This is a genomic window from Heyndrickxia camelliae, from assembly GCF_002844575.1.
Lineage (GTDB): Bacteria > Bacillota > Bacilli > Bacillales > Bacillaceae_C > Margalitia > Margalitia camelliae.
The window spans coordinates 57672-115342 of the sequence record NZ_PIQO01000012.1; the positions used below are offsets into that span (position 1 = coordinate 57672).

The following is a 57671-nucleotide window of genomic DNA, read 5'->3' on the forward strand; positions in this document are numbered from 1 at the left end:
CTTGCCTTGGGCCTAGGGATAAAGGAAGGCAAAGTCAAAAATGGTGATATAATGATGTTGTATGGATTTGGCAGCGGACTAACACATTTGGGTCATATCATCCGTTGGGATTTAGATGATAAATAATGTATAAGGATGTCTTCCATAAGGAGACATCCTCTCTATTTCTGATGAGGGATAAAGGTGTTTTCCCGTAATAATTGTAAAAATACCTCTAAAGCCTTTGTTTGGAAAGGTGTCCTTGTAATGACCGAAAATTCACGTTTAATAGGAACCCCTTTAATCTCAATGATCTTTAAGGATTGTAATAAAAGCTCTTTTTGAATGGTCCAATTGGAAAGCAGGCTAATTCCAAGCCCCGCTTCTACTGATTCTTTAATCAGCTGCGTGCTTCCAAACTCCATTAATTTTTTTGGGGTAAAGTTCAGCTTTTGAAAAAACGCATCTTGTGCTTCCCTTGTCCCTGATCCCGGTTCACGCACTATCCATGTTTCTTTTTCTAAATCTTCTCTATTAATTAAAGGATGTTTCGAAGCAGCCACGACAAACATGGAATCCTCAGCAAGCTTCTCCACTCTTATATTTTTTTCCTTAAAATGCCCCTCTACAATTCCAACGTCTAGCTGATGATTGGCAACTGACTCTGCAATTTCCTTTGTATTAGCGATGGTAATCGTCGGTTCAATATCAGGATAGCTACTCTGCAACTTAGCCATAATATGTGGAAGAACATATTCCCCAAACGTGTAGCTTGATCCTATTGTTAAAATACCACTCGCTTTATTGGTAAGATCATCCACAATTCTTTGCATTTTAGTGTAAAGCCCTAAAATTTCCTTAGCGTGATGATAAACCGCATTCCCCGCTTTATTCAAACGTACATATTTATTTGTACGCTCTAGAAGGCGAGCACCAACCGCCCTCTCTAGTGTCTGAATATACTGACTCACAGCGGGCTGTGTCATATGAAGTTCCTCCGCTGCACGTGAAAAATTCCCTTTATCTACTACTGTGACAAAAACTTGCAAATACTGGTCCACTACCATTCCCCCTTCCACACTCTATTATATAAATTTACTTATGATGACTATCATAATGATTTATTTTTCTTATTTATGAATGTGTTATATCCTTAAGTTACTAAAAGGCAAACAGGAGATGATAAGAATGAGTTCAGAACAAGCTAATTTACTAACGGAAGAACCAAAAAAACAAGGATCTCCTTCTGGTTTCGGGCTATGGATTGGTGGCGTTGTGTTTACTTTTTTCATCGCCCTTCTAGGATTTTTTCTTGCAAAGGTTCCGGGATTTGATCATATCGGGCAATTAGCCTGCTCGATTATTATCGCTATTATCTATAGACAGTTTTTTGGTTATCCCGAATTAATTCGGAAAGGAATTACCTTCTCCTCGAAAAGACTTTTACGGGTTGCAATTATTTTATATGGATTGAAGCTAAATATCGATGTTGTTGTACACGATGGATTAGGACTACTGCTTCGCGATGCATGTGTAATTGCCTTTGCCATTCTATTGACTATGTGGTTGGCAAAATTATTGAAAGCAGAAAAAATGATTTCGCTATTGTTAGGGGTTGGAACTGGAGTTTGCGGTGCGGCGGCAATTGCTGCTGTTGCTCCCATCGTTAAGTCAAAAGATGAAGATACCGCTATTAGTGTAGGGATTATCGCTCTTGTTGGAACAATATTTGCCATTGTATATACTATCTTACGTCCATTTTTACCTCTTAGCCCCGACAAATACGGAGCTTGGGCCGGAACAAGTCTTCATGAAATTGCTCAGGTTGCTTTAGCTGCCGCTCCGGGTGGTCAAGATGCACTTGCAATTGGCTTACTGGCGAAACTAGGTCGTGTATTCTTACTAGTTCCATTATGCTTCATCTTTATGTATTGGATGAACCGCAAAAGCAAAGGCGAAGGACGAAACGATGCAAAAATTGAATTCCCATGGTTTTTAGTTGGATTTATTATTTTAAGTATTTTAGGAAGCTATGTGTTCGGTCATTCTATTTCTGTATCTGCAGGGGTAATGAATGGTGTTTCCATCGCTACAACATGGCTGTTAACCGCTGCAATGGTAGGACTGGGGCTCAACGTTAGTCTTAAGGATTTACGTACCAAAGCATTAAAACCACTGATCGCAATGGTCATCACTTCCATAGTATTGTCGGTGGTAACATATCTGGTCGCTGCGTTGTAGTGAAGAGTAAAGCTGATACTCACAGGGAGTGCGTGGGTATCGGTTTTTTTGGTTTATAGTAAATTCACTTATCTTGTTTCACTGTCATGGGAATATTTTGATTACCTAACCATGATTTTTCCGCAGGGTTCTTTTTCTCACCTAATGGGATTTCATCACCTCCATTTTACTTTTCATCACTCTCCAAGGATTTTCCACCAGGTTCCTTAGCTTTTTCACACTTCCCCCCTCTTTTTATTGGTTTCATCACTTCGCTTCTACTTTTCATCACCTTCCAAGGATTTTTCACCAGGTTCCTAGCTTTTTTTCACACTTTCCCCTCTTTTTTCTACACCTCACATTGGTTTCATCACTTCGCTTTTACTTTTCATCACTTTCCAAGGATTTTTCACCAGGTTCCTTGGTTTTTTCACACTTCCCCCTCTTTTTTCTACATCTCAAATAGGTTTCATCACTTCGCTTCTACTTTTCATCACTTTCCAAGGATTTTTCACCAGGTTCCTTAGTTTTTTTCACACTTTCCCCTCTTTTTTCCTCACCTCGCATTGGTTTCATCACTTCGCTTCTACTTTTCATCACCTTCCAAGGTTTTTTCACCAGGTTCCTAGCTTTTTTTCACACTTTCCCCTCTTTTTTCTACACCTCACATTGGTTTCATCACTTCGCTTTTACTTTTCATCACTTTCCAAGGATTTTTCACCAGGTTCCTTGGTTTTTTCACACTTCCCCCTCTTTTTTCTACATCTCAAATAGGTTTCATCACTTCGCTTCTACTTTTCATCACTTTCCAAGGATTTTTCACCAGGTTCCTTAGTTTTTTTCACACTTTCCCCTCTTTTTTCCTCACCTCGCATTGGTTTCATCACTTCGCTTCTACTTTTCATCACCTTCCAAGGTTTTTTCACCAGGTTCCTAGCTTTTTTTCACATTTCCCACTTTTTTCCCCTCCTCACATTGGTTTCATCACTTCGCTTCTACTTTTCATCACTTTCCAAGGATTTTTCACCAGGTTCCTTAGCTTTTTTCACACTTTCCCCTCTTTTTTCCCCTCCTCACATTGGTTTCATCACTTCGCTTCTACTTTTCATCACTTTCCAAGGATTTTTCACCAGGTTCCTTAGCTTTTTATACACTTCCCCCTCTTTTTTCCCCTCCTCACATTGATTTCATCACTTCGCTTCTACTTTTCATCACCTTCCAAGGATTTTTCACCAGGTTCCTAGCTTTTTTTCACATTTCCCCCTCTTTTATCAACACTCATCCTTCTCTATTCAAATAAATTAAAGAAACTAGCAGGAATTTCCCTACAATTCATGGAAATTAAATGTTAAAAAGGAGGTTTCATGATTGATAAAGAAAGATTTAACCATTCCGATAAGAGTTCTTCAAGATTACGCTTTGTTAGAGCGTTTACCAAAACACCATCCTAAAAGAGCGATAGTGGAAACAGATTATGCTAGGCAACTTGCAGGATACCGAGGAGAAAAGAATTTACGCTATTTCTTGAGTTTCCTCCCAGATTATGAATATCAAATATTCTTTGACCTTCGATTAAACATTCAAAATGTTGATTTCCAGATTGATTGTTTTATATTATCACCCCGCTTTTCCCTTATTATTGAATCCAAAAATATTGCAGGTACCCTCATTTTTGATTCAAGATCCGAACAGTGTATCCGAACTTATAATGGTAAAGAAGAAGGATTCCCTAACCCAATTCTACAAGTTGCTAGACATCGCCTATTACTTCAAAGATGGTTGAAACAATATAAGTTCCCTTCCCTTCCGATTGAACACTTTGTAGCTATCGCATTTCCAACCACTATTATACAATCCGCTTATGATGATCATTCTATTTACGATAAGGTAATTCAAGCTGAAGGGGTTATTAACAAAATAGAAAAAATAAAACTTCGATACAAAACAGAATACCTTAGCACAAGGCAAATAAATTCATTATGCAAAACACTTCTTGATAACCACTCACCACCGGAAACCCATATTCTTAAAAAGTTTGAACTACATGAGGAGGACTTAATCAAAGGGGTGTTGTGCCCTAAATGTCCAACAACAACTATGAATCGCAAACACGGAACCTGGTTTTGCCCACGATGCAAACTTCATTCGAAAACAGCTCATGAACAAGCACTGTTAGAGTACTTCCTTTTATATGATTCAAACATTACCAATAAACAATTTAGGGATTTTACACTTCTATCCAATCGTTGTGCAGCCGCATATTTATTATCAACTTCTACCTTACGGAAATCTCAAGGAGGAAATAACGTGTTTTACCATCCCCCATCTTTCAACTGGTTTCTTCATAACCCCCAAATAAAAAAACTCCTCTAATATGACATTTGTCATCCGACATTCATGACATCCCTTACTTATGATTGCTATCCATCGATTATAAAATAGTCTCATAAGTAATGGAGGTGTCGGAAATGACGGAGATTGTTCGTATTCAACATGTGACGAAAACATTTCAAGATAAAAAGGCAGTAAATAATGTTTCCTTTTCTATAAAAAAAGGAGAGGTAATTGCCATTCTTGGGCCGAATGGTGCTGGTAAAACAACCACAATTTCAATGCTACTGGGATTACTTCACCCTACAAGCGGCAGTATCCAATTATTTGGTTTGAATCCTTCTGAGAAAAAAGTACGTGAAAAAATTGGAACGATGTTACAAGAAGTAAGTGTAATGAATGGGTTAAAGAGCAAAGAACTACTGGAGTTAATTAGAAACTATTATCCAAATCCCCTTTCCCTAAAAGAGTTAATACAGCTTACAGGGCTAACAGATACTGATTTAAGAACGCGTGCGGAAAAATTATCGGGCGGGCAAAAGCGCAGGCTTAGTTTTGCACTCGCTCTTTCTGGAAACCCGGATTTGATTATGTTTGATGAGCCGACTGTTGGTATGGATATCACATCGAGGAATCGCTTTTGGAAAACCATTAAACAGCTTGCTGCACAAGGAAAAACAATCATCTTCACCACTCATTATTTACAGGAAGCGGATGATGTGGCAGAACGAATTTTGTTGTTTCATAACGGCAGTATTATCGCAGATGGAACACCTGCTGAAATCAAGGCTCGAATCGCAAAACAGGCAGTATCGTTTACTACAAATGATCCTTTCCAAGCATTTGAAAAATTGAACCAACATTCCGTTGTAACGAATATTTATCAAAAAAATGAACGAATTATTGTTCAAACGGGTGATACAGATGCAGTTTTAGCACTCCTTTTTGAAGAAAAAGTAGGCGCACAGCAGATACAAATTGAGAACGGAAAGTTAGAAGAAGCATTTGAGCAGTTAACAAACAATCATCAGGAGGCGATGTAAAATGAAGATATTGCGATTGCAATGTAAAGCAGAGATATTACGTGTATTAAGAAATCCCTACTTTGTATTTTGGTCCTTGCTAATGCCAATCGTATTCTATTTTATTTTTACAAAGGTTGTAAACACTGGAGCACCGGACAAAGCTGAGTGGCAAGCACATTATTTAATGTCAATGACAGCATTTAGTGTAATGGGGTCCTCGATTATGACGCTAGGTATTAGGATAGTACAGGAACGCCAGCATGGTTGGGCTACTTTTATGAGGCTGACTCCCCTTTCAGATACGGTATACTTTACTGCGCAAATGATGGGTCAAACCGTTATTCATTTGTTTTCTATCATCGTGATTTTTACTGCGGGGGCACTTATTAATGGTGTTTCATTAACTGCGCTAGAATGGATTTCTAGTGGCGCTTGGATATTAATTGCTTCGACTCCTTTTCTTGCATTAGGTACACTTATTGGTTTAATGAGAAGAGTGGAAACAGCTGCTGGGATTAGCAATGTGATCTATATGGCTATGGCAGTTGCTGGCGGTATGTGGATGCCTCTGGAAATCATGCCGAAAATCATGCAAACGATTGGAAAATGGCTGCCATCTTACAATTTTGGAAATGGTGCGTGGGCAATTGTGCAAGGAAACGCCCCTGAGTGGCGGAATATTTTGATTTTAATAGCCTATCTCGTCTTGTTCATGCTACTATCAAAATATATTAGAAGAAAACAAGAAGCGATGTGATTAAGTATGGGCAAACTGAGAGGGTTCCGATTCTTTCCGAAAAGATTCGGGTTTTTTCCCTATATCTTTCTTATCTATTTTATTATGCCTGCCGTCTCTTTACTTAGTGAATCAGGTATAAAAATGATACTCGGATACGCCTTATTATTTGTATTTTTCGTCACGTATCGTCAGCTTTACTTTTGTATGCAAAAACGCAGCTATTCTTATTGGGTCGCAACGGAACTAGTAATTATTCTTATTTTTGGATTGTTTTACGATCCAAATTATATATTCCTAGGTTTTTTTCCGGCCAATTTTATTGGATGGTATAGTGATAAGAGGAAGTTCAAAATTGCTTTAATAGGCTTATTCATTGTAGAGTTTCTTCCCATTATTACTTCCGGCGTCCTTTTAACCCCTAGTAAGATCTTATATTTTGTACCTTTTCTTATTGTCATGATGATATCTCCATTCGGTGTGCGGTCTATGAATAGGAGAATAGAGCTAGAAATGCAATTGGATCAAGCAAAGGAACAGATTAAAGAGCTGGTGAAAAGAGAAGAGCGTGTCCGAATCGCACGTGATCTGCACGATACGCTCGGGCACACCCTGTCCTTAATTACCTTAAAAAGTCAGCTCGTTGAAAAATTAACGACTATTAATCCTGAACGAGCTCGGTCAGAGGCAAAAGAAATTGAGCAAACTTCAAGGGCTGCATTAAGACAAGTACGCGAGCTTGTATCACAGATGCGGGCTATCAGAGTAACGGAAGAACTATCAGAAGTACAAGAGATCTTACAAGCGGCAGGAATTGCCTACCATTTTCAAGGTGATTCCGAATTACAAGATACCCCTTTGCTCGCCCAAAATATTATTAGTATGTGCTTGCGGGAATCCGCTACAAATATAGTGAAGCATAGCAGGGCACGGAATTGTTTCATTTCTATTTCCCCTACCACTGAAAATATTAAGATAATGATTAAAGACGATGGAATTGGTATGCAGCATCCAAATAAGAGTGGAAATGGATTAACAGGGATGGAAGAACGATTGGCGCTTATCGATGGAACACTCTCTATCACCAATCTAAATGGAGCTGTTCTGGAACTGATCATTCCAATTGTACAAAAAAAAGAGAAAGAAGGTGCTGCCTTTTGATTCGGATTTTTATCGCAGAGGACCAGCGAATGCTGTTAGGTGCCCTAGGTTCCCTGCTAAATTTGGAAGAAGATATGGAAGTCATCGGGCAGGCATTGAACGGAGAGGAAGCCCTAACCTCCATCATTAAACTTCAACCAGATGTTTGCTTAATGGATATTGAAATGCCACTAAAAAGTGGTCTTGAGGTTGCAGCGGCAATAAAAAAACTGGATCTTACTTGTAAAATCATTATTCTAACCACGTTTGCCCGACCTGGTTATTTTGAACGCGCCGTGAAAATAGGAGTGGATGGATACTTATTAAAGGATGGTTCCATTGAAGAACTAGCAAGTGCGATTCGAAATGTAAGAGACGGAAAACGTACTTTTTCCCCCGAGTTAATGTTTGACATGCTACGCGAAGAGAACCCGTTAACAACAAGAGAACAGGAAATTTTAAAACTGGCAGCCGAAGGAAAAACAACAAAAGAAATCACCTCTATTCTCTTTCTTTCCTCTGGTACAGTTCGAAACTATATGTCTGAAATTCTGCAAAAGCTAGAAGCCAAGAATAGAATTGAGGCCATTAGTATTGCCGAAAAAAAAGGTTGGATATAAAAGAGGCTGGGACATAAGTAAAAAAATCATTGAAATTGATGAAATCTACGAAAGCAAAAACGCATGAAATCAAGGTTTTTGAATTTGATTTCATGCGTTTTTTTGATTTTCACTGCGTTTTGTCCCAGCCTCCTGTTTTCTTTCGTGGAAAACAACATTTAGGTCTATAAACACGCGCGGTTGAACTGGTGGTTACTTTATCTCAGTCGCCGATACAAAATACATACGCCGATGAACAGTCGCATCCGCTTTTCTATTTGTCTAGCTGCTGCTCCTATCGGCTACTGGATTTCTCCGTCTCCTCCCTTCGATAAGTCAACATCGGCTCGTTCCTCGCCGTGTTTCCTTTATCTCAGTCGCCGACTACAAAATCCATACGCCGATGAACAGTCGCATCCGCTTTTCTATTTGTCTAGCTGCTACTCCTATCGGCTACTGGATTTCTCCGTCTCCTCCCTTCGATAAGTCAACATCGGCTCGTTCCTCGCCGTGTTTCCTTTATCTTAGTCGCCGACTACAAAATCCATACGCCGATGAACAGTCGCATCCGCTTTTCTATTTGTCTAGCTGCTGCTCCTATCGGCTACTGGATTTCTCCGTCTCCTCCCTTCGATAAGTCAACATCGGCTCGTTCCTCACCGTGTTTCCTTTATCTCAGTCGCCGACTACAAAATCCATACGCCGATGAACAGTCGCATCCGCTTTTCTATTTGTGATGCATTTTAAATTCCAGGAATAACTCATTGTAATGAGCTAACATCTTCTTCCCGAGGTTTTTGTATACTTCAAGGTTTTCTGTTTTATTTAAATCTGGGTAAAAGCGTTTATCATTTGCTACTTCCTTCGGCAAATATTCCATCGCTTTTTTATTTGGAGTTGAGTATCCTACATATTCTGCATTCTTTGCTGCATTTTTAGGATCAAGCATAAAATTGATAAATTTATGAGCGCCGTCGATATTTTTAGCCGTTTTCGGGATGACCATATTATCAAACCAGAGGTTCGATCCTTCCTTAGGTACCACATAGTCAAGTTTGTCATTTTCATCCATGATTTCTGCGGCATCACCGGACCAAACAACGCCAACCGCTGCCTCTTCATTGGCAAGCAGCATCTTAATCTCATCACCAACAATTGCTTTAATATTAGGAGTCAATGTTGCCAACTTTCGCTTCGCTTGCTGCAGATGCGCTTCATTCGTATCGTTCAAGGAATAATGCAGACTGTTTAGCCCCATTCCCATTACTTCCCTAGCACCATCAACTAACAAAATTTTATTGCGAAGATCGTTATCCCATAAGTCATTCCAACTCGTTAATTTTTTGCCTCCAAGCATGGAAGAGTTATAGACCAAACCTACTGTCCCCCAAAAATAAGGAATGGAATATTTATTATTTGGGTCAAATGATAAGTTCATAAAATGCGGATCAATATATTTTAAGTTTGGCAGCTTCGCTTTATCAATGGGGATAAGCATATGGTCTTTTTTCATTTTATCGACTGCATATTCAGAAGGGACAGCTACATCGAAAGTAGTACCACCTTGATCAATTTTAGTCATCATCGCCTCATTAGAATCGAAGGTTTGATAGATGACTTTTATACCTGTTTCCTTCTCGAATTTTTTAATTAGAGTTGGGTCAATATAGTCTCCCCAGTTATAAATCGTTAACGTATTTCCACCCGATAATCCTTGTGTCGCATTTAGACGCGATACTAAGAACAAGAGTGCGAACGATACAACGAAAATGATGATAAAAAAACGAGTGAGTGACTTCATTTTTTAACCCCCGTTCCATTAGGGCGATTGTTCCGTTGATTAATAAAGTAATAGCCTATTACTAATATGATAGTAAACAAGAAAATAAGAGTTGAAAGTGCATTGATGGATAAGGAAATCCCTTGTCTCGCACGTGAATAAATTTCCACGGATAGGGTTGAGAACCCATTGCCTGTTACGAAAAAGGTAACGGAAAAATCGTCGAGAGAATACGTAAGCGCCATAAAGAAGCCCGCGAAAATTCCTGGTGTGATAAATGGAAGTATCACCTTTGTTAACACTTGCCACTGACTCGCACCTAAATCTCTTGCCGCATCAATTAATGATGAACTCATCTCCTGTAACTTTGGCAGCACCATAATAACCACAATTGGAACACTGAAAGCAATATGTGAAAGCAATACAGATGTAAATCCTAATTTGATACCGACAATCGTAAATAATATTAAGAAAGAAGCACCAATAATTACATCAGGACTCACAATCAAAACATTGTTCAGGGTTAGCAATGTATTTTTTGTTTGGCGTCTCCTCACATAAGAGATTGCAAGTGCCCCAGCAACTCCTAATATCGTAGAAATGGCAGCCGATAAAAGAGCAATAATAATCGTATTAATCACGATAATAATAAGCCGTGTGTCTTGAAATACTTCTTTATACCAATCTAGCGTAAACCCTTTAAAACCATGCATGGTTTCCCCGCTATTGAACGAATAAAACATCAAATAGAAGATTGGAGCGTAAAGGATAATAAAAATAATGACTAAATAAATATTGGAAAATGCTTTTTTATTTTTCATATCATATCCCTCGCTTCCGAAGTCCTGTTACCGCCATAATGATGGCCATCAAAATGATAAGGAACACGGCAATGGTTGCACCCATTCCCCAATCCTGAGTAACAAGAAAATGTTCTTCAATTGCGGTACCAAGCGTAATAACGCGGTTTCCTGCAATGAGTCGCGTAATCATAAAAAGTGATAAAGCTGGAATAAAAACAGCTTGGCAACCGGATTTTACGCCATCAATCGTCAACGGAAAAATCACTCTTTTAAACGTGGTCCACGCAGAAGCACCGAGATCACGTGAAGCATCTACAAGAGATGGATTCAGCTCTTCCAGAGAGTTGAAGATAGGTAAAATCATAAATGGAATAAAGATATATACCGATACAAAAATAAAGCTGAAATCAGTAAATAAAATTTGCTTTGCCCCAATACCCAAGAACTTTAGCAGTGAATTGGCTGTGCCGTACGTACCGAAAATGCCGATAAACGCATATGCCTTCAACAGTAAGTTAATCCATGTTGGTAAAATAATTAATAATAACCAAAGCTGTTTATGTTTTGTTTTGGTTAAGAAATAAGCTGTTGGATAGGAAATAAGCAGACAAAATACCGTAATCAATAAAGCATACCAAAACGAGCTCAAGGTCATTCTCATATAAACGACCGTAAAGAAATGACGATAGTTTCCGAGTGTAAAATGCCCCTCTATATCAAAAAAGGAATAATATACAATCAATACAATGGGAGCAACTACAAAAAGCACAATCCATAGTACATAAGGAATCAAATATATATTTCGCGTTCTATTTCTCATGGCCGGCCTCGTTATACGCTTCGAGACGTTTGTCAAATTCTTCCTCTGTCTCTCCAAATCTCATGACATGAATTGCTTCCGGGTCAAAGTTGAGCCCAATTTCATCCCCTACTACCGCCTTTTTCGTAGAATGAACAAGCCATTCGTTCCCTGCTTCATCGAAACAGCAAATTTCATAATGAACCCCACGGAAAAGCTGGGTGTCGACACGAACCTGTAGTTTTCCTTGTTCTTTCTTCGTAATTTCCAAATCCTCCGGACGGATGACAACCTCAACCGGCTCATTCGGAGTAAAACCCTGGTCTACACAATCGAATCTTTTCCCTACAAACTCTACTTCAAAGTCCTGAATCATTTTTCCTGATACAATATTGGACTCTCCAATAAAGTCTGCTACAAAACGGTTAATCGGTTCGTCATAAATATCTGTCGGTGTTCCGCTTTGTTGAATCTTGCCCTTATTTATAACAAAGATTTCATCAGACATGGCAAGGGCCTCTTCTTGGTCATGTGTGACAAAAATAAAAGTAATTCCAAGCCGTTGCTGCAGCTCTCTCAATTCATACTGCATTTCCGTACGCAGTTTTAAATCAAGTGCAGATAAAGGCTCATCTAATAGAATTACTTTAGGTTCATTGACAATCGCACGGGCAATTGCAACACGCTGTCTTTGCCCGCCAGACATTTCCCGAATTTCACGATTCTCATAGCCTTCTAGATTGACGAAGCGAAGTGCCTCTTTGACCTTTGCTGTAATCTCACTATTTTTCATCTTTTTAATTCGTAAGCCAAATGCGACATTTTCAAATACATTTAAATGTGGGAAAAGCGCATAATCCTGAAAAACTGTATTAACTTGTCGCTGATTTGCAGGCAGGCGATTAATAATTTTACCATCAAAATAAATATTTCCCTTGGATGGTTCTATAAATCCTGCTATTAAGCGTAAAATCGTTGTTTTTCCACATCCAGACGGCCCAAGTAAGGTATAGAATTTCCCCCGCTCAATTTCAAAGCTAACATCATCTAATACAGCAGGGTCATCATCATATTGTTTCGTTACACCTTCAAAACGAATAATTGTTTGTTCTGCCATATAAGACACCTCCTTATAAATATGAATCTGTTGCAACCAGAATTAGTTCGGATTCTCCATTGTAATCATTACTAATTTGATGCTTATCAGAGGCCTGGAAGTAAATCACTTCCCCAGCTTTGGCATAGTAGATTCTTCTGCCAACCTGCACCTTTATTTTCCCTTTCAACACATAAGCAAATGTTTCGGAAAGGGATGGTTCAAATTCCTTGAATTCCCCGTCATTCTGAAAGGTAAGCAAAATCGGTTCCATTTCCTTTTCATTTGATTCCGGAACAAGCCATTGAATATGATAGCCTCTTTCCTCATCAAAATAATCGGTGAAGTCTTCTTCCCCATATACCACTTTTTGATCTCTTTCTTCATCATCAAAAAACTGCTTTGGGGTACACCCTAAAACTTCTAATATATTGAAAAAGGTATCAATGGATGGTGAACTTAAGTTACGCTCAATTTGCGATATGTACCCTTTACTCAAATCAGTCCGCTCCCCAAGCTCCTCCTGAGTCAAACCTTTCTTTAAACGCAGATTCCGTATTTTTTTCCCAAATTGCATCCTATGACCTTCCATCATGTTTATTTATACTAAACTTGGAGTCAATAAAGTTTACAAATAATAAACTTAAAGTTTACTATTTCCAATATGAATTATAACTAATAATCATGAAATTACAATCGTCTTTTTAAAACATTTTTAGAATAGCTAAAAATCTTCCTCGTAATAGCGTCTTTATTATTTGTATTGTATCCACTTAATTGGAAAAATAAATTAAATGATCCGTTGTAATTACTTTTTAAAAAAAATCATACAGGTAACTTCCTCTTGAATATCGAATACTTTTCTTATATCAACTCTTAGGAGGAATACTATGATCCGTGCTGTCTTTTTTGACTTGTACGAGACTCTTATTACCGAGTGGGAAAATGGGAAAAGAAAAACTACACATAGTATCGAGCAGCTAGGAATACCTGAGGACATCTTCAAGAAAGAATGGAGTGACCGTATAGAAAGAAGAATGGATGGAACATTTGAAAATTACCAAAGCGTTTTAAAAGATATTTTACAATCTTTAAAAATGCCTATTGATGAAAAGGTCCTAAAATTAGTTGAGTTGGGAAGAATAAAGGCAAAATCCATCCCCTTCCAAGATATAAATCAGTCTATTCTTGATGCCTTGTCTCTGTTAAAGGAGATAGGAGTAAGAATTGGCCTAATTAGTAATTGCACCCCCGAGGAGATAACCGCATGGGAATCTAGCAAACTAGCTAAATTCTTTGATGATGTTATCTTTTCATTCGAGGCAAAATGTGCAAAACCAGACCCTAAAATTTATCTAACTGCCTGTAAAAATCTCGGGGTGAAACCAAAGGATGCACTGTTCATTGGTGATGGCGGTTCTAATGAGTTGGTTGGCGCAGCAAAAGTAGGTTTGAATGCTTATCATGCAACATGGTTCCAACCTCAATGGATTATAGAAGATAGAAATTTAGGATTCCCACAATTAAAGCACCCTACAGAGATAATAAAATTGATAGAAGGAGAGCTTACATGAACGAAAAGGATTTATTTGACTTATTTGTAACGGAAGCGGAAAAGCCCTTTTCTGGATGGGATTTTTCCTACGTATCTGATACTGGAAGAATGGCCAGTGAACCAATGCATTGGAATTACACAAGTGAAATTTTAGCAAGCATCCGAAAAGCAGATTCCCTTCTTGATATGGGAACCGGCGGCGGAGAGTATCTATCAAAATTACAGCCTTTTCCTCGTAGTACGTTTGCAACCGAAGCGTATGAACCAAATGTTCCAATCGCTCGAAACCGATTAGAACCACTAGGAGTTAAAGTTGTAGAGGTAAACGATGATAATCACTTGCCCTTTGATAATGATCAATTTGATCTAATTATTAACAGGCATGAATCCTATTCTGTTTCGGAACTTTACAGAATACTAAAGCCTGGGCATCAGTTTATTACACAACAAGTTGGCGGCAAAGATCATATCGATTTAAATGCTGCTTTAGACGCGAATGAAGATAATGGGTACTCCTATTGGAATCTAAATTATGCTGTTCAGGAGTTGGAACGCGCTGGATTTAACATCACCAAGAAAATGGAACAATTTCCGTATACCCGATTTTATGATATAGGGGCACTAATCTATTATTTAAAAGCCATCCCCTGGCAAATTTCTGATTTTACTGTTCCAAATTATTTTGACAAGCTAGTACAGATTCATCAACATATCCAAGACAAAGGATTTATTGAGTTTAAGGAGCATCGATTTTTTATTATAGCGAGGAAATAGACCTCCAAAATCGAAAAACACCATATCTAATGGTGTTTTTTCCTTTAGAAGAACTCCGAAAAGTTGCCGGAATCTTTCAACTGTTACTAGCTGCCCCCGAGCTTTGTAGAAAAACCTCCTAACCTCAAAAGGATACGCCAAACAAAAAAACACACGAGTCCTAGCGGAGTCCCCCGTGTGTGTAGCGAATAGTAATATTCATTACTTATGCTTATCCTTTAACCCCATCGCTTGTTTGACTGCCTCAAAAATATGTGTATTTTCATAGGATCCTGATAATAATTCGGATCCAGCACCGATTGCGGTCAATGGTACATTGACACCGCCGTGACCTGTTGTGGTCCAATCAATTGTAAATTTATCATTGCTGTTTGCCACTTTAAATGGTCCGTCCTCTTTAGAAATCCCATCTCCGGATTCGTCTTTATCATTTACTTCTTCAATCGTTAATCCGCCGCATTCATGGTCTGCAACAACCAGTACTAACGTATCCCGATGTTTTTTAGCATAATCCTTAGCTATTTGAACGGACTTATCCAGTTGTTGCCCAGCTTTAATCATTTTCTCGGCATTATTTTCGTGGGACATTTCATCAATCCCCTCTTCTTCTACCATTAAAAAGAAGCCTTTTTTATTAGAAGAAAGAGTGTCAATTGCCTTTTTTGTCATATCAGGCAATGATACAGCCGGATTGTAAAGATCGCCCTCTCCCTCCGGTCTTTGTTCAAACATTTCCTCATTCGCGAATAGGCCAAGAAGCTTTTTGCTTTTTGATTTTTTTAGGTCAGCTGCATTCGTTACATATTTATATCCAAGACGTTTCGCCTTTTCCACAAGATTTCCTTGCGTTCCTTTACTTTGTTCAGATGGGTCCTTAACCGGATTATCTTCAAAAGCGCCTGGATTCCCAGCAGGATACCAAAAATCCTCCCCGCCTCCTAAAAGAACATCGACCTTGCTATTTTCCAAATATTGTTTAGCGATATCACTTTGTTTTGATCGATCTGTCACATGTGCCCCAAAAGCTGCTGGTGTTGCGTCCGTTATTTGACTAGTTGTAACGAGGCCTGTTGATTTACCAGCTTCCTCTGCCATTTCTAAAACGGTTTTGACAGATTTTTTGTTTCCGTCTACCCCTACTGCTCCATTATAGGTTTTAACTCCAGATGCCATGGCAGTTGCAGCTGCAGCTGAATCCGTAACAGGAGTGAGAGAACTTGTATGTACTAGACCAGTTACAGGCATGCTATTCATCGCAAGATCACCCTTTAATCCAACTGTAGCCAAGCGGATCGCTTCTCGATGTGCTGCCCCCATTCCGTCCCCTACAAAAATAATGACATTTTTTGCTTTTGGTTGAACCTGGCTTTTGTGAGATTCCTTCGCGCTGGCAAAATGATTGAATCCAATCCCCGACAGTACAGCTAGAGACAATGCAGCATTCACTAATACCCTTTTTTTCCTCACATCATTCACTCCCTTTATGAAGTTTGCTTACATCTACCAATATAAAGGGGGAATATTAAGAAAAATTTGTTACTCTGTAAATAACTAGTTAATGATTCATGTCATTCGTGTAACAATTACCAAATCATTAGCATGTAAGCATTTATACTTTTATATGCATTTTCTTCCAAAACTTCCATTAATAGCTTTCATCATAAATCATTTTTTTATACAACTGTCATTGAAATAGCCAAGCAGTTTTCGTATTAGATCCATGACGCTTTTGTTCCTGATCTCCTTCCAATCCATCAACGATTAATCTTCCTGTATTGCTTCATAGCGCTCAATTAATTCATACGGTCTCACCTTAAATGACTCGTAAGGAATGTAATTAGACTGTATCGCATCTAGTAATCTTGTTTTAAAATGTGGGCGTTTTATCCATTGATCAACATTTTCTTGGTCCACTCTTGTAAAAAGAACATCCTGTGTTTCCCCTTCAGCTGGCCTAGGGGTACCTGATACGTATTCACCACGAAAAACGATGCAAAAAATTCTACTCGTTAGGCTTTGATAAATGCCGGTAATCCCATATAGCTTTACTTCCACACCCGTCTCCTCCACAACTTCCCTGCAAATCGCTTCATGAAGGGATTCCCCTTCCTCCACTTGACCTCCAGGCATTTCATATGTATCAGAACGATGATAGTTTTTAACTAAAAGAACCTCCCCCTTCTCGTTGGTAATATAGGCACTGACCGATACAATATGTTTTGGATCATGATAGTTTCCGGTTGTGGATAAGAATTCTTGAGAGCTTTCAATATACAAATTCCCCAGCTCTTTTCTTTTTTCTTGGGCTTGTCTATGTCGTTCCGATTCTCGTATTTTTTGTTCAATATTATGATATTGTTCTATACTTTCATATTCCCATATGGCCATAATCTCATTTTGCTTTTCATTGACCCATCTGCCTACTAATTTTGAACCGTACCTCATTTGGTTGGGGTAAAGATATTGATGAAAGAAATCGGTGAATACCTGAACATTTTCTGGTGAGACTTTATATACCTTCTTACGAAATATCGCCATTGAACCCTCCTGAAAATTCTGTCATTTTCATGTAATTATATCCAAATTATGCATATTTGTCATTTTCGTTCCAACAATAGCAATACTGTACACAATTTTAAAGGGAGTGGAAAGTTCCACTCCCTAATTATTAATGAACTGAGGCATGATGATGACGATTTATTTTCCTGCCTTTTATCCAACTTTTTATCTTCGGTAAAAGGATTCTATCTATTCCATAATAATAACCCGCTGTTCCAGCAGCCATTAGCATCATTGCGATTGTATATAAAATTGGATTAGTACTTGTAGTTCCAGCTAGCATAAAGTTTAAATTCATAAATGCACCTGCAATGAGAGCTGGGATGGTAGCAATACCAAGAATTAATCCTATACCTACTAACAGTTCACCAATTGGAATCAAGTGATTAAACAACTCTACATTGGGAATTGCAAAGTGCTGTAAGAAATTTGCGTACCATCCTTGCACTGCAGGATGATCCCCTTTTGCATTTGCTAGAGCTCCTTGCAGGAATCCCATAGCATTAAATCCATGTGTTAACTTTTCCGTTGCAGCTTCCATCCATTGTAATCCTAGCCAAATCCGTAAAACTGTCCATACTATTGCCATTTTGGGTCCTTTTAACCATTTCATGACACTATCTCCTTTTGTTTGTGAAGTTATTCACAAAGTGATTTAAAAAAATATAGACATTTTTTTCAAGCCAGCTAGCTTAGGGTGAAAGTTTGTGAAATTTTTCACTAACTTTCTATATCTATACTATATACGCATTAGAATCGTTTTACAATACCGTTCACAAAATATTCAACAAGATTAACCCCTTGCCACTACTGATATTGAAGATGCTATCCTAATATGATAAGATTCAACTATCCAATTGTTTTTTAACGCAGTAACTGACGACATACGTGGAATTAACCACATGGGAGCTGTGTTTATTATATAGTCGGGTCGTCTGGGCAGAGATAAGGAGATAACACTATCCTTGTCTCTTTTATTATTTAAGGGGGCGTTTGAACGTGGAAAATCTAATATTAGATGGAAGAGTTGTAGCGCAAAATGTGAAAGATCGCTTAAAGGATCGAGTTGCAAATCTAGTCAACAAAGGGGTAACTCCATGCCTTGCTACGATTTTAGTAGGAGATGATCCTTCTTCTGAAACCTATGTAAGAATGAAGGGAAATGCTTGTGAAAAGCTAGGGATTAAATCACTAAGAATACACCTCCCAAAGGAAACCACTACAGAAGAACTTTTGACGAAAATTAAAGAATTAAATGAGGACGAAACCGTTCACGGTATTCTTCTCCAACATCCGGTTCCATCTCATATTAACGAACGAAAAGCATTTGAAGCCATTGATATTCGCAAAGATGTAGATGGTGTAACAAGCTTTGGATACGGCCAAACTGCTTTTGGCTTTGGAAAATACCCTTCCTGCACTCCAGCCGCGATTATGGAAATCATGGATTATTACAATATACCAATTGAGGGCAAACATGCTGTAGTCATTGGCAGAAGTCCAATTTTAGGAAAACCAGTTTCTGCTCTACTTTTAAATAAAAATGCCACTGTTACAACTTGCCACTCTAAGACATCCAACTTGGCAGAGGTTGTTAAATTAGGTGATATTGTGGTGGCAGCTGTAGGAAAACCTAATTTTATTCAAGGTGATTGGATAAAAAAAGGCGCAGTTGTATTAGATGCCGGTTATAATAAAGGCAATATTGGCGATGTTGATTACGAGGCATGTCTCGAAAATGCCAGTGCGATTACACCGGTTCCTGGTGGAGTTGGACCTGTAACTATCTCGATGCTTTTGAAGCATACTGTTGATGCTGCAGAAGAAACTCTTAATATAAAGTAGTAAGTAAGTAAATAATCCATTTTGACAAGTAAAACCCGCCATATGGCGGGTTTTCTTTTTTGAGTAATTGCTAAAATAAGTAAAAATTAACATAAGAATAATGGTGCCATTGCGTTTGTGAAGTTCAAAAACTCTTAAAAAGTTACATGAAAATCTGACTTCAATTCTTTTAATAGACTTGGATGTTTTTTCTTTGATACGTATATTATTTTATTTTCATCTTCACTTTCGAAATGGATACTTCCATCCTCATAAAAGATCATACTGTACATTTCATGGTCCATCTTTTTTGAATCAGATAAGACAATCATATAATTCCCTTGTTTATTCAATTCTTTGCTCTTATTAATAAACTTTTTATTAGATGGTTTTATGACTTCCATCTTATTTACTTTCTTTATAAATGTTTCAATTTCATTTTTATCGGTAATATATTTACTTGTGGACTCACTTGCAGCACCATTTTTATCAACACTTTGAATATATAAAACAGTATAGTCGTTAATATTTGGTATGTTTATGGAAGAGCTTATTTCCTTATCTCCCATACAACCACTTAAAGAAATAATCAATACTATTAAAACAATACTGCATAATATATTTTTCAAATTAATCCTCCTTTTTTATGCTTTTGAAAAGGGATTCGGAAACATATTATGTAATGACTATTTCTCTCATTCCATTCACATATTAAATTTCCTCCACAGCCCCACAATTATCATAATTTTAACGATACTATCATATTATTTTATAGAATTAAAATTATTTCCTATGGAGTGAAAAAGAAGCTTATATGGCTTTAACGTGCCAGCGTAGATATGCCAGAAAGGGGATTAAATTGAAGAAAAAAGAGGTCTTTTTGTTATCATCATTATCATTTTCTTTTGGAGTAATTATCGGTTTCTTCATTTCACCGGTAAAGAGGGGGATCTATAATATTGCTGGTAATAATATTAAATACCACTACGATGAAAAAGATCCTTCCATAGGTATTAGTTCTGAAGACCAAGCTAATCAATAAATCATAAGATTGCGTAGTAAGAGTATTTTCGATAACACCTCATAAAAAACTACCGATTACTATTCTTTAATAAAACACCAAAACATAGCCCTTCACTCGATGGGCATCATTTTTTTATTCTTCATCGTCATTGATGCCTGTTTCATGAAGTTTACATTGATTTTTATTTTCTTGCGATTGTTCCCATTTCCAATACGGCCCGTATCACTCCAAAATATACAAAGCATCATTTATACCATTTAGCATTATCTAAATCAAGAATAGATACATTGGAATTTTATATCTTTGTTAAGAATTTGTGAAAATAAACTGACTATATGGTTTATTTAGATTTTTTATATTATAATAAATTATAGAAAAATAATATCGATTTTTTTAGATTGGAGATTGCAATGAAAACAAGACTTAGAAAACTACACAATGCTAAATCATTCAACTTACATGATTTAATAGATGCAAATAAAAAAATGATGGAAAAAGATGCAAAGTTTATTAACGAATTAGAAAAGAAGTTGGATGAAAAATTAGCCAAGTACTAGTTAAACATTTGAATGCCCTAACATTTTAAAGCGGAACAAAATGTCCCGCTTTAAAATGGAGGCAAGTTGTCTAAATTATTCTCTTCTATCCCATCTGGTTCACTGCGAATAATGTCTCGCCCATATCTATGAAACACATCTATATGAGCTATTTTCCCTGCTTTAGCCTCATCCAAAGCAGTGATATAATCCAGCTCACGACCAGTATTCGTTTTAAATGCGATGATATCTCCATCATCATTTTTCTTTACCGCCACAATTTCTTCTTTTCCCATTAGATTTTGGCTGTCAGCCTCCATTTTTGCTTGGTTCATGGCTTGTTCCCGATACTCTTGATAGATTTTATCAAAATAATTATCTTCCATGATAATACCTCCCTTTTTATTCTTCATCGTTTGAGAGTATATTATGTACAAGCTACACTATTGTCATTCCTACCCCACTTGTGTGAAAATTACAAAAAGGGAGTGATATGATGAAAGAATGTCCATTCTGCAATCCTTTCTCATTTGAAAATCAAAAAATCATTCTAGAAAATGAGCATTGCATGTTTTTGCAAATGCCACAGGAAATACTAATTGGTTCAGGTCTAATAATTCCGAGAAAACATCGGGAAACAGTATTTGATTTAACAGAAGAGGAATGGATAACGACCTATTCCCTGTTACAAAGAGCAAAATACCTTTTGGATGAACAATATGCACCAAATGGTTACAATGTAGGGTGGAACTGCTATCCTACTGGCGGTCAAAGTATTCCGCATGCACATTTGCACGTGGTGCCACGATATGAGGATGAACCTTTTGCAGGAAAAGGAATAAGGCATTGGATAAAAAGCCAAAATAATAAACGATCTAAGTAAAAGTTCGTCATACAAATCTGCGCGGTCATGAGTACCGTTTATTTGTGATATTAATGATGACCTGGGATTTTATCAATCAGAGGATTCGTTATTCAGCTACAGGCTATATTACTTTGTGATTTTGCGTACGTTGTGTCCGCTCCCCCCGAAAACAGTGTTATTTAGGAAAAAGTTGAAACGACTAAGAACGCATGTTACCCCATTGCATGCGTTCCACTTTTCTCTACAGTGTCAGAACTACCATTTTTTAAACCTTGGACTCAACTCGCTCTAAACATCAAATATATTTCCGTCCAAATCATAAAAGTTCCGGCCGGCATGCCCCCGATTCTCAATTTCTCCAACCTTCCTATTTCTATCTTTAAAATTGCTTTGCAATTTCTCCAATGCCTCCACACGCTCCATTTCAAATGTAAGAGAAAATCGGACATTTCCTTCTGCATCGATGAAATTGGAGCTTTGGCCGTGCCCGGACTTCACTAAGAAAAAGCTTTGGTTTGCAAGATTGATAATTGCCTTATCAGAATCTTTGTAACTGAGGTATGCACCTAGTTTTTCCACATACCATTCAGTAGACAACTCTACATCCTTTACTGGAATATAGGTTGTTCCTACTCTCATTAAACTTTGATCCAATTAGTTCCCCCCTTATCACTAAATAGTTCTACACCTATATATAATCATTTTCCAAAACTTATAAAAATCCTAAAGTCATGACTTTAGGGGTACACCATTCGTATAAGGATGAAGAAGGGAATAAATAGCTCGAATGACTGGTACTTGTATGCCATTCTTTGTCGCTTGCTTTAAAATATATCCTTGTAAACTTTCCACCTCTATAGGCAGTCCTTTTTCAAGGTCTCGGTGCATGGAGGATGTCATAGCAGGCGGCAGCCCCTCCGCTTTTTTCGTAATTTTCTCTACCGTATCTTCAGCCAATGGTATCTGAAGACAAATAGCAGTTTGATAGATTTCTTGAATTAAATCTACTAATAATGACTTCGTTGCGAAATCATTTAATGCAATGCCAATCGGTTGCCTAGTTGCAGATGTAATTCCACTTAGAGTAGCTAGAAAGATGAATTTATTCCACATTTCTACAATAATATTGTCTGTTTGGACAATATTTATATTAGCCTGTTTAAACATTTCCTCTATTTTATTTAAAAATGAAGATTGCTGGTCTTTTAACGAACCAAAGACAATATCATGCATAGGGCTTGTTTGAATAATATCCCCTTCTTGGTTAAGTGTAGATTCTATGTAGCATACTCCCCCTAAAACATTCTCTACCCCAAATTGATTCACTAATATTTCCATATGTTGAACGCCGTTAAGCAAAGGTAAGATTTTGGCACCTTTATTAACCAAGGCTTCTAATTGAGGAAGTGCATTTTCTAAATGGTAATTTTTTAAAGCTAGAATAATAAGATCGGGATGTTCGATTTCATCACTATTTACCGCAAGAGTAGGGGTAATCGTAAAATCACCATGATAGCTCATAACCCTTAAGTCACGTTTGTTTAATTGTTCAAAGCGTCTCTCACGAACAAAAAAAGTAACTGGATAGCCTGCACTTGCTAGCTTACCTCCGAAATAACCACCAACAGCACCTGCACCAAATATCACTGTATGCATACTATTCCTCCCTTTAATCCATCTTAATCTCATTCTATACCAACCCACCACATTTTCATATGATTCTGAATCCTCAGTCACCTAAGGAGAATAAGGAAACTATTTAACTCAACTTTTTAAAATACTCCACCATAAATTCACGGAACTCCCTGACGACCTTCGAGGTATACCGTTCAGTCTTCCATGCCATGCCGATGGTTCGCGTACAGTTTGGCTGTTCAATATGCAGTGGGACAATTTTGTCGTGATGGGCGTAGCGTAGTGTATGCTCGGTTAAAAAGGAAATGCCTAGTCCTGCCTCCACATAACTTTGAATCGAGCCCGGTTCTTCCAGCTCGAAGGCAATATTAGGAGTAAAGCCCGCCTTTTCGCAATATCGGTCGGTCAATATTCGAAATGGATTCGTTGGTTCCATGTGTATAAAATGTTCGTCTGCCACCTCTTTTAATAAAATGCTTTCTCTGTTGGCTAAAGGATGATTTTCTGGTACAACAATAAAAACCTCATCCTCCAACAGATTCGTCCAGCCGATCCCCTGTTCCTCAATTGGAAAATAAGTTACACATAAATCAATTTCACCCTTTTCCAATTGATCTGCCAGCCGAAATGGTGAATGCATACTAACTTGAAATTTTGCTAATGGATATTCCGCACGAAATTGGCTAATAATATTCGGCAGTAGTGGCGTATGCATAACAGACAGAGAAATGCGATTTTCGCTTTCTCCAGCGAGTTCCTCCATTTCGAGCTTGGCGGAGTCTAATTCTGAGAATGCTCTATCCACTCTTTTTAAAAAGATCTTTCCATAATCGTTTAATTTGATATTTCTGCCCTCTCGATCAAAAAGGGTAAACCCGAGTTCATCCTCTAAACGGGAAATTGTTTGGCTTAGGGAAGGCTGGGCAATCGTTAGTTTTTTTGCAGCCTTTGTCATATGTTCAAATTGCGCTACTGTTTGAAAATACCTCAATTGCAATAAATCCAATATATTCTCCTCCATTAATAACTCACAACCTATAAGCAGATAGTAATACATATATTAGTCATTATCAATAATTTGGAGTATGATAAAGGGTATAAATTATTACGAGATTCGAAATAAATTCCAACATATAAGAAAGGTGTTCATATGGAAAATTGGAAACGAAATTTATTTGTATGCTGGTTTGGTTCATTTGTGACAGCTGCGGGAATGAGTCAGATAGCCCCAATGCTGCCTTTATATATTGAAGATCTTGGGGTACATGCTACTTCAGATGTTGAAAAATGGTCAGGATTAATATTCGGATCCACTTTTTTACTCTCCGCAATCGTTTCACCAATTTGGGGAAAGCTTGCTGATAAAAAGGGAAGAAAATTAATGCTTTTACGTGCGAGCCTTGGGATGGCAATCGTTGTATTTGTAATGGCGTTTGTTCAAAACGTGTACCAATTACTTGCTTTACGTATGTTGATGGGGGCTGTTTCCGGTTATATATCAGCTGCGGTCACCTTAGTTGCTACACAAACGCCTAAGGAAAAATCAGGATGGGCACTTGGAACTCTTTCGACTGGATCTGTCAGCGGTGGTCTTCTAGGACCGCTATTGGGTGGACTCTTAGCAGAGTTTTCGGGAATTCGGAGTTGTTTTGTCTTAACAAGCTTTTTATTATTGATAGCCTTTTTTGCTTGTCTATTTCTAATAAAAGAGGACTTTAAACCTGTTCATAAAACCCCATTGCCATTTAAACAGGTATGGAAGCTTGTTCCAAATACAAGATTATTAGTATCCTTGTTTGCTAGTACGTTTATTTTGCAAATTGCCAATATGTCCATTCAGCCTTTAATTACCGTTTATGTAAAACAATTATCACCAAATATCGCGCATTTATCGCTGATTGCCGGAATGGTGGTAGCTGCTTCCGGACTTGCCAATATTATTGCGGCACCTAGATTAGGAAAGCTTGCCGATCGCATCGGATCCAGAAAAATTCTCATTGGTGCTTTAATTGTAGCTGGAATTATCTTTATTCCTCAGGCCTTTGTAAAATCGCCTTGGGAGTTAATGGGATTGCGTTTCTGCCTCGGACTTGCAACAGCGGGATTACTGCCATCTATCAATAACCTGGTTAGAAAAAATTCACCAGATGAAGTAGTTGGCCGTATTTTCGGATATAATCAATCTGCCCAATACATCGGTACCCTCGGTGGATCTGTTTTAGGTGGACAGATGGCTGGAATATTTGGCATTCACTATGTATTCTTTACCACAAGTGCCTTATTATTGATTAATGCATTATGGGTATACAGCATCAATCACATTGGTTCCGGATCTAGAAGAGGAAGCATGTCCCATAGTCATTGACATTAAAATCCGAAGAAGCACGCTGAAATTAGCGTGCTTCTTCTGTTTGTTTCTCAAACAAATAAAATATGTAATCTGTAGATGCTCCCGGATATCCTAGTTGCCTCAACATTGCTGTAATGTTACCCCTATGATACGTTCCATGATTGGATACGTGCTGCACCAACTCAGACACAGTAGATTCTAATTTTCCGAACTGAGGATGTTCAGTAACAACAGGTTGGTCCTTATAACCTAAGCTAGAGAAGAATTTTTTATATTCATTTGCTATATTTTTATAAGCATTTTCAAGGTCTGCGAAAGTCATCGTTTTTATTTTCTCCGATTCCACCGCCATTAATGCTGTAACCTCATCGAAGCTCTTCTCCATCATAACATTTAACCAAACCACATCCACTCTATAAATATGTTTGGCGGCATCTAAAATAGACGGAAATACACTTTGAATATTCTTCTCTAACACTTCATCCGGTATTTCCTTTAACCTCGTAAATACCCTTTGATTTGCCCAAACATGATAATCATAAATCTTTGTCAATTGCTGATCCACAATATCCCTCCTCATCTTTTTTCCGGTTGTTTTAGAAAAAACGGAAGCTTTTCTACACCAATCATCCGTGCATAAGTAAACAATTGACCTTTATGATGTATCTCATGATCTTTAGCATTTTCAAGCCAAACTTTCCCGGATGCATAAAACCCATTAATTCCAATCATATTTTCTAAATCCTGATTACGAAGCGTTGCTAAATCTCCCTTTGTTTTTTCTGTATAATCACTTACAATTCGTCGTACATCATCCATTGTTTCATAATTTGGTACAGGGGAGATTTTAAAGGAGCCATTCTTAATTGTCTGCACAAACATATCCATGGAATTAGCAATATGCAAAGTAAGCTCACTGAGTGAAAACGCCCTTTCCCAAGGTTTAAAATACATGTGCTCATCTTTAATTAGACAAAGTATTTCATTAAGCACCGTGCGATGTTTTAACCAGCTTTGGATATATTCCTCCAATCTATTCACTCTCCTTTTCCATTACTAATGAGGTATAAATTTCAATTAAATAACCATCTGGATTTCCAAGTAAGCAACATGCGCGCTCCAACCACTTCTGTCATGCGGGTTTTTTTATAATTTACTACACAATTCCTTGTATGCCTCATCGACATTATCCACTCCAAAATCTAATACAATGGATAAAGGTGAAGGCATTTTCGCTAAGGATTCCCTTTCGTTAAGAGCCTCTGCCATTACTTTTTTAGAATAAATCCCTAAGTTAGTACTTCCTAAATTGAAATTTGTGTATATTACATATTCAAGATTCCATTCAACTTGAATTGTAATACATCCTTGTAAAACTCAACACTTTTTTTAAAAATCATTTATTAAAACTCCAAAACCAAATTAATTTCCCTCCTATTATCATGCTTTGGTTATCATAACCTACCTTTACTGACAATTCTGGTCAGTGAAGCTTATTTTTGATAAAAATTATTAAGATCCATGGTGATGCTTATCAATCTCTCTTTTAAAAAGATTGGCTCTTTTACTTGGATGGATTTTCCATAGGATAAAATTAAATACGGCAAATAGAAGGAAATCAAATCTCTATCCAACTTAAAATGTACATCATGGACAGATCTTTCTATTAAGACATGACCTAATAACCAATGCTCACAAAGGCTATCAATAGCGGATGTTTGTCCTTGTATACGAACAGAGATTAATTCTGCAGGGTCCTGAATATTAGGCAGAATACTATTCATGAAAAATCGGCGCGCTGAAAATTCTGATGGACGCTCAAACGTTAGATCGGTCACTTCGATAGTAATAATTCTATCGACCCGAAAACTTCTAATCTCATTACGTAAATGGCAAAATGCTATGGCATACCATTTATTTTTCCAGAACAAGAGCCCATATGGATCAAGTTCTCTACTGGATTGTTCCTTACCATTCCCTTTTATGTACTCTATGGAAAGGGTTGTTTCATTTGCAACAGCTTCTTCCAATAGTTGGAGGGTTCTTGTTTTGGGTGTGTGAATAGGGGAATGAATGACATCAAATCCGATGGAATGGCGATTAATTTTTTCTAATTGCTCTTCATTTGTATAAAACTTTAATTTTGATACCGCAGCTTCTAATGCATCACCAAATGGATAGCCTGCTTCTTTCGCATATTTTGCTGCATGGATAAGTGCCTTTTGTTCTTCTAAATCAAAAAATAAAGGAGCTTCATGAAAGTGTTCCAATAAACGATAGCCGCCGTTATGACCAGAGTCAGCAACTATAGGTACCCCGCTTGCACATAAGGAATCGATATAACGGTATACTGTCCGAATGCTAATTTCTAATTCCTCAGCAATCTGTTTAGCCGTCATTTGCTTTCTCGATTTTAATAGCCATAGAATTGACAACATATTATCGGATTTAGACATTAGCATTTACTCCTTAATATATTCCTTACCCGTCACAAATATATAAGGTTAATATTCTTATCTTTAAATGGATTTTCCTTCTATTTATTTCAATTTAATCTCATTTAATTGAAATTTAGAGTGATGGTCTAAATAAAAAATAGCCCCATCCAATGGATTGAGGCTTAGCAGTAAATTTGAAACAAATTTACATAGTTTTGAAATAATAAAAGAGTCGCGTCTCTACACTGAGTGGAGACGCCCATTTGCTTTATCAAAGTTATTATTTTTTACGAATTTAAATCGTATAATCCTGGACTATGTTCATTTGGCATTATTGGAAGTTCAGGTACAGGATAGCCTTGTGGAGGATCAACAACACTTAGCTGGCCAGAATTTCTGCTTGGAGACTCTCCCTGAAATATCTCTCCAATCCGCGTTTCATCCAAGCGAAAATTGAATTGGGCATTATGAAATCCCTTTTCAACATATTTTCTACACTCTGGATACTTATTAATATCATAATTCGGTACAGGAAATAATTTGGCCCAATCAACTCCTAAAGTTTCTAACGCCTTTGCAAATGCATTTTGGTGAGCATTGTCACGTACAATGAGAAAAGCTAAAGTCTCTCTGAACGTCTTATTCGAACTCATCTCATAAATTCTGGATTTTTGTAACACACCAGTTGATTCAAGAACGAGATTATCAAGTAAGTCACTAATTAAATTTCCATGACTATATACATAATTACCATTCCACGGATTTCCTGCTGCGTCTACTGGAAGGGAGGACTGAGCACCCATAATAAAATGATGCGGGTTAGCATGTTTAATGGCCTCCTCCAAAGGAGCTCCATTTGTTCCAGAATTGCCTACCCCTTCTTCACCTGAACCATTTAACAGTTGATTAATCGTTGTTTGCACCAATTCAACATGGCTTATTTCCTCCAGAAAAACCCCTCTGATTAAATCGCGATACTGTTTGGCAGGGCCTCGGAAATTGGCACTTTGAAAAAAGAACTGCATCATGGTTCTCATTTCACCAAACCGTCCTCCCAAGGTTTCTTGAAGAACCTTTGCTGCTTGTGGATCCGGTTTATCCGGAACAATCATATTGATTAAATCTTCCTTATAAAAATACATTGTATTCCTCCTAAAATTGTTTTAACGCCATTATCTTCTGTATAAGGAGGATTAAATATTCTTTATATTTTTTTTAGATAACAAAGCCTTATAGAAAAGAAAGTCATTTCCCCTTCTATAAGGCTTTGTTGCTAAATCAATACTTTAATAATTGTTAGAACCAACCCGATAATAAATCCACAAACCGCACCGTTGACCCGAATCCATTGCAGATCTTTGCCAACATTCGTTTCCACTAGTTCCACTAGCTTCTCATTATCGAGCTTATCCAAATTTTCTCTTACAAGACTACCGATTTTGGAATGATTTTTTTCCACAAGACCCATTACTTGCTTATGAATCCATTGCTCGATTTGATCTATTTTAGTTTGATCTGCTTTTAATTCTTCTAACAGCTTTGTTAAAAACGGATAGATATAAAGGTCTAATTGGTCATCTTCAATAAATACTATTAGCTTATCTTGTATTTCCTTTAGAATGTTAACAATTTGCTTTTTACCATCCCATTTTTGCAGAAAACTAATCTTCCAATGATTAATCTCTGATATAACCTGTTGATTTTCTTTTAGGCCCTCCAAAAATGTACGTGCCTTCCCAAGCAAGACAGCTCTATTTTTACTATCACTGTTTCGAAGATCATCAACGCCTTTTGTAACCAGTTTATAAATGATATTGCCAAGTGTTTCTTCATTAATTAGATTGCGAAATGACTTAATGGCGAATTTAACAAAACCATCAACATCCGCATTATCGATTAATTGTACAGCTAAGCTACCAAGCTGATCTCGAGTGCTTTGCTTTGAAATCCATTTTTCCACTTCCACCAACAAATAATCAAAAGTTTTTTCATCATATTGGCCAACGAGGATTTTATCTACTACTAATTCTAGCAGAGTTTTCACATCAAACGCATGGACCCTGCTTTTTACTTCCTTTTCCAGCATACTAGCTAACTTATCCACATCTATTTGCGTTACGATTTTTTTTGCGAAACTGGAAATACCCTTACTTACGATTTTCGAATCCAAATTTTTTTCAAGCTCTTGCAATAACTTATCTGTAATACGAACTTGAGCAATCTTTGATTGAATGCTTTCCTTCGAAAGCCAATTGTTCTCCACCAGATTCGTAGCTGCTTCCGTCATACGCTTTCGATTATTTGGTAAAAGCGCCGTATGTGGAATCGGAATACCTAACGGGTGACGAAATAAGGCAGTTACTGCAAACCAATCTGCCAACCCTCCAACAACTCCAGCTTCAAAGGCCCCTTGCAAAAGCCTGCCAATGATGTTTTCTTGAAAAGGGATGGTAATGATAAACCCTATTGCCATTACAATTAGAAAAAGACTTGCCAAATATCTAGAATTTCTTTTTTGTTTCACCAATCATCGTTCTCCCTTAATTATGAGACTATAATGTACATTATCTCCATATTTCGAGTTTCTTCTTCATTTTATTGTTATGTTATTTCACGCTTAAAGTCAATCAAAAAACCGCCTACAGAGCAGACGGTTTATCTTTAGATCCATTCTTTTTTGCTGCTTTCATCACTAAATAACCAACTACAAGAAGGATAAACCATATTGGAGTGATGAATAAAGCTACTCTAGTGTCCTGTGCAAAGCCAAGTAATATAAGGACAAAAACAAAGAATGCAAGTACAATCCAACTGGAAAATGGTGCCAAAGGCATTTTAAAAGGATTCGTTTTCGCATTATCCGGCATTAATTTTCGATATCTCATATGGGACACAATAATGACACCCCATACCCAAATAAAGCAAATGGTTGAAATACTGGTAACTAAAGTAAAGACCTTATCCGGTAATAAATAGTTAAGCAATACTCCCACTAATAACACCAATGTCGAACAAATTAATGCTGGTGCCGGTACATTTCGATCATTCAAATGTTTAAGCATTCTTGGTGCTTTTCCTTCATTTGCAAGAGTATATAGCATACGGCTCGTACTAAAAATTCCACTATTGCACGAAGACGCTGCCGAAGTGAGAACAACAAAGTTAATGACACCAGCCGCTGCAGGAATTCCGATTAAGGAAAATACCTTTACAAAAGGACTGCTTTCAGGATCTACCCCATTCCAAGGGTAAATCGACATAATCATAAATAAAGCACCTATATAGAAAATGATAATCCGAATAGGAATACTATTAATCGCTTTTGGAAGTGTCTTCTGCGGATCCTCAGCTTCACCTGCCGTAACTCCAACAAGCTCGATACCCACAAAGGAGAAAACAGCCATTTGAAAGGCAAGTAAAAATCCAGACGAGCCATTCGGAAAAAATCCGCCGTGATTCCATAGGTTTGTAACGGTCGACTTAGTTTCATGACTCTCGAATCCCATGATTACCAGAACAAATCCGATAACAATCAATGCGACAATCGCGATGATTTTAATTAACGCAAACCAAAATTCTATTTCACCAAAAGCCTTCACGGTAGCTAAATTAATGAGAAGCAAAACGAGCACACATATTAATGCCGGAATCCATTGTGGAACATGGGGTAGCCAAAATTTCACATACATTCCGACAGCGGTTATTTCCGCAATTCCTGTGGCAATCCAACAGAACCAATATGTCCAGCCCGTAATAAAACCAGCCCACGGTCCAATAAACTCTTGCGCAAATTCTGTAAAAGAACCTGTAGTAGATTTATATAATAATAATTCCCCTAAGGCACGCATGACAAAGAATAGAAAAAGGCCGATAATTAAGTAAACCAGCATGATGGAAGGACCAGCAAGATGAATGGATTTTCCAGCTCCAAGAAATAACCCTGTTCCAATTGCCCCGCCAATTGCAATTAATTGAATATGTCTGTTCTTTAAACCTCTTTCTAAATTCCTTTCCTTCGTTATTTCTGTCACGCTATCACCCTCTTATCTAGTATTCTCCTGCAAATATCCAGTTATATTTTTTTCACTATTATACATTTTCCAATCTAAAAAAACAAATGTCTCTACTAGGGGTACACCTATAATAGTTTAAAGATTAAAAATATTTAGTTTAACAAAAAGGAGATTTCTATGTCGACATAGAATAAAAAATATGTATGTTATTGTCGATGAAGGAGTACAGAATATGGATTTTCACTGGGACAACATCTTACTGCAAGTTTTAATGGTGCTTTTTCCATTTGTTATTTATTTGGTACTTGTAAAAGAAAAAATAAGTGATATAAAACATAGACTCTTGTTCGGCCTTACGTGCGCGATTGCTATTACATTATCACTTTCTTTCGCCATTCAAATAAATAACGGAAGACTGCTAGATTTAAGGCTTGTTCCATGGTATCTGGCATTTATATACGGAGGAAATATAACTGGCATCGGTATAACCCTATACTATATTCTTATTCGCATCATTCTTAGCGGAACTGGTATGTATCCGAATTTTATTATTTTATTATTAGCCAGTATCCTTCTATTGAAATGGAAAGGCAAATTTTTCACCTATTCATTAAAAGGAAAACTAGTATGTTCTATTGTTTTCGTAGGGATTTTCTCAGCATTGATTCCAACCGTCGGCACCATCATACTATCTGAGGCTTTAACATTAAAAAAATTAATTATCTATATGGCGTATGTTCTTGAAAACGCTATCCTTATTTGGATCATTATTTACTTAATTGAATTACATATTGAAAAGATATATTTATTTAATGAAATTCAGCAAGCGGAAAAATTTAATGTCATTGGGCAATTGGCAGCAAGTGTTGCCCATGAAATCCGCAACCCTATGACAAGTATACGGGGTTTTATGCAAATATTACAGTCCTCAAACAGGTTATCCCTTTCTGAAAGGGAATACATAAAAATTTGTATCGAAGAAGTGGATCGCGCAAATGCGATTATTGCCGATTATCTTGCATTGGGAAAAAATCAATCACCAGAAAAAAACTCCCTTTTAGATGTAACAATGGAAATAAAAAACGCTATCAGGTCTCTCTCCTCATTTGCAACACTTAATAATGTAAAAATAGATTTCCAGCATAAACTTCCGGTTCATATTAAGGGAAACAGTAACCGAGTACAGCAGTTGTTTATTAATATCATCAAGAACGGAATCGAAGCTACCAGTGGAAATGGTCAAATTACGATACAATTAAATGTCACTCAAAAGCATGTCCAAATTTCGATTGCAGATAATGGCATAGGAATGAGTCAAGAATCAATAGATCGTTTTGGGCTACCCTTTTATTCTACCAAAGAGAAAGGCACAGGGCTTGGTCTAATGGTATGCAGACAAATCACAGAGGAAATGGCAGGAAAAATAAGCGTTAGCAGTACTAAGGGGGTAGGATCCGTCATTCACTTGACATTCCCGAGGATTTTCAAGATATAATCTTAGCTGGCAATAGGTTCTGCCAGCCTTTTTTAAATTTCTATTCTCATAAATTTACAAACATCTTGAAAACCCAACTTTTCATATAAACGAATAGCACTTTCATTAAAAGAGAATACATTCAATCGAACATCTGAATAACCTAAATGTTTAAAATGCAATAAGCTTTTTTCTAATAATTGTGTTGCAACCTCTTGCCTTCTGAATTCTCTTTTTACATATACATCACTAATCCAGCCAATTTCCTCACCCGTAAACCAATCCGAACTCTTATCGATTAATACCCACCCCATTAGAAAGCCCGCTTTTTTTGCTACTAAAAAATAAGCACCGTGATGAATAGAATTTTCATAGGCTTTTATCATTTCTTCTTGGTGATTGTCGGCTGTAATCCCAGTTGCCTCTTGTCTATTTAGTCCCGCATAATCAAATATTTCGATTAGCTCCCCTTCCGTAGCTCTATCAAAGACAATGGTCATATTTTGAGCCTCCTATCAAACTCTTTTTAATAACATATAATGTGTATAACCCTCCGGAAAGTCCTCCACTGTTCCATACACTTCATAACCCTGCTTTTTATAAAATTCTGGTGCCTGGAAGCTAAAGGTATCCAGCCTTACCATCTTACACCCCTTTTCAATAGCTAGTTCTTCTATCGTTTTTAATAGTTTTGCCCCAATTCCTTTACCTCTTAAACTTTCATCTATCCATAAAAATTGAATAAAAAGGCAATGAAGTTTCGTATTTCCCGAAATCCCACCAAGAATACTTCCTTTTTCATCATGAACAGTAATACAAACTTCCTCATTCACAAAGGCTATTTCTTTATTGGAAAGAAACTGCATATTATATTCGATTAACTTTTCTCGAAGGTACGGAGCGTCCTCATTATTCCATTTAGAACGAAAAATTAACTTTTCCACTTTTATAATCTCCTTATACATGAGTAGGTGCCTTTTAATAATTCGATACGACTGTCAAAAGTCCTTTTTTGAAATTCTAAAACGGATGTGGAAGGTTTTTATCTTTGAAATAACAATAAGGCAGGAGGTGAGCCCGCATGCCTTATTTATTGTATTAACCATGAAAATAACCGATAAAAGATCAACATACAAAAATAGTAGGCCATACTAGATAAGTGGATAACCCTTTTTGTACAACTGCAATATCCATATTTGTTAATCGCAGTGTTTTTTTGTTTTTTTACTGATGACAACGGGTTTCGTTATCTGTGAAAAAGTAAGCAATTGAGGTGTTTTATGAACGCTGGCTCCGCAAAAAATGAGGAAATAAGCATTTTTTAGGAAAATCGAAACCTGTATACGCGAAACGCGGAATTCAGTCATCTCATATTCAAAAAAGTCTGATTCAAAAAATCAGACTCAAGGAATAGAATCATTAACCTATACAAATCATAATAAAATTTTTTATCCGGGTCACTCACGGTAAAAAAGACAAAATGATCAAACCGAGAGATAGCAGACTCAATCTTATATCCATATTCATAAGCCACATCAATATCATTCGTACGAAAATTAAAAAGCGGATTCCCGGAAGGCTTGATTTGCTTCGGATATCCATTTGGTTCGGCATCCAAAGTTAAGCCAGTATAATGATTGATTGTCATAATTACACTGGTCTACTAATCTCATTTGAATCGTATTCTTGCCCGAGCAATAGAATACCACTCTAATGATTTTTCTAATCCACTAAATATTTCCATAGACCCGCTCGATATGGCTCATTGCTCTCTTTGAACTCTTTCTCGATATTTGGTACATTATCACTTAAATGCTGAAGATTTCTCCCTTCTTCCTCCTTCAACAGTTCTGCTATGCATGAATTCATCTCTTAAAATCGAATACACTTTTAAGTCGTGGTGCTCTCCTTTGATAAATGCCACTTTTCTTGAAATCCCTTCAAAGGACATACCAGCCTTTTCCATTACACGGCTTGAGCCAATATTTGCAATAAAGCATCTTGCTTGAATTCGAACTAGATCCATGTTTTCAAATCCAAATTCAATTACTTTCTTGGCCGCTTCCGTTCCAATCCCTTTTCCCCAATAGTCAGGAGAGATAACGTATCCGATTTCTGCGGTATGATGCTTCGGCTGCCATGAAACAAAATCAATCGTACCTATTAATCTCCCATTTTCCTTATATTCAATTCCCCATGGAGATACTTTATTGTTTTCATATTGATTTAAAACAAACCGTACAAACTCCTCTGTATCTGCTAAAGAACGATGCCTATCCCACGTTACATATTTCGTTACTTCTTCTTTCGATCCATAGGCAAAAATATCCTCTACATCCTCTAACGTCACTTTCCGAAGCAAAAGCCGCTCTGTCTCCAAAACTGGTAATGCCGCATAAATTTTTTCCACTTCCATCCAATCACCTTTTTATTTTTTTTATCCATTATACCTGAATTTTCTAAAAATAAGGAAGCAAATTTTTCAAGAAGGAAATATTTTAGGGGTCTGTATCGCTGCCTTTTGTAGAGAAGTAAAGGGTTTCATAAAAACTACCAGTTCCACATATATCAACAACGGGGATATGACGCTTAAGGATAACTGTAGAATTAGAAGGGCCACTTGGGTTAAAAAAACCATCTATTCGGATTACCAAATAAACCATGCTGATGCAAAGTGGATAAACCATCACACGATAAACAAAGTATTAAATCTTTGGAAAAGGGGACATCTATAATTTTAGTAAGGACCCAAATTGGGATTTGAAGTATCATTAGAGATACTTTTTTCTTGAAAATAAGGTCCTGTACACCTGTACAGGACTCTTATTTGCTATATTCAAGATAATCATTAACCTCTAATAACTCCCTGTTTCAGAGCATGATAAATAGCCTCTTTCGCCCTATCGTAATCAGGAAGGAGAAGGGATTCAGCAAAAATATGAAAGTTGGCATGAAAGTTTTCCACCGTTTTTATATTCCATTGCGTTTGAGCAAATACTTTTAGAATGTGGCTTGCCTCATCATAAAATCTTGTTAGAGCCTTATTATCTGCTACGAATAAAAGGAATTTTAACAGTTGCTGTGCTTTTATTTGATAGGGAATAACATTTTTGTTTTCAAACTCATAATTTAGCTCTTCAATATACATTCTTAATGTAGATCTGTTCTCTTCATTCCACTTATCACGGGAATAATCAACAGCAACTCGGAGCAATTCAATGGTCACATCATTATATTCAATTATTTCATGCTGAGCAAAGGTCCGTACAACAGTGCCACGCCTTGGAATTCTCTCTACAATGCCATCTACCTGTAATAAATATAAGGCTTCACGAACAGGGGCTCGGCTAGTATTCAGCTCCTTCGAAACATCCTCTTCCACAATCTTTTCTCCTGCTTTAATGTTTCCTTCAATAATATTTTTTAAAATATGCTTGTATATTTGTTGCGGCAAGGACTCTCCGAACTCAGGGTGGTCCCACGAGGGATTAGAACGATCAAAAAACATGTTTAGCACTCCGTATACTTATAAAATTTATTATCTATTAGTATACATCAAAAACTGGGAAAATTCTGTTGTCCATCTTTAAAGCTCTTTTCTTGAACTTTGGGGCATTTTTCAAGGTAAGATTTCACTACTTTCTTTATTCGTCTTAGAATAGGTATCTTTTTTTAAGAAAAGATACCCCAAAGTAAAGACTAGTTTGGGATTATCAAAGGCTGCATGCCTCTTTGATAAGTTCTGGCGTATTTTCCAACACAAAATACCCAATCAATATATATACAACCCCAACTACGAACCCATTCCAATTAAATAGATAACATAGGGAACAATCTTACTATAACTGTAATACCATTCTTACCGTCTTTAAAGAATAGCCTTCAAAGTAGTCATCGAAATGAGAAACAGTCTTAAATCCTTTTGCTTCGTAAAAACGGGTGCCAATTTGATTATCTTTTTCAACATTTATATATATCTCTTTTACACCTTTTAAAAAGTGAATGCCCTCATTTAACAATGCTGTCCCTATTCCATGTCCTTGATATTGCGGATACAGATAAATGGCTCCAAGCTCAGCTTCCCCATTTTCTTTCAAAGGGGAAAAGTTCGCAAATCCAACTACCTTCTCCTCCACTTGCGCCACAAACATAATAGATTGCTCATATCGCCTTTTCATCATCTCGTCATTATAGGCAGATTTTAAAAAGCTTTCCTGAATATCTAGGGGAATAATGCCTTCATAAGTTGCATTCCAGCTTACCTTTGCTATGTTTTGGACTTGGGGGATGTCTTCTAAGTTCATTTTACGGATGGTGTATTGCATGAGTATCACTTCTCCCTTTTAAAAAGCGCTAAAGCTTCTATTAAAAACTGTATATCATAACCTGTTTTTTCATGAAGTAATGGTGCCCAATCTTCAATTCTCTCACGTTGAGGGTCATGGAAGATTCCCTCGGTTGTACTTAAAAAGCTTTCCCAGTTGTAAAATTCCCAATGGGCTATTTCTGATTTATATGGGGTTCTGCATTCTAATAGCGGCCGTGGCTTTAATAAATTTTGCGAGAATTCGGCTGCCTGCAAAAATTCAGCTTGGCCAATTGGCGCAGTGTCATAAGCCTGTTTTGAAATTTTTCCATTTGGGCGGTGATAAAGGATCTCTACTTCCCCTTCTCTTGAGTTTACTTGTATATCCGCCGCAGGGAAAAATCCGCGTAGCTTTTCCTCTGTAAACTCAATATGATGTTTGTCGATTAAAATAGGTTGTAACCATTGATCACCTAGGTCACATAAGTAACGTCTTCCATGGTCGTCCTGCGCAATGATTGCAACATGAGCATGATCTGTACCTAAATCATGACCGATAGGATAAGCTGGAATCCCTTCTTTCTGAAATTCATCAAGAAGCCAAATCGCTAGATCAAAGCAATTTCCCGATATTCCATATTGTTCTCGATGCTCTTTCATTAGAGAAACTTCTCTTTGTTTCCTTTTTGTATTCCGTTGAAAGTACCAAGCCTTTGTTAATGTCTCCATCGGGAATAGGTCAAATTTCCGCCATGCAGAAAGAATACTTTGCGGAGCGAACATATTTTTTACACCTCTTAACCTAGTATAGAAATTACATTCTACTAATCTAAAATAAATCCCTTCTTATGCAGCATCTCTTTTCATAGCTCCGTTTAAAAAACGAAAATATGGCAGCAATATTCCCAATATAGATGCTATGATAGATCCTATTAATATATATAAAGCACGAATCCCCCACGAATCACTCAACACACCAGAGTCCAACACCGGTTGGCATGACACCTCTAATATTTAAAAACCTTACTGAAAAGACTTTATCCATTAAATGATTGGGAACACTTTGTCTTTTCCTACTTGTTAGATTTAAAACATCCATTCCAACAATCCATTCAGAAAATTATTTATATAATATTCTATAATTACAAAATTAAAATTCATTATTTTTTGGAAAAAACTCGGTGTTTAAGGAAAAATATTCTTGTAAACGATATTTTATCGATGTGAAATTATACCAATAAATATAAAAGGTAACTATAAAAGGGTATGATTATATGAATCGTGATCAAATTATTGAACTTATCTCCAGCAAATATAGACTTATTCGTTTAGAAAAGGGTTATTCTCAGGAAAAGATGGCGGAAGTGATTGGTATATCAAAGAAAACACTTGTTCAAATAGAAAAAGGCAGGATTTTATCTGGCTGGACCAATGCCGTAGCGATTTGTTCGCTATTCAAGGATAGTGAGGTATTACAATCCGTTTTGGGAAATGAACCATTGGAGGTCATAGAAACTATTGCACATAATGGAATCGATCGACCCAAAGATAAATCACTTGGTGGTCGTGTTTGGTGGAAGGAAGTGAATAAAAAAGGGAAGTTCCGTTTACAGCAAAACTTAATCAGTCAGCACTATCGGATATTAGATGACGAACATTATCGCTGGTTTAGTTCGTTTGATAAAGAAGAAGCTATAAGACGTTTAAATGAATTAGACAATCAAGGATAAAACGGAGGGGTTATTTTTGAAAAAACTCACTACATACCCATATTATGCTGCACTTCCCCTTACCTTTTCCATCATCGCTTTTATATTCATTATGCTTTTTCAAGACATGGCTTATTGGGGAAAGGATACGATGGTCTGGTATAACGTTGGTGCAGGAATATCCTATGTCTCATCCCTATTGGCAACGTTTTTTCTAGTATTCTTGGTAATAAGGATTGAACATCTTCATTGTAGAAAAGTTGCCTTTCTTTTCAACAATCTTATTATGATATGCAGTGGTTTCTTGATATTTGCCTCTTTACTTTGGACAACATTTATTATCATTGCTTGGCAATCTGGGTTATAAATGGGGATGAGAATGGTGGGACGATATTATCTCTATCAATTTATATCGCTTTCCATTTGTTTATTTTTCTATGAATCCGTACTTTGCCCAAGGTTCAGTGGGCACATCCCCCTAATAATAGGTAATATTGCTTCTGTGCTAGTACTTTTTATTTTATGATACCATTTACACCTTTTCAATTATTCCTAAGGACCAGTGTCCTAATTTTGATTCTACAGGGTTTTTCGGTTTTTTTAGCGATTAAAGGATCTATGATATAATAAAATCCGGTTGGAACCTTTTCCAACCAGTCTTTACCTATTTAAAAAGGTTATTAGCTTCTAAGATGATTACCTTTTTTTGCCAAATTTATTCTAAGTTTAGGCAAGGAAACCGCCCTATCCCATGAATTGCAAAATTTCTTTTTCAGTATATTTTGAGACTCTTGTAAAGTGTTTATTCCGTGGTTTTCTAATGCTCTTCTTGCCGGTGCAGCTGGAAGTGAAAGAAATCCAACATTTGGTTTTCGTTTTTGCTCACATATCGGACAGTTTGGATAATCGCTGCTTTTATAGTATTGGATTCCCTTTTCACAAATTCTTATTTTTTAAAAGTTGGCTTTTTAGATATAACTCTACATTTTACTTAAACTCCTTCATTTGAATATCCTGTAGAACATTCCTTACAAATTGATAATATGCCGTATGCGGATAATGGCGTAATTTCTTGACCGCTTCCTGAGCAGATTCTTTAGCTTTTTCCAATTGATTTAATTCCATATAGCATAAGGCTTGGTATGATTTATTAGTTTCACGAATACCAACATCAAAGGCGGAGTACTCAATATGTTTGTCTTCATTTTTGAATAATTCTCTGAATAAAGGTAATGCCTTTTCCGGCAGTTTAAGCTTTGTATAGCATCTTGCTTTGGCATCCGCTGCAAATTCTCCATATGAATATTTCCACTCCTCATCTACTGATTCCATACTTAATAACTTTTTCTCATATTCATTCACCATATCTAGGGCTTTTTCAGGTTCATTCTCGTAAAACTCTTTATAATGAATCAAAATTAATTCCTTTTCAAGATATAGGTGATCATTATCGATTATTTCAAAAAACTTATTAATTTTATCTACAAACTCCCTAGCCTTAGCAAAATTGTTGATATTATAGTACATTAAGGCACCACGATTATGAATTTCAAAGAACCGGTTTAACATAACATGTTTATTGATATAGCCTATGACTTCATCTAACAATTGAAAAGCCTCTTCAAATTCTCCTAGGGCATCAACCGTATCAATTTTTAATAACATTAAATCAATTCGAACGGAAATCGTTTCATAATCGTTTCCCATCGCTTTGTTAAGAGCGGAGTTTATCAGTTGTATAGCTTTTTGATGGTTTCCTTGGTAACTTTCTATTTGTGCAAAGAATAAGCGAATTTTCAACACTCTGCTTTCCATGTGTAAGTCGCTATACAATTCCTCTGCCTTTGAAGCATACTTGGACCAGTCTCGTTCATCCAACATATCATATTTCGATTTAAAGTAAATATAGTATGAAAACAGACAGCGGGCATATAATTCATATATTCTGGCGGATTCATAGCTATTCCCTAATTGGGGAAGCAGTAACTTAATATGAGTAATAGCTTGTTCTATTTTATCTGAACCAGCCATACCATCCAAAATTTCTAATAGATTGGATAATTCTTTCCTTAATTCTTCTTTTGTCAAGCTCCCTCCCATCAATTCCGATACATTGACTCCTAATTGATCGGCAATATGTTTCAAATTTTCAGCTGATGGCTTTGATTTGCCGTTTTCTATTAAACTGACCATAGCTGGAGACATCTGGTCTTTTGCGACATCCGCTAAAGTCAGCTTCTTTTCTTTTCTCAGTTTTTTTATTTTTAAACCTATTTGCGTCATCATTAAACTCCTGTTCGTAATTCTTTTATTCTAATAATTATACTGTATTTTTTAATTTATTTAAAAATATTTTTAAAATCTTCAAATTTATCATTGTATTTTATTTTAAATATATTTAATATTATTTTTAAATATATTTAATAATTTGAAGGGGAGTTAGAATGGAAACACAAATTGCACATCTACAACACCAAGAAGCACCATCAACTTATGTAAAAAGAAATATGTCTTTTATTGTATGCACTTCGGCCATTGGCAGCATTGCAGAGGCCATTTATACCCTTTGCGTATCATGGTATGTTCTTGATCGTACAGGGTCCGCTTTTTTAACCTCAGCCATTGCGGCAATTTCCTTTATTGTAAATGTATTTGCCGGACCGTTTATAGGAGTTCTTGTTGATCGATTCAATCCAAAGTCAGCTATGAAGAAAGCATATATAGTTATGGCTCTGATTGGAGTAGCTTTAGCCTTATCATATATTTTTTTCCGTGATTACATAGTCTTTTCTGTGATGGTGATGGTTATCGTGAATGATGTAGCCCAAGCGTTTATTTTTCCATCACAAAACCGACTTCTACCTATACTAATTGGGAAAGATAGGATTGCAATTGTGAGTGGTTATATGTCATCAGCAAGTAATACTGCTGGATTACTCGGTAATGCGGTAGCAGGAATGTTACTCTCGTTAATTGGCTTTGTCGGAGTTATGTTAACACACTCAGCTTTATTTATTCTTGCGGCGGTCTTGGTTAAATGGTTGGTACTTCCTAAATATGAAACAAAGGAAAAACAACAACACCAAGGAAAGAGGCAATTTTGGACTGAGTTTAAGGAAGGGGCGAAAATTTTAAGGGGGCATAATGCATTACTAGCACTTACTTTTATGAATATGGGTACCAATATTGTTTCAATTGGATATTTATATATGGTTATTCTTAAAACACAATATGGGGCAACTTCATCTCAGTATGGGTTCTTTGAGGCAACCGCTGTAATGGTTTCCATTGTAACTGGTCTTTTTGTTGGTAAGATAGTAAAGAAATTTAAACCTGTAGTTATTTTAACTGGCGCTAGGATAATTTCATCTAGTTTGTATGATTCTATTATGAACTGGAAACTCTTTAATAATCGCATTTATTTTATTTGCAATCCAAACACTCTTTGGTATTTTCCAAGCGGTTGTATTCGGAACACTATTAATCACGTTAGTTGAACCTAAATATCGTGCACGGGTTGATTCCCTAGTTTTAAGTATTTCCGCATTCATGATGCCAGCCACGGTCTTTCTCGGTGGCTATCTAGCCGACCATATTCCAATTCGCTATATTTTTTACTTTGCAGGAACATGGGCAATGTTAATGGGATTGACTCCGTTGTTTAGTAAGGAGGTACGGGGATTACAAAAATTATAGCGGTTAAAAAGGATTCGTCAAATATTAGCATGTTTTGCAGTCCTTTATATTTGAAAATCTTTTTAAATCGAGAATTTTGGTGATTTTTGATCAAACGTTTGAATAACAACCAACTTGTAGTAAATTGCCGAAATAATTGACTTGTTATTATAAAATAATCTTTAACAATCATAAATAGACGCCTTTTCTAATCGGAAAGGCGTAGATCACTAAAATATCAAATTAGCTACTTTCTTTCTAAAGGAAACAAAGAATATTGCCATTGGTGTGTACATTCTACCAGCATATAATATCCGCTTACTTCATTCATCTCGATATGGGAGCTTTGTTGTCTGAGTATTACCCCTTCACCGTTTTCATTGGTCACATCAATCCAAATTTGGCCGGATGCCTTGTCATAGCGTATTATTAAACGGTTTCCATTTACAGTAAGAATTTTACCATTCCTTTTGTTTTTAGCATTATCGATAAAAGCTTTAATATCTGTTGCACCTACCGATGACAAAGAGTAATTAGATTGTTCCTCTTTTTTTTCAATTCTTATCCCAGTCTTCACTTGCTCTCGTTGATGATTGAGAAGAATCCAAGTTTACCTCTTTCAAACCTATCCAAGTCGGGAAATGAACGATATTTTTCGTGACCCATTTTTCATTTGCCATACCTAAAGGATCCTCCTCACTGAATCCAGTTGAATGGTGCAAAGTTATTGTAATGGGATTGATCATCAAGATGCCTACCAATAAAACCGAACCTTGTCTTGTAAAAGTTATAAGAATATGTTGTTTCACCAAATGAAAAATGCCGGTATTCAATAACAAGAGACTGCTGATTATAAGGAGAATCCATCTTTTCGTAGCTATAGTCCATTAACCAAATTGCAAAGCCATATATCATTAATATCAGAATACTTATGATTAAAACAGCAGTAGTCCATCGTTTGTGATACCGAAAGCCAATTACGGATAAAACAATTATATTTATCACTAAAGGAATCATATCACCCGTTAGTTTCAAGCAAAGTATGAAGTAACCTGTTAGATGCATGATAATAAGTATCAAGACTATTATAACTAATAAGATTAGTGACCATTTTGTTTTTCCATTCTTGGATTCCTCATTTTTGATTGTTTTCCAATAGATTCTCTTTATTATCTTAATTAATTGTTCAATAATTTTTGTACTTCTGGATTATTGCTGAGGATCTCATTCCCATAGTAATAACTAAGAGACAGAACAATAACTAGACCTATATAAATAAAAAATAATTGGATTTTCGTTTTTTTATCCGTCTTATAATACGATTCAGTCGTATGGATTTCTTTTTTCATCTTTAATGCCTGTTCCTCTAATTGGTTGAAGATACCTTCCATTACTTGTTGGTGGTCATTGCCAACTTGGTCACTAATAGCAAATGCACCGGTTAATTGTTGAAGATAAATCTCCTTTTTCATCTTTTCGATTTCAGAATTCAATGTATCTAAAATGCTCGTTATCTTCGTGTTAGAAATCTCCTGTTTAGCCTTGGTTATGATTTCTTCAACCACTTCTAAGTGGTGAGACTCTTTCTTTAATTTACCCACCATAATTTCAAGTTGTTCTACTTCCAGTTTGTCGCTATTTATGTTTTTTTGCTTTTTATATAAATTGTACCATTCCATTGAACCGATAATAACAATCATGAAGCCTAGGAAACTAAAACGCATTACTGAATCGGCAATCAATAATATAATGCCTATTCCCCATAGCTTTGTACTAATTCCAGCTGCAATTCTTCCTCCATCCAAAGGCGTAATCGGTATTAAATTAAATAGATTAATAAGTGCACCTAATATAATTAATAGTGCCCAAAACGGTTCATGTGTATATTGATACAACGGGATTGCCGGCAAAAAGGCTAAAAATCCAAAAAATGGCCCCATGTATGCTAAAAAGCCCTCATCCTTTGCAGTCTTGGGCATTTCCTTCAAACCGATGACCGCACCTATGAAAGGAATAAATACTGCGGGAGTAACGGGTAGTTTAATTCTTTTAGCAGCGAAAATATGACCCATTTCATGAACAAACAACAAGTAGACAAGACCAACTGCAAACTTCCATCCAAACATAACTGCATAGGTTCCTAGAGTAATAAGCATACTTAAAAGAGTATGTAGTTTAAGAAATTTAATAATCACTAATATAAATTTTAACTTACTTAATACTAGAATAATTACTGTACTTAAAATACCAATAAAGGTTTTCTTTCCACCTAGCTCTTTGCTTTTCAAATAAACATCTCCTTTTGGAAAAGTACATGCTTAATCGACTTTATTTATTTTAAAAGAGATTTCACTGTAATATTAATCTATTTACTCTTCAATTGCTTCACCACAATGATTACAATAAAGGGCATCCATGGTGTTTCCCTGTTCGCACTGAGGACAAATCTTCTCTAACTTATCCCCGCAATAACTACAAAACTTTCCATGGTTTTGATTTTTTTCATTACATGTAGGACATGTTATGGAATTGGTTGGGGTTCCTTCTATTATGGATTTTGCGATTTCCCTTACTCCTGAAGTAGTTTCCTTTGCCAAATAATTAAGTGAATCCTTTGCTACAGGAACGTATTCTCTACTTTGATATTTTGCAACAGCTCCACCGAAGCCAAGACCTGTCAGTACGAAACCCACAAAGATTGCGGGCGCTGCCACAAAAAATAACCAAAATAGTTTTGGTTCCTCAAAATCTTGAAGGGTGAAAAAATTTATGAATGCCACGATTAAACATATTACTCCTATAACGAAAAGCACAGGACCAAATATTCGAAAAAATAAACGTGTTTTTTTATGCTGCCTTGTCATAAATTTTTCCTTTTTCATAAGCTATCCCCCCGAATATGATTAGTCATATATACGGTTAAGTAAAAGCTTATGTTCCCGAATTTTTCTTCTTTTTAACGAAAAAGGGAACACTCTATTTTAAAATCGCTTCCGATGATTATTGACATCACTCCATTAATGAGGGTTAATGAACATTCTTTTATAAACCGTTCAATTAAACTGGATAAACAAAACGGACAGTGCAATAGAAACACTGTCCGCCTATAAAATCAGTAAATGTAGTGAAAATAACTTACCACAGACCAAGTACTTTCCACCAGAGGCCACCTACAATACCCCAGATGATAATATAAATAATCGAAATACCAAATCCAATGGACCACCATTTATTCTGCGATACATAGCCTGAACCAAAGAAAACAGGGGCAGGACCGGCTCCATAATGGGTCAAACATCCGAATAGATTACTGAAGAAACCCAATATTAAGGCCGTTAGCATTGGGGGTGCTCCGGTCGTAATGGCTACTCCTAAAAACGCTGCATACATGGCACTGACATGTGCTGTATTGCTGGCAAAGAAATAATGTGTATAAAAGTAAATAAGCGCTAAAATTAGCAATGCCCATATCCAAGGTAATCCTTGAACCGCTCCACCCATCCATTTACTAAAACACGGAATCATACCTAAATCATTCAGATAGGTTGCCATCATCACGAGGGCTGCAAACCAAACTAATGTATCCCATGCTCCTTCTTCTTTTTTAACATCATTCCAAGATAGAACAGATGTTATCAATAAAACGGATAAACCGATTAGTGCAGTAGTGGTGGAGTCAATCCCCAATTTCTCTCCAAAAATCCAAAGTGCTAAAATGAGCAAAAATACCGCAATCATACTCCATTCAGCCTTTTTTAAAGGTCCCATTTCTTTTAGCTTTTGCGTAGCTATGTTAGCTGCCACTGGTGTTTCCTTAATTTCGGGAGGAAAAACTTTATATATAAAATAAGGGATAACGATTAAACTGACTATACCAGGTACTATAGCCGCAACTACCCATCCTGTCCACGTTATATTTACACCTGCGCTTTTGGCTATAGTTGCCGCCAATGGATTAGCTGCCATAGCGGTCATGAACATGGCCGAGGTAATCATGTTCCCTTGAAAACCAACCTTTATTAAATACGCTCCAATCTTTTTCTCTGTCCCATCTTTAGGATCAGAGCCAAAAGTTCTTGATAAAGAATGGATGATTGGAAAAATAATACCTCCGCCGCGAGCAGTGTTACTCGGCATTGCGGGTGCTAAAATCAAATCACTAACGATAAGCGAATAAGATAATCCTAACGTTTTCTTACCAAATTTTTTAACAAACATATACGCAATACGGTTTCCTAATCCTGTTTTAATAAAACCTCTAGAAATAAAAAAGGCAATGACAATCAGCCAAATCGTCGTATTTTGAAACCCGCTTAACGCTTCTTTAAGGCCTAGCGTTCTGGTTAAAACAACAGCTGTTATGGAAAGAATTGCTACTCCGCCCATCGGCAGTGGTTTAATAATTAATCCAATAATAGTTGCCACAAAAATAGCAAACAAATGCCATGCTCTTTCATCGAGACCAGCAGGAGCACTAATAAACCAGATTACGGCCCCGACAGCCACAGTAATAATTAATGAAATAAAATTTACTTCTTTCTTCTCTTCTCCTTTTACTTGCTTCTTTTGCAATTGTTTTTGAGAGCCCATCCTTTTACTCCTTATATCACTTTTTAACAAATTTTGTGTAATGAATCACAAGTTTAACCAAATTAATGCACATTACGAGTAATGATTACGTTTTATACTGATAAGGCTTTATAGAAAGAACTAAAATTCTAATCGCCTTGTTTTTGACATCCTTTTGTTGCATGTCCATCATATTCGTATGAAAACCATCTTCCTAGTTTAAGAAAGTTTATAATTCTTTTTGTAAATAAAAAAAGTAAGCAGCTAAGATACTGCTTACAAAAAGTTTTTTATCAAGTGTGCCTTAAACTGGTTAAATTCATGCTGATACACAGGTCTTCCTACAGTTCCATAGATAACTTTGACTTCAAGTATTCCTAAATCCTTAAGAAAGTTAAGGTACTTTCTAGCTGAAACTCTTGAGATTCCTACAACATTTGCTACTTCATCAGTGGAAAAGGGCTGCTGCTTCAACTCTTGAATCGCATCCCATATTTGCTTTAAGGTATCCCTCGCTAATCCCTTTGGCAGTTCCTCTGAAATTACAGACTCTTCTCTGTGTAACAGTAAGTTATCCAGTTCCTGCTGACTAAGTGAATCCTGCTTATCCATCATCCGGGTTTGCTCTAGGTAGGCAATAAGTGCAGTCTTAAACCTTTCAAATTCAAAAGGTTTAATTAAATAGTCGACAACCCCATACCTTAATGCCTTCTTAATTCGCTCCAAATCTGATGCTGCTGTAATGATAATGACATCTATTTCAAGGTCATTTTTCCTTAGGTACGTTAACAGCTCAAGCCCCTGCTTTCCCGGCATAAAAATATCCAGAAGGATGAGCTGAACATCATTATTTTTCAAAAATGAGATGGCATCCGCAACTGAATGGACGGTTGCAGTCAAAAGGAACCCATCAATTTTGGCCAAATATTGTTTATTGATTTCTGCCACCATGGGGTCATCTTCGACAATCATTACATTAATCATTCCGTTCATCCTCTGCTTTATAAGGTATATAAACAGCAAAATTGGTTCCTTTTCCTGGCTTGGACGAAACAATCATTTCCCCTTCCAGTCTTTCAATTGCTTGCGCCGACAGATATAACCCGAACCCTCTGGTTTCTCCTTTTGTTGAGAATCCTTTATCCAGTATTCTGTTTTGAAGTGATTTCGTCATTCCCATCCCTGTATCTTTAACCTCGATGGTTAATATATCTTCTGCGTAATCCAGTCTTAAATCGACTTTTTTGTTTGAACTGCCCGCAATTGCTTCCATTGCGTTATCCAGGAGATTTCCGATAATCGTTATTAGCTCATGTGTGATCTCAGAGCTTGCAGGCATTGGAAGTTTACTTGGGCAATCAAAGGATAGTGAAGCACCTGACTCTCTGGCGAAGCTTAGTTTACCAATTAAAAATCCAGCAAGAACAGGATCTTGGATTTTCTTGGTTACAAAGCTCATTTCTGTTTCCCTCTGATTAACCGTTTCACTCACATAATTAGCAAGAGTGTCATATTGTTCCGTCCTAACCAGGCCAAGAATGACATGAAGTTTGTTTCTGAATTCATGTGCTTGGGCGCGCAGAGCATCCGCATAGTTACGCACACCAGTAAGCTGTTCAGCCAACAATTGGACTTCGGTTTTATCACGGAAAGAAGCGATTGCTCCTAACGGCTCATTTCCGACCACTACTGGAACACTGTTTACTAAGATGGTCACCCCATTCAGATTTTGTTCCTGATCTAATTCGGTTTCGCCTGATTCTATGATGTGAGTCAAACGAGCTTCCGGCAAATACTCCCCAATGTTCATACCCAATGGGTTCTCTACAAGCCCGGCTCTTTTAAAAAGCTTACTGGCTGCCCTGTTTACAAGGGTGATTTTCCCTGTTTTGTCGATAGCTATTATTCCCTCACGTACAGATTGCAGCATGGAACTACGTTCTTCAAGCAACTTAGCAATAGCGAATGGTTCGAGTCCTAAAAGGATTTTTTTGATGTATCTTGCCAGACCTACTGCTCCAATTACCCCTATTAGGATCCCGATTAACGTCCCAATAACTATCCCCATCCGTCCTTTATGCACAGCCTTGGTCACGTTTTCTAGTGAGATACCTACCGCAACCGCCCCGACTTGTTTTCCATGTGAATTCTTTATTGGAGTAAATGCCCTCATGGATCGACCGAGAGTTCCTTTTGATATGGAAACATACTCCTTTCCATGAAGAACAGGCCCTTCATCTCCCCCTCTGAAGTGCTTCCCCACTTTACTAGGATCTGGGTGTGAAAGTCGAATTCCTTTCATATCCATAACGACAATAAAATGGACATGCGTTTTATCTTTTATCTGATTCGTTAATATTTCTACTTCTTCCTTTTTAACTTTCCCATCAAAGGCCCCCATCACTTGTGGGCTAAAGGCAATCATTTTTGCTATATTTAGGGCCTTTTCTTTCTGTGTTGCTTCCACACTGTTGGTAATTCTCTTACTTATAATTAAATCCGTTATTCCAAGTGATAAGGCGACAACAATGCATACAAATATAATAATAATGGCTTGTAAACTAAGTTTGCCCTTCTTCATAATCTCCCCCAAGTCTTAATCATAATTATAGTATGTATAGAGCATATGGTTAAAATGTGGCAAAAGACCGCTTAGAATTATAAGCAGCCTTTATCATATAGGTTTCCTATAGCAAAATGGATATCAGAACCATCGCATCTTTAAATAACGAACATATTTGGGCAATTATCTTATATAAAGGTGTAATCATCTACAGCACCTTTTCCAGAAGCAAAATATTGAAATAGCACCCAAAATGACCTTTCACAAAAGCGATGAAAGACATTCATTAATATGATGTATCCAAGTATATTATAGTACTTGAAAAATGCTGAACCATTTTTGTAATTAAAAAAAGTGTTGGACAGGGATTTAAAGATAAGCAAGGTTGTAAATTGAATTGGATCTTCTTACTTAAAGGGTCTATTGGAATACAGAAAGGAAAATAGAGGTCTTCGTCAAATTATAGCAATTTTTTGCAGTCTACCTTTGATCAATATCCTTTCACTCCATACTTTATGAGAGTTTAATCAAACGTTTGATTAATAAACTACTTGTCGTAAAATGTTGAGATAGCTAAAATAGCAGGCTCGTTGTTTTCATCACTATAACTTATTTCCTTGTGCATCATCCCAATTGAAAACACTGCCTGGTTGTTCAATATTCTATTTCTATGGATGTACACAATACTCTATCAGTGACGTGTTTTAACAGGGGTTAAAAAGTTAATTACCATCCTTTCCAGTGTGATTTTTGCCCTTCACCAGCTTTAACGTCGCTACTATAAGAAAGCTAACAATCACTAGTAAGAGCCATGAACTTACCTTTCCTAGATGAACGGGACTCCATGCATCAGCCTGGTCCGGATATTCCCAAGCTCCAAAGAATGTTGCGATATTTTCAGCGACCCAAATAAAGAACCCGATGAGTACAAAAGAAAGCGCAAGAGGCATGCGATAACGAATTCCGCCAACTTCGTATGTGACCCACGTTTGCCAAAATACGATAATGACAAGTCCAGATAACCACCAACGAACATCAATCCAATAGTGGTGAGTAAAAAAGTTTAAATAAATTACCGTGGCAAGAGGTACAACTACAAAAAGCGACGGCCATTTAACCAGTTCAACGTTCAACCTCCTCCACGCTTGGCAAAGATAACTTGCCACACTTGCATACATGAAGCCGCTATACAAAGGTACTCCGAAAACTTTGGAATACCCCTCCTCAGGATAGGACCATGAGCCCATATGCACCTTAAAAAGTTCAAGCGCAAGTCCAATAAGGTGAAACATAGTGATAACTTTTATTTCATCCCGTGTTTCTAAACCTGAACGTACCATGAACCATTGCATCAGCAAACAGATAATAAGCAGCCAATCATACCGTGGCAGGATTGGCGGTGTAAAGACCTTTGTTAAAGCCAAAGAGGCAAAAATTACGACAGGAAATAAACATGATAGAGCCTGCTCCCAGCCAAAACGAACAAGTTGTTTTACTGCTCTCGTAACTTGAGCCTTTAAAGTTTTTTTCTGTACATCATCTTGAATGATTAAATTCATGAGTAACCCCTCTTTTGAATTGAATCCAATGAATTTGTCGAAGAAGAAATCTTGTTTTATTCCATCTAAAGATACTTTTAGGTATCTTCCTCATTTCTGTATTCTAAAATATCTCCGGGTTGACATTCTAAAGCCTTACAAATCGCGTCCAAAGTGGAAAGCCTAACTGCTTTTGCCTTTCCATTTTTCAGAATTGAAAGGTTAGCCATCGTTATTCCGACTCTCTCCGAAAGTTCTGTAACGCTCATTTTTCTTTTAGCCAGCATCACATCAATATTGATTATAATCGCCATCTTCTTCACCTCAGACTGTTAAATCGTTTTCTGATTTTATATCAATCGCCTCTTTTAAAAGCCTTTGAAGTACTGCAGCAAAGACTGCGATAACCATCGAAGCAAAAGGAATAACCAATCCGACAAAGATAACACCCGGGGCGTCGTCTTTATCGGCGAATAGATAAAAGAGCGGTAAGAGAAGCACGTGTAGGCAACTGATAGTAATCGCACAGTATTTGATTTTCTTTAAGGCAATTACTGAGCTTTGAGAAAATGCTATGCTTCTGTCAATATAACTTAGCAGTGCTAAAGCCTGATACAAAGCATAGTAAAAAGGGAGTGCTGCCGCATACAAGATAATTAAAACAGGATATTTTATATACGCCATATTAGGTAGTAGCTTTGCTACAATATTTCCTATCTCAGGAACCCCAAATATACACAAAGCAAGAATCGCTATTCCAATAAAAAAAATAACGGACTTCAAAAAGATGGTTGAACCTCGCTTCATAAATAGCACCTCACTGATTTAATGTGATTTTGATTTTAACATATTATTTATCGTTTTACAATAAATTAATATTGTTTTATATCATATTGTTATTGTTATGCAGCGAATTAACCCCTAGTTTAAATGATGAGTTTTCCTTTTTGATCCTTACAATTCCAAATAAATAACTTTTTTAATGGGCAAGCTTATCCTTGGTAGATCCTAACTATTGAAAAACCTCATATAATGCAACAAAACAAGAGGCAACAGTCTTAATGGGTTGAAAGCATCTTTACTCATTAGAAGAGCTTTATCAGACGCCATTCATATAGCCTTCCCCTCCATCTCCTTCCTGCTTATCTCCATAATCATCCCGCATGATTTTTCCCTGCCAAATGTATTATGATAAATGTGAACGTCAAGGAATATTGAAAATAATAAAGGAGGAATGGCTATGTTTCATTCTATTACAGAGTTTTTAAACCAATGGGAACATGAAAGCAGCTCAACTCAAAAGGTTCTAGATGCATTAAGCGATGAATCGCTACAGCAGAAGGTATCCCTTGAGGGAAGAAATTTAGGAAGAATGGCTTGGCATATTGTGACGTCACTCTATGAGTTCATTTCGCAAACAGGTTTACAATTCGAAGGTGCTAAGTCTGAACAGGATGTGCCAACTTCTGCAAAGGAAATTGCCGATCAATATCGCAAATCTAATGAAGCAATGGTCTCTGCAATCAAAGAGCAATGGTCAGATGAATCTCTCAAGGAAGTGCACAATTTGTTTGGCCACCCTTCGCCAAATAGTCTTACCCTGCTAACTTTAATCTTGCATCAAACGCATCATCGCGGACAAATGACGGTGCTAATGAGACAAGCTGGCCTTAAAGTTCCAGGTGTATACGGCCCTTCTCAAGAAGAGTGGAATGCAATTGGGATGGAACCACCTAAACTTTAATAGAAAAAACCCCTTAGTTTATATACCAGCTAAGGGTCTTCTCTTTTTACTACAAACTATCAGATTCCCCTCGGTTTAATATCAAACTCACCGAATTTCGGATGAACTGTTTACATTACGTCGTTAACTTAATGGTGAAACTACAAAAATAGATCCAAAAAGCTATTGTAAAAATACCATTTGAATCATAGTGTTTAAAACTTCCTCATCTTCTTTGGAATACGCAATATTATTTGCTGCTTCAGTTTATTCTTGAACTGCATTTCGGACTTCATAACTATACGGCACGGGTCATGAGTTTTCTTTTCATATCCGCGTTTTTCCGATCTATATCAGATAAGTCCACCAAGAGGGGCAGAAAATGATTCCATAAAGAAAAAAGAGGCCTGACATGTTCAGCCTCTTTTTTCTTATAAACATAACTGATCCTTTTCATTTTGCAATGGTTTCAATTAATGGTTTCAACCAGTCATGTAAATTCGTAAATTGGAACCCACTATTTCTTGCCTTTTCATTCGCCATATACCATGAAGATGGAATCGCATAAGGTGAACATATTTCATCATTTCCAACTAAGGAGATTTTTGCTGATTTTCCAGTAGCTTCTTCGACCAACTTTATTAATTCGGATAATGCAATCTTCCCGCTTGCTGTTGCATTATATGGCCCCTCCACTTCTGAGAAGCCAGCCCATTTTAAAAACCGTGCTGCCTCTGTTGCTTGGATAAAGGACATTTCTGCGTCCATATTTAAAAATCCGATAGGCTCTCCATTTGCGACACGTTCAACGTGGAAATGTAAACGGCGTGTATAATCATTTTCTCCCATTACGATAGGGAAGCGAACTGCTACAACCGGGAATTTCGCATATTTAAAGAAAACCGCCTCCGCTTGACGTTTTCCTTCCCCGTAAGAGAAATCTTCACTATTACCAAACCGAATTTCATAATGATAAGGATCAAAATCATCCTCATTTTTTACTTTCCCATCCATTTCATACGTAGAAAGTGTAGAGGTGAAAACAAGCTTGCCAATTTTCCCATTGAAAACTTCACAAAACTCATAAGCTTCATTTGGAGAAAAGCAAATATTATCATAAACAATATCAAATGTACGATCTTCCGCTACTTTTGCCAGCTCTTCCTTATTGGAACGATCTCCGATAAGATGTTCTACTTTGTCACCAAATGGATTGCCGGATTTACCCCGAGTCATGATCGCAATATTATGTCCTTCTTCAATCAGTAACTCCACCAATTCACGGCCAAAGAAACGAGTGCCACCTAATACTAAAATATTTTTCATTAATTCGTTCTCCTTTATATTTGATAGTTTAATAAGACTTCACGTTACCTTTTCGTCTATCACTTTTTAGAAAATTATCTTATTAAAAGAGTTACTGTTAAGGTTCTATATTAATAGGCATAATCCTTCTTTCTCCTAGCGCAGACTAATCATGATTTTGGAATTAAGTGGTGCAAGGGCTCCCCTCATCCCAGAATGGACCGAAATTACAAGTGAACGGACCGAATTTACGACTTATCAGCACGAAAAACACATAGAACAGACCGAAAAACGAAGTGAACGGACCGTTTTGGGTATATGTACCTATACGAACTTCATCAGCACCTAAATTAATTTTCCATTGATGGAGAACCATTCATGATACAATTCCTCGGTTGTGAGAAATTGATAGTCTTTTGAAAATGCCCTTTTAATTTCCTTTGCGTTATCAATTGCAAAGGCAAGCCATTCATGCCCTTCGTCGTGATACGAAAAGTAAGTAGACGGATGTAAGCCCGGAGCAATTCTCCTCGAAAAATGGGTTGCCACTCCTTCCCGATAAGACCAAATCAGAGGGCTGTTCCACTTCGTTTTTGTCCAATCCATCCCCGCATTATATGTCAAAATATTTTGAGCTGCGTGTCCAAATTCATGGGCAACTATTACTCTTAAGTGATCTGAATCTGGTGATAATTTTTCTAAAACGAATGTAATGTTAGGAATGATTTGCCGATAATTATATGCGTTGGAACCGAATCCTCCGACAATCAAGTGAACATCAATCGGAAACGTAACTGGATACAGTTTAGAATATTCTTCTGTTACTTCCTTTATGATTGGAAATACATTTTGATGAACTTCTTTTATCGTTGAAATATATTGTGGGTACTTTTGAATCGATGCGGTGTATCTTTACAATGGGAAGAAAAATACACCTCGAAAATATCTGGATATTCGGCGTAATAGCTTCTTAAGAAAGGAATGCTAGTTCAAGAAATTATTCAAAAAGAATGCAGTGGTATCCATTAGTTTCATATTTATTTGCCCCCATTTTCAGCAATTTTTTTTAATTCGTTTGCGCGTGAAATAATGAATTTTCTCATGTATTTCTCCAAAAATAGCTTGTCTGCTAAAACCCCAATGATACCTAGTGGAGATTTATACTGAAACTGGTCAATCATGATGGTTCCTTCCTTCTCTTCCATAAATTGATGTGTATGAACAAAAGAGTGAAGGGTACCCTTTACCATAATATCTACAAATCTATTTGGCTTTTCCATTTCGATTATTTGAGCAGTTAATCTTTGCTTGATTCCGAAATGAACCGCCTCCCACGTTACTGTATCCCCTAGTTCAAGTAGTCCTGAGATGATGCCTCCCACTGCTCTTTCTTTTGTTATACTTGTCGTTTTCGTATGTATCTCTACATCTCTTGCAAGATCAAAGCATTTTTCAATCGGTGCCTTAATGAAAATTTTTACACTCAATTAATGGCATTTGATTTTCTCCCTCGAATTAGCACTTGTATAGGTAATACTACTATTTTCCGGAAATTCCTTTAATCAAAGCGAGAACCGCTTCCTCAATTAAAATTTGGAATTTTATGCTCAAATCAATGACTTCGTCTGCAGGGGTTTTTTCATAAAGCAAATCAACACAAATATCATTCAAGGTTACAAAGAAAAAGATATTCCTTTTCCTTTGTATGCGGATGAAAATAATCTAGTAATAAATAGCAGAAGCCGTTATAGTAATATCCTTTATATGTTTGTTATTTTTTAGCAACAATACGTAAACAAAAATAACGGGCATCCAATAAAACTGAATACCCGTACTTTGGAATAAATTTAACTGTTCCAGACCATGTTTCTCCTCCTTAAAAAAATGGCGAAAAGGATGTGTCCCTTTTTCCCATTTCATACAAAATTTCTTACATTGTTATTTCTACTGATTTTGTAGATTGCAATTAGGAAAAACGCTAGAGCAAATGCCAGCAATATCATGAAATTCAATGTTAAATGCCCTAATTGTGCGCCTTGCTGTAATTTCGTGATAGTTTCCAATACCCAGTGCTGCGGGAGGAAATCAGATACTTTTTGCAATGCTTTTGGCATAATCTCGGCAGGGAAGAAACAGCCGGATAACAAGCAGGTTGGAACAATGAATAAGTTTTGCATTGCGCCAGATGCCCCTGTACTGTTAGTAAAAGCTACCGTAATTTGTGCAAATCCAATTGCCACTAATCCAAATATCAGTAAGATTAAGCCCAGTTGCCAAGCTGGCATATTGATATTGATATGGAATATCCCCTTAAGAGAAAGTAATGTAATAATAATTTGAATTATCATCACAATAAGATTCACGATGATATTGGCTGAAATATATTTTTTGGCATTAATAGGTGTCGATAGAAGTCTGTAATAGGTTCTATTTCCTTTTTCTTTTAAAATAATTTCAGCAAGGGTGCTTGCACTGATTAGCATAATCATTAATAAATACCCCATTGTTTGATTCGTTATATCTTTATATTTTGATACGTCATTTAAAACACTTGCGGACATTTTTACTTTCGACTGGTGATAATCAACATACATTTTATCGAATTTGTTTTGATCCCCTCCCGCCGCCTTGCTGATTGCGGAAATATTATCAATATAATTATATAGATAGGATTGGATATAACTCGTAACCGTTGCGCCTTTTATGGAAGAAATGCTGATATGGTTTG

61 protein-coding genes, 1 pseudogene and 1 riboswitch (2 of these 63 cut by a window edge) are annotated in these 57671 nt (G+C 36.8%); of the genes and pseudogenes, 19 read left to right on the plus strand and 43 right to left on the minus strand.

Features of this window, described 5'->3' with window-relative positions; all coding sequences use genetic code 11:
• On the plus strand, positions 1-126 hold the 3' portion of the coding sequence (locus CWO92_RS15215) for a ketoacyl-ACP synthase III (protein WP_101355069.1). Its footprint begins 864 nt before the window's first position; only the last 126 of its 990 coding nucleotides appear in the window; the start codon falls outside the window, past its left edge; it ends in the stop codon at positions 124-126.
• A 35-nt stretch (positions 127-161) separates the two neighbouring features.
• Here CWO92_RS15215 and CWO92_RS15220 read toward each other — a convergent pair whose 3' ends face one another.
• Complete coding sequence (locus tag CWO92_RS15220) at positions 162-1040, minus strand: LysR family transcriptional regulator (RefSeq protein WP_101355070.1); 879 nt, start codon at positions 1038-1040, stop codon at positions 162-164.
• A 127-nt stretch (positions 1041-1167) separates the two neighbouring features.
• Here CWO92_RS15220 and CWO92_RS15225 point away from each other — a divergent pair, with 127 nt between their 5' ends.
• The 6 genes from CWO92_RS15225 to CWO92_RS15250 all read left to right on the plus strand — a co-directional run bounded on the left by CWO92_RS15225 (position 1168) and on the right by CWO92_RS15250 (position 8051).
• Positions 1168-2220, plus strand: a complete 1053-nt coding sequence (locus CWO92_RS15225; protein WP_101355071.1) for a YeiH family protein — start codon at positions 1168-1170, stop codon at positions 2218-2220.
• A gap of 1347 nt (positions 2221-3567) precedes the next feature.
• Positions 3568-4572: a nuclease-related domain-containing protein gene (locus tag CWO92_RS15230; RefSeq protein WP_101355072.1), complete on the plus strand. Its 1005-nt coding sequence runs from the start codon at positions 3568-3570 to the stop codon at positions 4570-4572.
• A gap of 95 nt (positions 4573-4667) precedes the next feature.
• Positions 4668-5573, plus strand: a complete 906-nt coding sequence (locus CWO92_RS15235) for an ABC transporter ATP-binding protein (RefSeq protein ID WP_101355073.1) — start codon at positions 4668-4670, stop codon at positions 5571-5573.
• Between the two features lies 1 nt (position 5574).
• A complete protein-coding gene (locus CWO92_RS15240; protein WP_101355074.1) occupies positions 5575-6312 on the plus strand; it encodes an ABC transporter permease in 738 nt (245 codons plus the stop codon).
• A gap of 6 nt (positions 6313-6318) precedes the next feature.
• Complete coding sequence (locus CWO92_RS15245) at positions 6319-7452, plus strand: sensor histidine kinase (RefSeq protein WP_101355075.1); 1134 nt, start codon at positions 6319-6321, stop codon at positions 7450-7452.
• Positions 7449-8051 (plus strand): response regulator transcription factor, encoded by a 603-nt coding sequence (locus tag CWO92_RS15250; protein ID WP_101355076.1) that lies wholly within the window; start codon positions 7449-7451, stop codon positions 8049-8051. The genes CWO92_RS15245 and CWO92_RS15250 overlap by 4 nt, the downstream gene beginning before the upstream one ends.
• 706 nt (positions 8052-8757) lie before the next feature.
• On the opposite strand, the gene CWO92_RS15255 is transcribed toward CWO92_RS15250, so the two are convergent.
• From CWO92_RS15255 to CWO92_RS15275, 5 genes are read right to left on the minus strand one after another with little or no spacing between them, the layout of a single operon-like run.
• Complete coding sequence (locus tag CWO92_RS15255; RefSeq protein ID WP_101355077.1) at positions 8758-9831, minus strand: ABC transporter substrate-binding protein; 1074 nt, start codon at positions 9829-9831, stop codon at positions 8758-8760.
• Positions 9828-10631 carry an ABC transporter permease gene (locus CWO92_RS15260; protein WP_101355078.1) on the minus strand — a complete coding sequence of 268 codons (804 nt, stop codon included), beginning with the start codon at positions 10629-10631 and terminating at the stop codon, positions 9828-9830. Before CWO92_RS15260 ends, CWO92_RS15255 begins: the two co-directional genes overlap by 4 nt.
• Position 10632: 1 nt before the next feature.
• On the minus strand, positions 10633-11433 hold the full coding sequence (locus CWO92_RS15265) for an ABC transporter permease (RefSeq protein WP_101355079.1): 801 nt from the start codon (positions 11431-11433) through the stop codon (positions 10633-10635).
• Entirely contained in the window at positions 11423-12529 is a 1107-nt protein-coding gene (locus CWO92_RS15270; protein ID WP_101355080.1) for an ABC transporter ATP-binding protein, read from the minus strand. Before CWO92_RS15270 ends, CWO92_RS15265 begins: the two co-directional genes overlap by 11 nt.
• Before the next feature lie 13 nt (positions 12530-12542).
• Positions 12543-13085, minus strand: a complete 543-nt coding sequence (locus tag CWO92_RS15275) for a helix-turn-helix domain-containing protein (protein WP_101355081.1) — start codon at positions 13083-13085, stop codon at positions 12543-12545.
• A 313-nt stretch (positions 13086-13398) separates the two neighbouring features.
• Here CWO92_RS15275 and CWO92_RS15280 point away from each other — a divergent pair, with 313 nt between their 5' ends.
• Positions 13399-14082: an HAD family hydrolase gene (locus CWO92_RS15280; protein WP_101355082.1), complete on the plus strand. Its 684-nt coding sequence runs from the start codon at positions 13399-13401 to the stop codon at positions 14080-14082.
• A complete protein-coding gene (locus tag CWO92_RS15285; RefSeq protein ID WP_101355083.1) occupies positions 14079-14837 on the plus strand; it encodes a class I SAM-dependent methyltransferase in 759 nt (252 codons plus the stop codon). The genes CWO92_RS15280 and CWO92_RS15285 overlap by 4 nt, the downstream gene beginning before the upstream one ends.
• Positions 14838-15038: 201 nt before the next feature.
• On the opposite strand, the gene CWO92_RS15290 is transcribed toward CWO92_RS15285, so the two are convergent.
• From CWO92_RS15290 to CWO92_RS15300, 3 genes are all read right to left on the minus strand, one after another.
• The gene (locus CWO92_RS15290; RefSeq protein ID WP_437177558.1) at positions 15039-16247 is read right to left on the minus strand and encodes an alkaline phosphatase; all 1209 of its coding nucleotides are present in this window, start codon (positions 16245-16247) and stop codon (positions 15039-15041) included.
• Positions 16248-16598: 351 nt separating this feature from the next.
• On the minus strand, positions 16599-17375 hold the full coding sequence (locus tag CWO92_RS15295; RefSeq protein WP_101355085.1) for an NUDIX hydrolase: 777 nt from the start codon (positions 17373-17375) through the stop codon (positions 16599-16601).
• 130 nt (positions 17376-17505) lie between these two features.
• On the minus strand, positions 17506-18009 hold the full coding sequence (locus CWO92_RS15300; RefSeq protein ID WP_101355086.1) for a DoxX family protein: 504 nt from the start codon (positions 18007-18009) through the stop codon (positions 17506-17508).
• A gap of 249 nt (positions 18010-18258) precedes the next feature.
• Positions 18259-18344: riboswitch (ZMP/ZTP riboswitch) on the plus strand.
• 51 nt (positions 18345-18395) lie between these two features.
• On the opposite strand from CWO92_RS15300, the gene CWO92_RS15305 reads away from it, so the two are divergent.
• The gene (locus tag CWO92_RS15305) at positions 18396-19241 is read left to right on the plus strand and encodes a bifunctional 5,10-methylenetetrahydrofolate dehydrogenase/5,10-methenyltetrahydrofolate cyclohydrolase (protein ID WP_101355087.1); all 846 of its coding nucleotides are present in this window, start codon (positions 18396-18398) and stop codon (positions 19239-19241) included.
• 134 nt (positions 19242-19375) lie between these two features.
• On the opposite strand, the gene CWO92_RS15310 is transcribed toward CWO92_RS15305, so the two are convergent.
• A complete protein-coding gene (locus CWO92_RS15310; RefSeq protein ID WP_101355088.1) occupies positions 19376-19849 on the minus strand; it encodes an LptM family lipoprotein in 474 nt (157 codons plus the stop codon).
• A gap of 230 nt (positions 19850-20079) precedes the next feature.
• On the opposite strand from CWO92_RS15310, the gene CWO92_RS15315 reads away from it, so the two are divergent.
• Positions 20080-20262 (plus strand): hypothetical protein, encoded by a 183-nt coding sequence (locus tag CWO92_RS15315; RefSeq protein ID WP_101355089.1) that lies wholly within the window; start codon positions 20080-20082, stop codon positions 20260-20262.
• Between the two features lie 392 nt (positions 20263-20654).
• Entirely contained in the window at positions 20655-20801 is a 147-nt protein-coding gene (locus CWO92_RS25015) for an FbpB family small basic protein (RefSeq protein WP_106426831.1), read from the plus strand.
• A gap of 50 nt (positions 20802-20851) precedes the next feature.
• Here the strand turns inward: CWO92_RS25015 and CWO92_RS15320 are convergent, their stop codons facing one another.
• The gene (locus CWO92_RS15320; protein ID WP_101355090.1) at positions 20852-21166 is read right to left on the minus strand and encodes a DUF3892 domain-containing protein; all 315 of its coding nucleotides are present in this window, start codon (positions 21164-21166) and stop codon (positions 20852-20854) included.
• A 110-nt stretch (positions 21167-21276) separates the two neighbouring features.
• On the opposite strand from CWO92_RS15320, the gene CWO92_RS15325 reads away from it, so the two are divergent.
• Positions 21277-21663 (plus strand): HIT family protein, encoded by a 387-nt coding sequence (locus tag CWO92_RS15325; protein WP_101355091.1) that lies wholly within the window; start codon positions 21277-21279, stop codon positions 21661-21663.
• Positions 21664-21933: 270 nt separating this feature from the next.
• Here the strand turns inward: CWO92_RS15325 and CWO92_RS15330 are convergent, their stop codons facing one another.
• The 3 genes from CWO92_RS15330 to CWO92_RS15340 form a co-directional block, all read right to left on the minus strand.
• Positions 21934-22299, minus strand: coding sequence for a VOC family protein (locus tag CWO92_RS15330; RefSeq protein ID WP_101355092.1), 366 nt, complete (start codon positions 22297-22299; stop codon positions 21934-21936).
• 75 nt (positions 22300-22374) lie between these two features.
• Positions 22375-23301 carry a ketopantoate reductase family protein gene (locus CWO92_RS15335; RefSeq protein ID WP_158176720.1) on the minus strand — a complete coding sequence of 309 codons (927 nt, stop codon included), beginning with the start codon at positions 23299-23301 and terminating at the stop codon, positions 22375-22377.
• Between the two features lie 103 nt (positions 23302-23404).
• Positions 23405-24286, minus strand: a complete 882-nt coding sequence (locus CWO92_RS15340; RefSeq protein WP_158176721.1) for a LysR family transcriptional regulator — start codon at positions 24284-24286, stop codon at positions 23405-23407.
• A 144-nt stretch (positions 24287-24430) separates the two neighbouring features.
• Between CWO92_RS15340 and CWO92_RS15345 the strand changes: the two genes are divergently transcribed.
• Positions 24431-25645, plus strand: a complete 1215-nt coding sequence (locus CWO92_RS15345) for a multidrug efflux MFS transporter (protein ID WP_101355095.1) — start codon at positions 24431-24433, stop codon at positions 25643-25645.
• Between the two features lie 28 nt (positions 25646-25673).
• Here the strand turns inward: CWO92_RS15345 and CWO92_RS15350 are convergent, their stop codons facing one another.
• From CWO92_RS15350 to CWO92_RS15375, 6 genes are all read right to left on the minus strand, one after another.
• Positions 25674-26195, minus strand: a complete 522-nt coding sequence (locus CWO92_RS15350; RefSeq protein WP_101355096.1) for a DinB family protein — start codon at positions 26193-26195, stop codon at positions 25674-25676.
• Between the two features lie 11 nt (positions 26196-26206).
• Positions 26207-26671 carry a DinB family protein gene (locus CWO92_RS15355; protein ID WP_101355097.1) on the minus strand — a complete coding sequence of 155 codons (465 nt, stop codon included), beginning with the start codon at positions 26669-26671 and terminating at the stop codon, positions 26207-26209.
• Positions 26672-27123: 452 nt separating this feature from the next.
• Entirely contained in the window at positions 27124-28086 is a 963-nt protein-coding gene (locus CWO92_RS15360; RefSeq protein WP_101355098.1) for a helix-turn-helix transcriptional regulator, read from the minus strand.
• A gap of 269 nt (positions 28087-28355) precedes the next feature.
• Positions 28356-29210 carry a manganese catalase family protein gene (locus CWO92_RS15365; RefSeq protein WP_101355099.1) on the minus strand — a complete coding sequence of 285 codons (855 nt, stop codon included), beginning with the start codon at positions 29208-29210 and terminating at the stop codon, positions 28356-28358.
• Positions 29211-29341: 131 nt separating this feature from the next.
• A complete protein-coding gene (locus CWO92_RS15370; RefSeq protein WP_235851621.1) occupies positions 29342-30592 on the minus strand; it encodes a DUF445 domain-containing protein in 1251 nt (416 codons plus the stop codon).
• A 115-nt stretch (positions 30593-30707) separates the two neighbouring features.
• On the minus strand, positions 30708-32099 hold the full coding sequence (locus CWO92_RS15375) for an amino acid permease (protein WP_437177557.1): 1392 nt from the start codon (positions 32097-32099) through the stop codon (positions 30708-30710).
• A 214-nt stretch (positions 32100-32313) separates the two neighbouring features.
• On the opposite strand from CWO92_RS15375, the gene CWO92_RS15380 reads away from it, so the two are divergent.
• The gene (locus CWO92_RS15380) at positions 32314-33576 is read left to right on the plus strand and encodes an ATP-binding protein (protein ID WP_158176723.1); all 1263 of its coding nucleotides are present in this window, start codon (positions 32314-32316) and stop codon (positions 33574-33576) included.
• Positions 33577-33608: 32 nt separating this feature from the next.
• On the opposite strand, the gene CWO92_RS15385 is transcribed toward CWO92_RS15380, so the two are convergent.
• From CWO92_RS15385 to CWO92_RS15415, 7 genes are all read right to left on the minus strand, one after another.
• The gene (locus tag CWO92_RS15385) at positions 33609-34055 is read right to left on the minus strand and encodes a GNAT family N-acetyltransferase (protein WP_101355101.1); all 447 of its coding nucleotides are present in this window, start codon (positions 34053-34055) and stop codon (positions 33609-33611) included.
• Positions 34056-34070: 15 nt separating this feature from the next.
• Positions 34071-34520: a GNAT family N-acetyltransferase gene (locus tag CWO92_RS15390; protein WP_101355102.1), complete on the minus strand. Its 450-nt coding sequence runs from the start codon at positions 34518-34520 to the stop codon at positions 34071-34073.
• A gap of 398 nt (positions 34521-34918) precedes the next feature.
• Positions 34919-35203, minus strand: coding sequence for a hypothetical protein (locus CWO92_RS15395; protein ID WP_233270051.1), 285 nt, complete (start codon positions 35201-35203; stop codon positions 34919-34921).
• Between the two features lie 156 nt (positions 35204-35359).
• Positions 35360-35971 carry a GNAT family N-acetyltransferase gene (locus tag CWO92_RS15400; RefSeq protein WP_101355103.1) on the minus strand — a complete coding sequence of 204 codons (612 nt, stop codon included), beginning with the start codon at positions 35969-35971 and terminating at the stop codon, positions 35360-35362.
• Positions 35972-36403: 432 nt separating this feature from the next.
• Positions 36404-37063: a GntR family transcriptional regulator gene (locus CWO92_RS15405; RefSeq protein ID WP_101355104.1), complete on the minus strand. Its 660-nt coding sequence runs from the start codon at positions 37061-37063 to the stop codon at positions 36404-36406.
• 331 nt (positions 37064-37394) lie between these two features.
• Entirely contained in the window at positions 37395-37880 is a 486-nt protein-coding gene (locus CWO92_RS15410) for a GNAT family N-acetyltransferase (protein ID WP_101355105.1), read from the minus strand.
• 5 nt (positions 37881-37885) lie between these two features.
• Complete coding sequence (locus tag CWO92_RS15415) at positions 37886-38644, minus strand: hypothetical protein (RefSeq protein ID WP_101355106.1); 759 nt, start codon at positions 38642-38644, stop codon at positions 37886-37888.
• A 491-nt stretch (positions 38645-39135) separates the two neighbouring features.
• Between CWO92_RS15415 and CWO92_RS15420 the strand changes: the two genes are divergently transcribed.
• Both CWO92_RS15420 and CWO92_RS15425 read left to right on the plus strand, forming a co-directional pair.
• Complete coding sequence (locus tag CWO92_RS15420) at positions 39136-39591, plus strand: helix-turn-helix transcriptional regulator (protein WP_101355107.1); 456 nt, start codon at positions 39136-39138, stop codon at positions 39589-39591.
• A gap of 16 nt (positions 39592-39607) precedes the next feature.
• Positions 39608-39937: a hypothetical protein gene (locus CWO92_RS15425; RefSeq protein ID WP_101355108.1), complete on the plus strand. Its 330-nt coding sequence runs from the start codon at positions 39608-39610 to the stop codon at positions 39935-39937.
• A gap of 313 nt (positions 39938-40250) precedes the next feature.
• On the opposite strand, the pseudogene CWO92_RS26080 reads toward CWO92_RS15425, so the two are convergent.
• A pseudogene (locus CWO92_RS26080) lies at positions 40251-40520 on the minus strand (helix-hairpin-helix domain-containing protein).
• 37 nt (positions 40521-40557) lie between these two features.
• The gene (locus tag CWO92_RS15430) at positions 40558-41853 is read right to left on the minus strand and encodes a helix-turn-helix domain-containing protein (protein ID WP_207767803.1); all 1296 of its coding nucleotides are present in this window, start codon (positions 41851-41853) and stop codon (positions 40558-40560) included.
• 161 nt (positions 41854-42014) lie between these two features.
• Between CWO92_RS15430 and CWO92_RS15435 the strand changes: the two genes are divergently transcribed.
• The gene (locus tag CWO92_RS15435; protein WP_235851618.1) at positions 42015-43067 is read left to right on the plus strand and encodes an MFS transporter; all 1053 of its coding nucleotides are present in this window, start codon (positions 42015-42017) and stop codon (positions 43065-43067) included.
• A gap of 425 nt (positions 43068-43492) precedes the next feature.
• Here the strand turns inward: CWO92_RS15435 and CWO92_RS15440 are convergent, their stop codons facing one another.
• From CWO92_RS15440 to CWO92_RS15485, 10 genes are all read right to left on the minus strand, one after another.
• Entirely contained in the window at positions 43493-43822 is a 330-nt protein-coding gene (locus tag CWO92_RS15440) for a hypothetical protein (RefSeq protein ID WP_101355110.1), read from the minus strand.
• Positions 43800-43991: a hypothetical protein gene (locus CWO92_RS26085; protein WP_235851619.1), complete on the minus strand. Its 192-nt coding sequence runs from the start codon at positions 43989-43991 to the stop codon at positions 43800-43802. The genes CWO92_RS15440 and CWO92_RS26085 overlap by 23 nt, the downstream gene beginning before the upstream one ends.
• A 432-nt stretch (positions 43992-44423) precedes the next feature.
• Entirely contained in the window at positions 44424-45533 is a 1110-nt protein-coding gene (locus CWO92_RS15450) for a site-2 protease family protein (RefSeq protein WP_101355111.1), read from the minus strand.
• A gap of 81 nt (positions 45534-45614) precedes the next feature.
• The gene (locus CWO92_RS15455; RefSeq protein ID WP_101355112.1) at positions 45615-46127 is read right to left on the minus strand and encodes a double zinc ribbon domain-containing protein; all 513 of its coding nucleotides are present in this window, start codon (positions 46125-46127) and stop codon (positions 45615-45617) included.
• A 253-nt stretch (positions 46128-46380) separates the two neighbouring features.
• Positions 46381-47835 carry an anion permease gene (locus tag CWO92_RS15460; protein WP_101355113.1) on the minus strand — a complete coding sequence of 485 codons (1455 nt, stop codon included), beginning with the start codon at positions 47833-47835 and terminating at the stop codon, positions 46381-46383.
• Positions 47836-48090: 255 nt separating this feature from the next.
• Positions 48091-48798 carry a response regulator gene (locus tag CWO92_RS15465; protein WP_101355114.1) on the minus strand — a complete coding sequence of 236 codons (708 nt, stop codon included), beginning with the start codon at positions 48796-48798 and terminating at the stop codon, positions 48091-48093.
• Positions 48791-50395 (minus strand): DcuS/MalK family sensor histidine kinase, encoded by a 1605-nt coding sequence (dcuS, locus tag CWO92_RS15470; protein ID WP_101355115.1) that lies wholly within the window; start codon positions 50393-50395, stop codon positions 48791-48793. Before dcuS ends, CWO92_RS15465 begins: the two co-directional genes overlap by 8 nt.
• A gap of 704 nt (positions 50396-51099) precedes the next feature.
• Entirely contained in the window at positions 51100-51936 is an 837-nt protein-coding gene (locus CWO92_RS15475) for a DUF817 domain-containing protein (RefSeq protein ID WP_101355116.1), read from the minus strand.
• A 77-nt stretch (positions 51937-52013) separates the two neighbouring features.
• Positions 52014-52229: a helix-turn-helix domain-containing protein gene (locus CWO92_RS15480; RefSeq protein ID WP_101355117.1), complete on the minus strand. Its 216-nt coding sequence runs from the start codon at positions 52227-52229 to the stop codon at positions 52014-52016.
• Between the two features lie 10 nt (positions 52230-52239).
• Positions 52240-52722, minus strand: coding sequence for a DUF2975 domain-containing protein (locus CWO92_RS15485; protein WP_101355118.1), 483 nt, complete (start codon positions 52720-52722; stop codon positions 52240-52242).
• A gap of 433 nt (positions 52723-53155) precedes the next feature.
• On the opposite strand from CWO92_RS15485, the gene CWO92_RS15490 reads away from it, so the two are divergent.
• A complete protein-coding gene (locus CWO92_RS15490; protein WP_101355119.1) occupies positions 53156-53659 on the plus strand; it encodes a DinB family protein in 504 nt (167 codons plus the stop codon).
• A gap of 432 nt (positions 53660-54091) precedes the next feature.
• Here the strand turns inward: CWO92_RS15490 and CWO92_RS15495 are convergent, their stop codons facing one another.
• The 4 genes from CWO92_RS15495 to CWO92_RS15515 form a co-directional block, all read right to left on the minus strand.
• On the minus strand, positions 54092-54964 hold the full coding sequence (locus CWO92_RS15495) for an NAD-dependent epimerase/dehydratase family protein (protein WP_101355120.1): 873 nt from the start codon (positions 54962-54964) through the stop codon (positions 54092-54094).
• A gap of 324 nt (positions 54965-55288) precedes the next feature.
• A complete protein-coding gene (locus tag CWO92_RS15500; protein ID WP_101355121.1) occupies positions 55289-55714 on the minus strand; it encodes a hypothetical protein in 426 nt (141 codons plus the stop codon).
• 266 nt (positions 55715-55980) lie between these two features.
• Positions 55981-56430, minus strand: a complete 450-nt coding sequence (locus tag CWO92_RS15505) for an SRPBCC family protein (protein ID WP_101355122.1) — start codon at positions 56428-56430, stop codon at positions 55981-55983.
• Positions 56431-56859: 429 nt separating this feature from the next.
• Positions 56860-57671, minus strand: the 3' portion of a protein-coding gene (locus tag CWO92_RS15515; protein ID WP_101355124.1) for an ABC transporter permease. The gene runs 334 nt beyond the window's last position; only the last 812 of its 1146 coding nucleotides appear in the window; its start codon lies off the right edge, out of view; the stop codon is at positions 56860-56862.

Bases quoted from the DNA above. Each gene is read 5' to 3' on its own strand.
- CWO92_RS15225 (WP_101355071.1), top strand. From the start codon at position 1,168: ATGAGTTCAGAACAAGCTAATTTACTAACGGAAGAACCAAAAAAACAA.
- CWO92_RS15235 (WP_101355073.1), top strand. From the start codon at position 4,668: ATGACGGAGATTGTTCGTATTCAACATGTGACGAAAACATTTCAAGAT.
- CWO92_RS15240 (WP_101355074.1), top strand. From the start codon at position 5,575: ATGAAGATATTGCGATTGCAATGTAAAGCAGAGATATTACGTGTATTA.
- CWO92_RS15245 (WP_101355075.1), top strand. From the start codon at position 6,319: ATGGGCAAACTGAGAGGGTTCCGATTCTTTCCGAAAAGATTCGGGTTT.
- CWO92_RS15255 (WP_101355077.1), bottom strand. From the start codon at position 9,831: ATGAAGTCACTCACTCGTTTTTTTATCATCATTTTCGTTGTATCGTTC.
- CWO92_RS15260 (WP_101355078.1), bottom strand. From the start codon at position 10,631: ATGAAAAATAAAAAAGCATTTTCCAATATTTATTTAGTCATTATTTTT.
- CWO92_RS15265 (WP_101355079.1), bottom strand. From the start codon at position 11,433: ATGAGAAATAGAACGCGAAATATATATTTGATTCCTTATGTACTATGG.
- CWO92_RS15270 (WP_101355080.1), bottom strand. From the start codon at position 12,529: ATGGCAGAACAAACAATTATTCGTTTTGAAGGTGTAACGAAACAATAT.
- CWO92_RS15275 (WP_101355081.1), bottom strand. From the start codon at position 13,085: ATGCAATTTGGGAAAAAAATACGGAATCTGCGTTTAAAGAAAGGTTTG.
- CWO92_RS15280 (WP_101355082.1), top strand. From the start codon at position 13,399: ATGATCCGTGCTGTCTTTTTTGACTTGTACGAGACTCTTATTACCGAG.
- CWO92_RS15285 (WP_101355083.1), top strand. From the start codon at position 14,079: ATGAACGAAAAGGATTTATTTGACTTATTTGTAACGGAAGCGGAAAAG.
- CWO92_RS15295 (WP_101355085.1), bottom strand. From the start codon at position 17,375: ATGGCGATATTTCGTAAGAAGGTATATAAAGTCTCACCAGAAAATGTT.
- CWO92_RS15300 (WP_101355086.1), bottom strand. From the start codon at position 18,009: ATGAAATGGTTAAAAGGACCCAAAATGGCAATAGTATGGACAGTTTTA.
- CWO92_RS25015 (WP_106426831.1), top strand. From the start codon at position 20,655: ATGAAAACAAGACTTAGAAAACTACACAATGCTAAATCATTCAACTTA.
- CWO92_RS15320 (WP_101355090.1), bottom strand. From the start codon at position 21,166: ATGGAAGATAATTATTTTGATAAAATCTATCAAGAGTATCGGGAACAA.
- CWO92_RS15325 (WP_101355091.1), top strand. From the start codon at position 21,277: ATGAAAGAATGTCCATTCTGCAATCCTTTCTCATTTGAAAATCAAAAA.
- CWO92_RS15335 (WP_158176720.1), bottom strand. From the start codon at position 23,301: ATGCATACAGTGATATTTGGTGCAGGTGCTGTTGGTGGTTATTTCGGA.
- CWO92_RS15345 (WP_101355095.1), top strand. From the start codon at position 24,431: ATGGAAAATTGGAAACGAAATTTATTTGTATGCTGGTTTGGTTCATTT.
- CWO92_RS15360 (WP_101355098.1), bottom strand. From the start codon at position 28,086: ATGTCTAAATCCGATAATATGTTGTCAATTCTATGGCTATTAAAATCG.
- CWO92_RS15365 (WP_101355099.1), bottom strand. From the start codon at position 29,210: ATGTATTTTTATAAGGAAGATTTAATCAATATGATTGTTCCGGATAAA.
- CWO92_RS15380 (WP_158176723.1), top strand. From the start codon at position 32,314: ATGGATTTTCACTGGGACAACATCTTACTGCAAGTTTTAATGGTGCTT.
- CWO92_RS15385 (WP_101355101.1), bottom strand. From the start codon at position 34,055: ATGACCATTGTCTTTGATAGAGCTACGGAAGGGGAGCTAATCGAAATA.
- CWO92_RS15390 (WP_101355102.1), bottom strand. From the start codon at position 34,520: ATGTATAAGGAGATTATAAAAGTGGAAAAGTTAATTTTTCGTTCTAAA.
- CWO92_RS15395 (WP_233270051.1), bottom strand. From the start codon at position 35,203: ATGACAATCAATCATTATACTGGCTTAACTTTGGATGCCGAACCAAAT.
- CWO92_RS15400 (WP_101355103.1), bottom strand. From the start codon at position 35,971: ATGGAAGTGGAAAAAATTTATGCGGCATTACCAGTTTTGGAGACAGAG.
- CWO92_RS15405 (WP_101355104.1), bottom strand. From the start codon at position 37,063: ATGTTTTTTGATCGTTCTAATCCCTCGTGGGACCACCCTGAGTTCGGA.
- CWO92_RS15410 (WP_101355105.1), bottom strand. From the start codon at position 37,880: ATGCAATACACCATCCGTAAAATGAACTTAGAAGACATCCCCCAAGTC.
- CWO92_RS15415 (WP_101355106.1), bottom strand. From the start codon at position 38,644: ATGTTCGCTCCGCAAAGTATTCTTTCTGCATGGCGGAAATTTGACCTA.
- CWO92_RS15420 (WP_101355107.1), top strand. From the start codon at position 39,136: ATGAATCGTGATCAAATTATTGAACTTATCTCCAGCAAATATAGACTT.
- CWO92_RS15430 (WP_207767803.1), bottom strand. From the start codon at position 41,853: ATGACGCAAATAGGTTTAAAAATAAAAAAACTGAGAAAAGAAAAGAAG.
- CWO92_RS15435 (WP_235851618.1), top strand. From the start codon at position 42,015: ATGGAAACACAAATTGCACATCTACAACACCAAGAAGCACCATCAACT.
- CWO92_RS26085 (WP_235851619.1), bottom strand. From the start codon at position 43,991: ATGATCAATCCCATTACAATAACTTTGCACCATTCAACTGGATTCAGT.
- CWO92_RS15455 (WP_101355112.1), bottom strand. From the start codon at position 46,127: ATGAAAAAGGAAAAATTTATGACAAGGCAGCATAAAAAAACACGTTTA.
- CWO92_RS15460 (WP_101355113.1), bottom strand. From the start codon at position 47,835: ATGGGCTCTCAAAAACAATTGCAAAAGAAGCAAGTAAAAGGAGAAGAG.
- CWO92_RS15465 (WP_101355114.1), bottom strand. From the start codon at position 48,798: ATGATTAATGTAATGATTGTCGAAGATGACCCCATGGTGGCAGAAATC.
- dcuS (WP_101355115.1), bottom strand. From the start codon at position 50,395: ATGAAGAAGGGCAAACTTAGTTTACAAGCCATTATTATTATATTTGTA.
- CWO92_RS15475 (WP_101355116.1), bottom strand. From the start codon at position 51,936: ATGAATTTAATCATTCAAGATGATGTACAGAAAAAAACTTTAAAGGCT.
- CWO92_RS15480 (WP_101355117.1), bottom strand. From the start codon at position 52,229: ATGGCGATTATAATCAATATTGATGTGATGCTGGCTAAAAGAAAAATG.
- CWO92_RS15485 (WP_101355118.1), bottom strand. From the start codon at position 52,722: ATGAAGCGAGGTTCAACCATCTTTTTGAAGTCCGTTATTTTTTTTATT.
- CWO92_RS15490 (WP_101355119.1), top strand. From the start codon at position 53,156: ATGTTTCATTCTATTACAGAGTTTTTAAACCAATGGGAACATGAAAGC.
- CWO92_RS15495 (WP_101355120.1), bottom strand. From the start codon at position 54,964: ATGAAAAATATTTTAGTATTAGGTGGCACTCGTTTCTTTGGCCGTGAA.